The sequence below is a fragment of the Vermiculatibacterium agrestimuris genome (assembly GCF_943193085.1).
Taxonomy (GTDB): Bacteria; Bacillota; Clostridia; order Oscillospirales; family Oscillospiraceae; genus Vermiculatibacterium; species Vermiculatibacterium agrestimuris.
In genome coordinates this window covers 1-50,153 of the sequence record NZ_CALPCU010000016.1, presented here as the reverse complement: position 1 = coordinate 50,153, position 50,153 = coordinate 1, and the positions used below count along the sequence as shown (strand labels likewise).

General features: G+C 62.5%; 46 protein-coding genes and 1 tRNA gene. 38 read left to right on the top strand and 9 right to left on the bottom strand.

What is annotated here, in order from left to right; translation table 11 throughout:
- Positions 1 to 117 precede the first annotated feature (117 nt).
- Positions 118 to 1,059, bottom strand: a complete 942-nt coding sequence (locus tag NFR87_RS07155) for a LysR family transcriptional regulator (protein ID WP_251448383.1) — start codon at positions 1,057 to 1,059, stop codon at positions 118 to 120.
- Positions 1,060 to 1,199: 140 nt separating this feature from the next.
- Here NFR87_RS07155 and NFR87_RS07150 point away from each other — a divergent pair, with 140 nt between their 5' ends.
- The 14 genes from NFR87_RS07150 (at position 1,200) to hflX (ending at position 19,807) form a co-directional block, all read left to right on the top strand.
- Entirely contained in the window at positions 1,200 to 2,201 is a 1,002-nt protein-coding gene (locus tag NFR87_RS07150) for a uroporphyrinogen decarboxylase family protein (RefSeq protein WP_251448380.1), read from the top strand.
- 12 nt (positions 2,202 to 2,213) lie between these two features.
- Positions 2,214 to 3,488: an L-cysteine desulfidase family protein gene (locus NFR87_RS07145; protein ID WP_251448378.1), complete on the top strand. Its 1,275-nt coding sequence runs from the start codon at positions 2,214 to 2,216 to the stop codon at positions 3,486 to 3,488.
- Positions 3,489 to 3,528: 40 nt separating this feature from the next.
- The gene (locus NFR87_RS07140; protein ID WP_251448376.1) at positions 3,529 to 4,728 is read left to right on the top strand and encodes an SLC5/6 family protein; all 1,200 of its coding nucleotides are present in this window, start codon (positions 3,529 to 3,531) and stop codon (positions 4,726 to 4,728) included.
- Positions 4,725 to 5,840 (top strand): 4-hydroxybutyrate dehydrogenase, encoded by a 1,116-nt coding sequence (locus tag NFR87_RS07135; protein WP_251448375.1) that lies wholly within the window; start codon positions 4,725 to 4,727, stop codon positions 5,838 to 5,840. The genes NFR87_RS07140 and NFR87_RS07135 overlap by 4 nt, the downstream gene beginning before the upstream one ends.
- A gap of 24 nt (positions 5,841 to 5,864) precedes the next feature.
- Positions 5,865 to 7,316, top strand: a complete 1,452-nt coding sequence (locus tag NFR87_RS07130) for a 4-hydroxyphenylacetate 3-hydroxylase family protein (protein ID WP_251448373.1) — start codon at positions 5,865 to 5,867, stop codon at positions 7,314 to 7,316.
- Positions 7,317 to 7,381: 65 nt separating this feature from the next.
- Positions 7,382 to 7,663, top strand: coding sequence for a NifU family protein (locus NFR87_RS07125; protein ID WP_251448371.1), 282 nt, complete (start codon positions 7,382 to 7,384; stop codon positions 7,661 to 7,663).
- A complete protein-coding gene (locus NFR87_RS07120) occupies positions 7,660 to 7,953 on the top strand; it encodes a hypothetical protein (RefSeq protein ID WP_251448369.1) in 294 nt (97 codons plus the stop codon). Before NFR87_RS07125 ends, NFR87_RS07120 begins: the two co-directional genes overlap by 4 nt.
- Positions 7,931 to 9,226 carry an acetyl-CoA hydrolase/transferase family protein gene (locus NFR87_RS07115; RefSeq protein ID WP_251448367.1) on the top strand — a complete coding sequence of 432 codons (1,296 nt, stop codon included), beginning with the start codon at positions 7,931 to 7,933 and terminating at the stop codon, positions 9,224 to 9,226. Before NFR87_RS07120 ends, NFR87_RS07115 begins: the two co-directional genes overlap by 23 nt.
- A gap of 264 nt (positions 9,227 to 9,490) precedes the next feature.
- Entirely contained in the window at positions 9,491 to 12,814 is a 3,324-nt protein-coding gene (locus tag NFR87_RS07110) for a PD-(D/E)XK nuclease family protein (RefSeq protein WP_251448365.1), read from the top strand.
- A gap of 68 nt (positions 12,815 to 12,882) precedes the next feature.
- Positions 12,883 to 13,971, top strand: a complete 1,089-nt coding sequence (locus NFR87_RS07105; protein WP_251448362.1) for a linear amide C-N hydrolase — start codon at positions 12,883 to 12,885, stop codon at positions 13,969 to 13,971.
- Positions 13,972 to 13,990: 19 nt separating this feature from the next.
- A complete protein-coding gene (gene addA, locus NFR87_RS07100) occupies positions 13,991 to 17,563 on the top strand; it encodes a helicase-exonuclease AddAB subunit AddA (protein WP_251448359.1) in 3,573 nt (1,190 codons plus the stop codon).
- Positions 17,564 to 17,697: 134 nt separating this feature from the next.
- Positions 17,698 to 17,904 carry a 50S ribosomal protein L31 gene (rpmE, locus tag NFR87_RS07095; RefSeq protein WP_251448356.1) on the top strand — a complete coding sequence of 69 codons (207 nt, stop codon included), beginning with the start codon at positions 17,698 to 17,700 and terminating at the stop codon, positions 17,902 to 17,904.
- A gap of 83 nt (positions 17,905 to 17,987) precedes the next feature.
- Positions 17,988 to 18,485, top strand: coding sequence for a flavin reductase family protein (locus tag NFR87_RS07090; protein WP_251448353.1), 498 nt, complete (start codon positions 17,988 to 17,990; stop codon positions 18,483 to 18,485).
- Between the two features lie 26 nt (positions 18,486 to 18,511).
- On the top strand, positions 18,512 to 19,807 hold the full coding sequence (hflX, locus tag NFR87_RS07085; protein ID WP_251448351.1) for a GTPase HflX: 1,296 nt from the start codon (positions 18,512 to 18,514) through the stop codon (positions 19,805 to 19,807).
- Here hflX and NFR87_RS07080 read toward each other — a convergent pair.
- A complete protein-coding gene (locus NFR87_RS07080; RefSeq protein WP_251448348.1) occupies positions 19,804 to 20,067 on the bottom strand; it encodes a DUF6809 family protein in 264 nt (87 codons plus the stop codon). The two genes, hflX and NFR87_RS07080, sit on opposite strands and share 4 nt — an antisense overlap.
- A gap of 80 nt (positions 20,068 to 20,147) precedes the next feature.
- On the opposite strand from NFR87_RS07080, the gene NFR87_RS07075 reads away from it, so the two are divergent.
- The 21 genes from NFR87_RS07075 to NFR87_RS06975 all read left to right on the top strand — a co-directional run bounded on the left by NFR87_RS07075 (position 20,148) and on the right by NFR87_RS06975 (position 40,083).
- Positions 20,148 to 20,357 (top strand): helix-turn-helix domain-containing protein, encoded by a 210-nt coding sequence (locus NFR87_RS07075; RefSeq protein ID WP_251448345.1) that lies wholly within the window; start codon positions 20,148 to 20,150, stop codon positions 20,355 to 20,357.
- A gap of 3 nt (positions 20,358 to 20,360) precedes the next feature.
- Positions 20,361 to 20,891, top strand: coding sequence for a GNAT family N-acetyltransferase (locus tag NFR87_RS07070; protein ID WP_251448342.1), 531 nt, complete (start codon positions 20,361 to 20,363; stop codon positions 20,889 to 20,891).
- Entirely contained in the window at positions 20,888 to 21,517 is a 630-nt protein-coding gene (locus NFR87_RS07065) for an IMPACT family protein (protein WP_251448339.1), read from the top strand. The genes NFR87_RS07070 and NFR87_RS07065 overlap by 4 nt, the downstream gene beginning before the upstream one ends.
- Positions 21,518 to 21,645: 128 nt before the next feature.
- The gene (locus NFR87_RS07060) at positions 21,646 to 22,650 is read left to right on the top strand and encodes a deoxyguanosinetriphosphate triphosphohydrolase (protein WP_251448336.1); all 1,005 of its coding nucleotides are present in this window, start codon (positions 21,646 to 21,648) and stop codon (positions 22,648 to 22,650) included.
- Positions 22,651 to 22,759: 109 nt separating this feature from the next.
- Positions 22,760 to 24,541 carry a DNA primase gene (dnaG, locus tag NFR87_RS07055; protein WP_251448333.1) on the top strand — a complete coding sequence of 594 codons (1,782 nt, stop codon included), beginning with the start codon at positions 22,760 to 22,762 and terminating at the stop codon, positions 24,539 to 24,541.
- A 107-nt stretch (positions 24,542 to 24,648) separates the two neighbouring features.
- Positions 24,649 to 25,884, top strand: a complete 1,236-nt coding sequence (rpoD, locus tag NFR87_RS07050; RefSeq protein ID WP_251448386.1) for an RNA polymerase sigma factor RpoD — start codon at positions 24,649 to 24,651, stop codon at positions 25,882 to 25,884.
- Positions 25,885 to 25,897: 13 nt separating this feature from the next.
- The gene (locus NFR87_RS07045; RefSeq protein WP_251448330.1) at positions 25,898 to 26,611 is read left to right on the top strand and encodes an IMP cyclohydrolase; all 714 of its coding nucleotides are present in this window, start codon (positions 25,898 to 25,900) and stop codon (positions 26,609 to 26,611) included.
- Complete coding sequence (locus tag NFR87_RS07040; RefSeq protein WP_251448327.1) at positions 26,608 to 27,762, top strand: phosphoribosylaminoimidazolecarboxamide formyltransferase; 1,155 nt, start codon at positions 26,608 to 26,610, stop codon at positions 27,760 to 27,762. Before NFR87_RS07045 ends, NFR87_RS07040 begins: the two co-directional genes overlap by 4 nt.
- A 104-nt stretch (positions 27,763 to 27,866) precedes the next feature.
- Positions 27,867 to 27,942 (top strand) — tRNA-Ala (locus NFR87_RS07035).
- 126 nt (positions 27,943 to 28,068) lie between these two features.
- Positions 28,069 to 28,752, top strand: a complete 684-nt coding sequence (locus NFR87_RS07030; RefSeq protein WP_251448324.1) for a D-lyxose/D-mannose family sugar isomerase — start codon at positions 28,069 to 28,071, stop codon at positions 28,750 to 28,752.
- A gap of 10 nt (positions 28,753 to 28,762) precedes the next feature.
- Positions 28,763 to 29,725 (top strand): carbohydrate kinase family protein, encoded by a 963-nt coding sequence (locus NFR87_RS07025; protein WP_251448321.1) that lies wholly within the window; start codon positions 28,763 to 28,765, stop codon positions 29,723 to 29,725.
- A gap of 175 nt (positions 29,726 to 29,900) precedes the next feature.
- A complete protein-coding gene (locus NFR87_RS07020; protein WP_338147045.1) occupies positions 29,901 to 30,944 on the top strand; it encodes a D-alanine--D-alanine ligase family protein in 1,044 nt (347 codons plus the stop codon).
- A gap of 15 nt (positions 30,945 to 30,959) precedes the next feature.
- Complete coding sequence (locus tag NFR87_RS07015; protein WP_251448315.1) at positions 30,960 to 32,363, top strand: UDP-N-acetylmuramoyl-tripeptide--D-alanyl-D-alanine ligase; 1,404 nt, start codon at positions 30,960 to 30,962, stop codon at positions 32,361 to 32,363.
- 35 nt (positions 32,364 to 32,398) lie between these two features.
- Positions 32,399 to 34,300, top strand: a complete 1,902-nt coding sequence (abc-f, locus tag NFR87_RS07010) for a ribosomal protection-like ABC-F family protein (protein ID WP_251448314.1) — start codon at positions 32,399 to 32,401, stop codon at positions 34,298 to 34,300.
- Entirely contained in the window at positions 34,297 to 34,965 is a 669-nt protein-coding gene (locus tag NFR87_RS07005; RefSeq protein WP_251448311.1) for a YdcF family protein, read from the top strand. The genes abc-f and NFR87_RS07005 overlap by 4 nt, the downstream gene beginning before the upstream one ends.
- A gap of 21 nt (positions 34,966 to 34,986) precedes the next feature.
- Positions 34,987 to 36,048: a peptide chain release factor 1 gene (gene prfA / locus NFR87_RS07000; protein WP_251448308.1), complete on the top strand. Its 1,062-nt coding sequence runs from the start codon at positions 34,987 to 34,989 to the stop codon at positions 36,046 to 36,048.
- A 1-nt stretch (position 36,049) separates the two neighbouring features.
- A complete protein-coding gene (locus tag NFR87_RS06995) occupies positions 36,050 to 36,319 on the top strand; it encodes a hypothetical protein (RefSeq protein WP_251448305.1) in 270 nt (89 codons plus the stop codon).
- Positions 36,319 to 37,335: an L-threonylcarbamoyladenylate synthase gene (locus NFR87_RS06990; RefSeq protein ID WP_251448302.1), complete on the top strand. Its 1,017-nt coding sequence runs from the start codon at positions 36,319 to 36,321 to the stop codon at positions 37,333 to 37,335. Before NFR87_RS06995 ends, NFR87_RS06990 begins: the two co-directional genes overlap by 1 nt.
- A 71-nt stretch (positions 37,336 to 37,406) precedes the next feature.
- The gene (locus NFR87_RS06985; protein WP_251448300.1) at positions 37,407 to 38,006 is read left to right on the top strand and encodes a hydrolase; all 600 of its coding nucleotides are present in this window, start codon (positions 37,407 to 37,409) and stop codon (positions 38,004 to 38,006) included.
- Positions 38,006 to 38,599: a dephospho-CoA kinase gene (coaE, locus tag NFR87_RS06980; protein ID WP_251448298.1), complete on the top strand. Its 594-nt coding sequence runs from the start codon at positions 38,006 to 38,008 to the stop codon at positions 38,597 to 38,599. Before NFR87_RS06985 ends, coaE begins: the two co-directional genes overlap by 1 nt.
- 77 nt (positions 38,600 to 38,676) lie before the next feature.
- Positions 38,677 to 40,083, top strand: a complete 1,407-nt coding sequence (locus tag NFR87_RS06975; protein WP_251448295.1) for an aminopeptidase — start codon at positions 38,677 to 38,679, stop codon at positions 40,081 to 40,083.
- A gap of 64 nt (positions 40,084 to 40,147) precedes the next feature.
- Here NFR87_RS06975 and NFR87_RS06970 read toward each other — a convergent pair whose 3' ends face one another.
- From NFR87_RS06970 to NFR87_RS06960, 3 genes are all read right to left on the bottom strand, one after another.
- Entirely contained in the window at positions 40,148 to 40,474 is a 327-nt protein-coding gene (locus NFR87_RS06970; RefSeq protein ID WP_251448292.1) for a branched-chain amino acid transporter permease, read from the bottom strand.
- The gene (locus tag NFR87_RS06965; RefSeq protein ID WP_251448290.1) at positions 40,471 to 41,190 is read right to left on the bottom strand and encodes an AzlC family ABC transporter permease; all 720 of its coding nucleotides are present in this window, start codon (positions 41,188 to 41,190) and stop codon (positions 40,471 to 40,473) included. Before NFR87_RS06965 ends, NFR87_RS06970 begins: the two co-directional genes overlap by 4 nt.
- A gap of 101 nt (positions 41,191 to 41,291) precedes the next feature.
- A complete protein-coding gene (locus NFR87_RS06960; protein WP_251448287.1) occupies positions 41,292 to 42,563 on the bottom strand; it encodes a serpin family protein in 1,272 nt (423 codons plus the stop codon).
- Between the two features lie 155 nt (positions 42,564 to 42,718).
- Between NFR87_RS06960 and NFR87_RS06955 the strand changes: the two genes are divergently transcribed.
- Positions 42,719 to 43,405, top strand: a complete 687-nt coding sequence (locus tag NFR87_RS06955; RefSeq protein WP_251448284.1) for a hypothetical protein — start codon at positions 42,719 to 42,721, stop codon at positions 43,403 to 43,405.
- Positions 43,406 to 43,469: 64 nt separating this feature from the next.
- Here NFR87_RS06955 and NFR87_RS06950 read toward each other — a convergent pair whose 3' ends face one another.
- The 4 genes from NFR87_RS06950 to NFR87_RS06935 all read right to left on the bottom strand — a co-directional run bounded on the left by NFR87_RS06950 (position 43,470) and on the right by NFR87_RS06935 (position 48,882).
- Positions 43,470 to 45,269, bottom strand: coding sequence for a Na/Pi cotransporter family protein (locus NFR87_RS06950; RefSeq protein WP_251448281.1), 1,800 nt, complete (start codon positions 45,267 to 45,269; stop codon positions 43,470 to 43,472).
- A gap of 177 nt (positions 45,270 to 45,446) precedes the next feature.
- Entirely contained in the window at positions 45,447 to 46,580 is a 1,134-nt protein-coding gene (locus NFR87_RS06945; RefSeq protein WP_251448278.1) for a bifunctional histidine phosphatase family protein/GNAT family N-acetyltransferase, read from the bottom strand.
- A gap of 47 nt (positions 46,581 to 46,627) precedes the next feature.
- Positions 46,628 to 47,551 (bottom strand): orotidine-5'-phosphate decarboxylase, encoded by a 924-nt coding sequence (gene pyrF, locus NFR87_RS06940; RefSeq protein ID WP_251448275.1) that lies wholly within the window; start codon positions 47,549 to 47,551, stop codon positions 46,628 to 46,630.
- A gap of 50 nt (positions 47,552 to 47,601) precedes the next feature.
- Complete coding sequence (locus NFR87_RS06935; protein ID WP_251448273.1) at positions 47,602 to 48,882, bottom strand: dihydroorotase; 1,281 nt, start codon at positions 48,880 to 48,882, stop codon at positions 47,602 to 47,604.
- 185 nt (positions 48,883 to 49,067) lie between these two features.
- Between NFR87_RS06935 and NFR87_RS06930 the strand changes: the two genes are divergently transcribed.
- Positions 49,068 to 49,238 carry a hypothetical protein gene (locus NFR87_RS06930; protein WP_251448270.1) on the top strand — a complete coding sequence of 57 codons (171 nt, stop codon included), beginning with the start codon at positions 49,068 to 49,070 and terminating at the stop codon, positions 49,236 to 49,238.
- Between the two features lie 189 nt (positions 49,239 to 49,427).
- Positions 49,428 to 50,057, top strand: a complete 630-nt coding sequence (locus tag NFR87_RS06925) for a CatB-related O-acetyltransferase (RefSeq protein WP_420910707.1) — start codon at positions 49,428 to 49,430, stop codon at positions 50,055 to 50,057.
- Positions 50,058 to 50,153: the final 96 nt, after the last annotated feature.

Genomic DNA, 50,153 nt, shown 5'->3' with positions numbered 1-50,153 from the left:
CCCCCCCCCCCCCCCCCCCCCCCCCCCCCCCCCCCCCCCCCCCCCCCCCCCCCCCCCCCCCCCCCCCCCCCCCCCCCCGCTCCTGCTTTTTGCTGTATGGATATCCCTTGGAGGGGGTCAATCTCCCGTTTCCTCCATAAAGGATTGGCTGCTCTTGTAGATCTCGTCCACCAGCTCCCGAAGCTCTGGATGCCGCTGACAAGCCCGTTTGGAGTAAAACAGACACAGCTCCCCGTCACCGCAATCGTCCGCAAAAGGAATGCTGATCAGCTTCCCGGTGTGGATCCCTTCATACCGGTTGAGGATCGGGTAATAGGAAAGGGCGTACACGTCGTCGTGGGTCTCCGCCATTTTAATGATGCTTTCCACCGATTCTGAGCGGATAAACTGTTCGGGCGGAACGACAGGGGACAGCCAGTCCAACAGGGCGGAAATGACTGGGGTGCGAGCTTCCGCGCTGGAACGCAGGACACAGAAGCGGTGCTTGAGGTCTTCCGGCGTGACGCAGTTCCGGCCTGCCAGGCTGCTCTGACTGTTGGTCAGACAGCGGTATGCCCCGTGAAAGAGGATCATCGGTGGATTTCCCTGCAGCTTGCTGTAGTTCTCGATGGGATTTTTTGCGCCGCAGACAAAAAGCGTCAGGGCGGGCTGCTCGATGTCTTGAGAAATATACTGCTCGGGGGTGGGGCACAGCTGGCAGCTGACCTGAATGTCGGGGTGCCGCTTTTTGAAGTTCAAGATCACCTCGGGCAGCAGGAAATTCGGAAAGGAATGCTGGATGTAAATATTGACTACCTTTAGGGCGCACTGCTGGGAAAGGGTCAGCCAGCCGTTATAATAGGACACGATCTGCTTTGCTTCCGGCAAAACCTTTTTCCCTGCCTCTGTCAGGCGGATCCCCGCCTTGTCACGATAAAACAGGCGGCAGCCGACCTCTTCTTCGAAAAGCTGAAGAGATTTAGTCAGGCTGGGTTGGGCAATATACAGCTTCTGCGCGGCTTCATTGATGGAGCGGGATTCTGCCAGGGTAATGAAGTATTCTAATGTCTTTAGCTTCATTCCAGTACCTCCACTCTCTATGGTATAGCTTTTTTTCATATGCCATTCCATTGATATATTATACAAAAAACCACTTCTATGATAATCTAAATATGGCAAGGATGTCAAATCCTAAATTTGAGAAAGAAAGAGGTAGTTCTATGACAAAGCGTGAAAGATTCATGAAATTCCTGGCAAATGAGCCCGTAGATCGCGTTCCTGTGGCCTTTTTCCACCATTTCTGTGGCCCTGATCTGATGGAAAAGGGTTTGGAACTGCCTGAGGCTTTCGAGAGGAACATCGAAGGTCACCGGGAAGCTCTGGCTGTCTTTGATCCCGATGTGATCAAGGTTATGAATGACTCTCTGATGGTTTTGCCTCTGGACACCTCCTTCGTGGAGAAGCCCTCTGACCTGCGGAAGATCCAGCCCCCCTCCGTGAACTCCCTGTTTGGCAAGAAGACCAAGGAGCTGACCCAGCGGGTCATGGAGATCTACGAGGGCAAGGATGCCCCCATCTATGCCACCGGCTTCTCCGCCATCCGGGTGCTGCGGGGCAGCCTGGACGGCATGACCAACCCCAATCCCCGTCTTCCCAAATGGCTGGAGGAAGATCCCGACTCCGTGTTCTGCGCCCTGGACATTCTCACCGATACCATCATCGAGTACAACGAGATGCTTCTGAAGGAGTGCGGCGTGGACGGAATGTACTTCAGCGTTCAGAACCGCAACCAGTATTTCCCCGACGAGATGTTCACCAAGTTCGTCACTCCCTCCGACCTGCGGGTCATGGAACACGCCAACAAGCTCAGCGCCATCAACCTGCTGCATATCTGCGGCTTCACCGGTGCGCGCAACAACCTGGAGCTGTTCAAGAACTATCCCGCCGCGGCGTATAACATTGCCGTATATGCGGAGAAGGTCTCCCTCAGCGAGGGCAGAAAGGTCTTCGGTGGCAAGCCTGTCTTCGGCGGCTTTGCCCAGGATGGCATTATTGACAAGGGAACCAGGGAAGAGGTCAAGGAGGCCACCTGGAAGATCCTGGACGAGTGCGGCCAGGTGGGCGTTATGATCGGCGCCGACTGCACCGTGCCCTACAACATTGATGACGACCGGTTCAATTGGGTTCGCGACGCTGCCATTGAGTATGCCGAAAAGCATTAAGGAGAAAACACCATGCTGACACCTGAGATCCAAGCTGCCTTTGTGGGCATTTTGAACGAAGAACTGAAGATGGCCACGGGCTGTACCGAGCCCATCGCCCTGGCCTACTGCGCGGCGAAAATGCGTCAGATCCTGGGGGCGGAGCCGGAGAAGATCCGGGCCGAGGTCTCCGGCAACATTCTGAAGAATGTGAAGAGCGTGATCGTGCCCAATACCGGCGGGCTCAAGGGCACCAAGGCGGCCATCGCCGCCGGTGTGGTGGCCGGGGACGCCGACCGGGAGCTCCAGGTCATCTCCTCGGTGGACAAGGCCAGGCATCCGGCCATTGCCGCCTACAGCGAGAACACGCCCATTGAGATCGTCTGTCCCGACACCCCCCACCTGCTGGACATTCAGCTCACCGGCTGGGCTGGGGAACACTGGGCCACGGTGCGGATCGCCGACCACCACAACAATATTGTCTACATCGAAAAGGATGGCAAGATCCAGCTGGAAAAAGCCCTGGATGACACGACCGGCAACGGGGAAGAGGCCGACCGAAGCCTTCTGAGCCTGCCCAATATCCTGGCCTTTGCCAACGAGGTGGATCTCTCCCTGGTAAAGGATCTGCTGGAGCGGCAGCTGCGCTGTAACAGCGCCATTGCCGAGGAGGGCTTGAAGAACAGCTGGGGCGCCAACATTGGCTCCACTCTTCTGCAGGAGTACGGGGATGACATCAAGTTCGAGGCCCGGGCCTGGGCCGCCGCGGGCAGCGATGCCCGGATGAGCGGCTGTGAGATGCCGGTGGTCATCGTCTCCGGCTCCGGCAACCAGGGGATCACCGCTTCCATGCCGGTTTACCGGTACGCCAAGCACCTGGGCGTCAGTGAGGAAAAGATGTACCGGGCCCTTATTGTCAGCGACCTGGTGACCTGCTACCAGAAGGCGGGCATCGGGGTGCTCTCCGCCTACTGCGGCGCCATCAGTGCCGGCGTAGGGGCCGGGGCCGCCATCGCCTACCTCCAGGGGGCGGATGAGAAGGCCATCGGCCACACCATCATCAACGCTGTAGCCATCCTGTCCGGCACCATTTGCGACGGGGCAAAGCCCTCCTGCGCGGCCAAGATCGCCGAGAGCGTGGACGCGGGGATCCTGGGCTACAAAATGTATCTCAGCGGCAACAACTTCCAGCCCGGAGACGGTATCATTGGCGGGGATCTTCACGATACGGTGGTCAATGTGGGTGTCCTGGCCAAGGAGGGGATGCGGGGTACAGACCGTACCATTCTCAAGATCATGACCCAGTGAGCCATACATTTGTGTTTCAACAGAGAAAGGAGAAAACATTATGGAAAAGAAAGAAAAAGGCGGTTTCGCAAAAACATTTTCGATCTGGTTTGGCCTGGGAGCCCTGATGTTCGGTACCTACTGCGGCGCGAACATGGCTGCCGGTACCTATGCGTCTACTTACATTGTCACCCTGGGCGGCGGCTGGGCCATCGTGTGGCTGGCCATGTTCTGTGCCTTCATGTCCTTCTTCTGTGCTGTGGGCCTGGAATTTGTGCGTGTCTACAAGGTCAACAACTACAATGAGTACTATCTGGCCCTTTACGGCGTGGATAAGCCTCAGTCCAACCCCTTGATCCGCGCCATTGTCACAGTCTTTTTTGACATTTTCACCACCCTCAAGGGTCTGGTCAACGTGGCCGCCACCGTGGCCCTGTTCAGCGAGCTGATGAACTCCCTGTTCGGCGTTCCCATGCTTGCGGCTACCATCCTCGGCATTGTTCTCTTTGCATTCCTCACCATGTACGGCGCGGCGTTCCTGCGCAAGTTCAACTCCGCTATGACCATCGCCCTGATCGTCGCCCTTGTGGTGATCCTGGCCGCCGTTATCAACATTCGGGGCGACGTGCTCGCAAGCCGCATCGGCAATTTCCAGGAGGGCCTGGACTGGACCGGCACTACGGTGAAGGCCCACTTCTTCCTGTTCCTGTCCTACTGCTTCAACACCTCTGCCTGGGGCTCCACCATGAGTAACTACGCCGACCAGCTGCGGGATCGCCGGGATGCCATTGGCTCCGGCGTGATGATGGGCGTTCTGGTCACCCTGCTCTTCGGCATCACCGGCGCCATCGTTCTGCCCTTTATGCCCGAGGTCATTTCCGGCACCCCCATTCTGATGATCTGCCAGAAGTACTTCTCTTCCGCGCTCACCGCTATCTATTGGGTGGTCGTGATGCTGGCCGTGATCTCCACCGCCCCCAGCTTCACCTTCAACTTCTCCAACCGCTGGGCCAAGGTCTGGAAGACAGAGAAGGTCTCCCACAAGGTCAAGTTCTTCGTCCTGTCCTTTGCCTTCCTGCTGGCCTGCGGTCTCCTGTCCTCGGTGGGCCTGATCACCCTGGTCAAAAAGGGCTACACCGCTCTGGGCAACATCGCTCTGTTCACTATCATCATCCCCATCTTTATCTCCATCCCCCGTATGATCCGCCAGAATAAGATAAATCAAGCCGCGGCCGCTGCCGGAAAGGGCGAGGACGCATGAGAGAGATCATTTTCAAGCCTGAGCTGTACAGCTTCGATACCTGCCGGGAATTTGTTGAGGAATTTCATCTGGACGCTTCCGATCTGATCCTCACCAATGAGTATATCTACCGGCCTTACTTCGGAGAGATGGGGCTGGAGTGCTCCGTCATCTACCAGGAGAAGTACGGAGCGGGGGAGCCCACCGACGTTATGACGGAGGCCATTGTCCGCGATATGGTCAAAGCGGGCTGCAAGCGGATCGTCGCCATCGGCGGCGGCACGATCATCGACATCGCGAAGGTGTTGGCCGTGGCCGGAGAGGAGTCCATCGACGCCCTCTACGATATGGCCCCGGAGCTGCCCAAGCGGCGCAGCCTCATCATCCTGCCCACCACCTGCGGCACTGGCAGTGAGGTCACAAACATCTCCATCCTGAACCGCACCCGCTTGGGCACCAAGATGGGACTGGTGGGCCCCGCCATGTACGCCGACGCAGCCATTCTGATCCCGGAGCTTTTGAAGGGCCTTCCCTTCGCGGTGTTCGCCACCAGCTCCATCGACGCCCTGGTTCACGCCGTGGAGTCCTCTCTGTCCCCCAAGGCCACAGCTTATACCAAGCTCTTTGGCTATAAGGCCATCGAAATGATCATCCGGGGCTATCAGGTGATCGCCCGGGAGGGGGAGCAGGCCCGGCTGCCGCTGCTGAAGGATTTCCTCATCGCCTCCAACTATGCGGGGCTTGCCTTCGGCACCGCCGGCTGCGCGGCCGTACACGCCATGAGCTATCCTCTGGGGGGGACATACCATGTCCCCCACGGGGAGAGCAACTACGCCATGTTTACCGGCGTTCTGAAAAATTACATGGAGATCAAGCAGGACGGCGAGATCGCGGTGATGAACGCCTATTTGGCCGGGCTGCTGGGCTGTGATGTGGCCCAGGTCTATGACAAGCTGGAGGAGCTGCTCGATCAGATCCTGCCCAAAAAGGCGCTGCATGAGTACGGCGTTCGGCAGGAGGAGTTGGCCGTGTTCACCAAGAGCGTGATGGAGACCCAGGGCCGGCTGATGGGCAACAATTTTGTCCCCCTGGATGAGGCCCGGGTGCTGAAAATTTATCAGGAACTGTATTGACATGATCACCGAGGAGGAATCACTATGGCTCTCATGACCGGCGAACAGTACATCGAATCCATCCGAAAGATGAATATGCAGGTCTACATGTTCGGCAAGCGGGTGGAATCCCCTGTGGACGACCCCATCCTGCGCCCCTCCCTCAACAGTGTGCGCATGACCTATGACCTGGCCCAGATGCCGGAATACGAGGATCTTATGACCGCCGTTTCCCCCTACACCGGGGAGCGGGTGAACCGTTTTACCCACATCCACCAGTCCACCGACGATTTGATCAAGAAGGTGAAGATGCAGCGGCTGCTGGGCCAGAAGACCGCCGCCTGCTTCCAGCGCTGCGTGGGTATGGACGCCTTTAACGCCGTGTTCTCCACCACCTATGAGACCGATAAGAAGTGTGGAACCAGCTACCATGAAAATTTCCGGAAATTCATGACCTACTGCCAGGCCAACGACCTGACGGTGGACGGGGCCATGACCGACGTGAAGGGCGACCGCTCCAAGGCCCCTCACGCCCAGGAGGATCCCGACCTGTTTCTGCGGGTGGTGGAGCGCCGCCCCGACGGCATCGTGGTGCGGGGCGCGAAAATGCATCAGACCGGCGCGCTGAACAGCCATGAGATCATCGTGATGCCCACCCAGTCCATGAAGCCGGAGGATAAGGACTATGCGGTCTCCTTCGCAGTTCCCATGGACACCAAGGGCATTTACATGATCATTGGCCGCCAGAGCTGCGACACCCGCAAGCTGGAGAACTCCGATATGGACGTGGGCAACGCCGAGTTTGGCGGCGTGGAGGCCCTGACCGTGTTTGACGATGTGTTCGTTCCCAACGAGCGCATTTTCCTCAACGGGGAGACGGAGTTTGCCGGAATGATGGTGGAGCGCTTCGCCGGCTACCACCGGCAGAGCTATGGCGGATGCAAGGTGGGCGTGGGCGATGTGCTCATCGGCGCCGCCGCCGTGGCCGCCGATTACAACGGCGCGGCCAAGGCCAGCCACATCAAGGACAAGCTCATTGAGATGACCCATCTGAATGAGACCCTGTACTGCTGCGGCATCGCCTGCTCCGCTGAGGGCCACCCCACCGAGAGCGGCAACTACATCATTGACCTGCTGCTGGCCAACGTGTGCAAGCAGAACGTTACCCGCTTCCCCTATGAGATCGTCCGCCTGGCGGAGGACGTGGCCGGTGGCCTGATGGTGACCGCCCCCTCGGAGGCCGACTTCCGGGACGAGAAGCTGGGGCCCGTGATCGACAAGTATCTGAGAGGGATCAACACGGTGTCCACGGAGAACCGGCTGCGCATCATGCGTTTGATCGAGAATCTCGCCCTGGGCACCGCGGCGGTGGGCTACCGCACCGAGAGCATGCACGGCGCCGGCTCTCCCCAGGCCCAGCGGATCATGATCGCCCGGCAGGGGAACCTGGAACACAAGAAGGAACTGGCCAAGAAGCTGGCCCATATCACCGAATGATCTGCCGTGGAGCCGCTTCGGAGACTACCGGCGCAACGCGTTCGCCTGTCAAGGAGGAGAAGAGGATGCTGGAACAGATCGAGCAGGTTCTCAACGAGCAGGTTCGGCCCCAACTGGCTATGCACGGAGGGGAGATCCGCTCCATCGGGTATGAAAACGGAGTGTATCGCTTTGAACTGCTGGGATGTTGCTCCGACTGTCCGGCGGCCTCCATTACGACGGAGGAGCTCATCCGCGGCGCCATCACCGAAGCGGTTCCACAAGTAAAGGATGTGATCCTGGTGGACGGGGTAGACGAGGATCTGGTGGCTCAGGCCAGAGCCATATTGACCCGGAACCGCCCATGACCGTCGGGATCAAATACTGCGGCGGCTGCAACCCGAGATATGACCGGGCTGCAGCCGTCCGGCGCCTGAAGGAGAGCTGCCCCGGTGCCGCCTTCGTCAATGCCGCTTCCGGAAAGGGGTATGACGCGCTGGCGGTGGTGTGCGGCTGCTCCGCCCGGTGCGCCGGCCTGGAGGGACTGGGGGACGCACCTGTGGTGATGCTGTGCCAGGAAGAGGATGTCCCCCGGGCCGCCGATGAGCTGATGATACTGCAAAGGAGCGGACAAGATGGATTGGAAGACCTATTATGAAGCCCACATTACCGACGCCGCCGCGGCAGTGAAGCGGATCAAGTCCGGCGACCGGGTGGTGGTGGGGCACGCCTGCGCGGAGCCCTCGCATCTGGTCGACGCCATGGTGCGCAACGCCGCCGCCTATGAAAATGTTGAGATCGTTCACATGGTGGCCAAGGGGAACTCGGAATATTGCGCGCCGGAGTACAGCAAGAATTTCCGCCACAATGCCCTGTTTGTGGGCGCGTCCACCAAGGCCGCTGTGGCGGAGGGACGGGGAGACTTCACTCCCTGTTATTTCAGCGAGATCCCCGCCCTCTTCCAGAGCACCCTGCCAGTGGATGTGGCGCTGGTCCAGGTCACGCCCCCCAACGAGCACGGGATGTGTTCTCTGGGGGTCTCCGTGGATTACACTATGGCCGCGGCCGCCGCGGCAAAAATCGTGATCGCGCAGGTCAACGAGTGCATGCCCTATACGAACGGCGCAAGCGAGATCGCGGTGGAGGATATCGACTGTTTCGTGCTCCACAACGCCCCCACCATCCCTCTGGCGCCGCCCAAGATCGGCCCGGTGGAGGAGGCCATTGGAAAGAACGTTGCCACCCTGATCCGGGACGGCGACACCCTTCAACTGGGGATCGGCGCGATCCCCGATGCAGTGCTGCTGTTTTTGAAGGATAAAAAGGATCTGGGGATCCACTCTGAAATGTTCTCCGACGGAGTGGTGGAGCTTGCGGAGGCTGGGGCGATCACCAATGGGAAAAAGACCCTTCGGCGGGGCAAGTATGTGGCGACCTTTCTGATGGGGACGCAGCGCCTGTATGACTTTGTGGATCACAATCCCGACGTGTACATGGCTCCGGTGGACTATGTCAACGACCCCTATGTGATCGCTCAGAATGAGAACATGGTGTCCATCAACTCCTGCGTGCAGGTGGATCTGATGGGGCAGGTGGCCTCTGAGACCATTGGCATGACGCAGATCTCCGGTACCGGCGGCCAGGTGGACTTCATTCGGGGAGCGGCCCGGAGCAAGGGCGGCCGGGCGATTATCGCCATGTCCTCCACGGTAAAGGGAAAGACCTCCAAGATCGTTCCTCTGCTGGACACGGGGGCCGCCGTTACCACCGGCCGGTGCGATGTGGACTATGTGGTGACGGAGTACGGAATTGCCCAATTGAAGGGGCATACTTTGCGTCAGCGGGCCCGTGCGCTGATCGGCATTGCCCATCCCGATTTTCGTGATGAACTGATCGGCGAGTTCAAAGCGCGTTTTCACTGCGAATATTAAACCGGCCTTTTATAAAAATGCGATATGTGCGTCAAAGGGGGAGACCCTGTGACGCAAAACAGCCCGGACATTTCTGTGTCCGGGCTGTTTTGCGCCCTTTTGCCCCGGCGGGGGACGGCCCAGGCGGGCACGGCGGGCTGTGCCCCGTTGGGGATTTCCAAATTTGAGGTTTTGGGTTTGTGTGGAGCTTCCGGTGGTTCTTTTTTTGCTTATCTGTGTTATAATAGCGGAAAACGGCAAAATTCCGGGAAAGGAGGCGGCGTCGTGCTCAAGCTGATCTTAGGCCGGGCGGGCACCGGCAAGTCCGCCGATATGCTGAAGACCATCGCCCAGAGGGCCAGTAGCCGGCCTCAGGTGCTCATTGTTCCCGAGCAGCACTCCCACGACGCGGAGCGGAATCTCTGCGCCGTGGCGGGCAACGCGGTCAGCCTCCACGCCGAGGTGCTCTCCTTCACCCGGCTGGCCAGCCGGGTCTTCTCCGTCCATGGCGGACTGGCGGAGCCCACCCTGGACGCGGGCGGCCGGCTGCTTTTGATGGACGTGGCCTTAAAGGCTGTGGCGGAGGAGCTTCGGGTCTATGCCCGCCCCTCCCGGAAGCCCCAGTTTCTCGCCCAGCTGGCGGCCACAGTGGACGAGTGCAAGGCCGCCTCCATCACCGCCCAGCGGCTGCTGGAGGTGTCTGGAGAGTTGGAGGCGGAGCAGGGAAAGCCCGGCGAGATCGGGGACAAATTCTACGATCTGTCTCTCATTTTGGGCGCCTACGACGCCTTTACGGAGACGAAGGGGGCCGACCCGAGGGACAGGCTCACCAAGCTGGCCCACGTTCTGGAGACATGCCCCTGGGCCAGGGGAAAGGATATCTATTTCGACGCCTTTACCGACTTTACCGCCCAGGAGCGGCTGGTGTTGGAGCAGCTTCTGACCCAGGCGCAGTCCGTCACTGTGGCCCTTACCTGCAACGCTCTGGAGGGCAGTGACGAGGATGTGTTCGCCCCCGCCCGGCGGACGGCCTGGAAGCTCATCGACCTGGCCCGCCGCTGCGGTGTGGAGGCAGAGGCCCAGGTGCGCACGGAGCGTTCCGCCCCGGGCGCGGAGACGCTGAAGCAGGTGGAGCGCCGCCTCTTTGAGCCGGTGATCGTGCCGTTGAAGGGCGCGCCCCGGGAGGTGGAGCTCTACCGGGCCGGCAGTCCTTACGCCGAGGTGGAGCGGTGCGCCGCCGAGCTGCGGCGGCTGCTCCGGGAGGAGGGCTACCGCTGCCGGGAGCTGGCGGTCACCGCCCGAAGCATGGAGGTCTATGGCCCGCTTATCGACCAGATCTTTCCCCGGTACGGCCTTCCCGTGTTCCTGGCCCGCATGGACGACGTGCTGCAAAAGCCCATCCTGACCCTCATCACCGCCGCCCTGGACGCGGTGGCGGGAGATTACCGCTATGAGGATGTGTTCCGCTGCCTCAAGACCGGCCTGGCGGGGCTTACCCTCGACGAGGTAGACCGGCTGGAGAACTACGTGCTCAAATGGGACGTTCGGGGAAGCCGCTGGACGCAGAAGAGCGAGTGGAATATGCACCCAGACGGTTACGGCGGGGTATGGCACGATGGGGAGCGGGCGGCGGTGGCGGAGCTGGACGCCCTCCGGCGCAAGGTGGCCGCCCCCTTGGAAAAACTGCGTCTGACCCAGGAGAAGACCGGCCGGGGACTGGCCCTGGCCCTTTACGGCTATCTGGAGGACATCGGCCTGGCCCAGCGGCTGACCCAGCGCGCCCAGACCCTGCGGGAGAGGGGCCGGGAGGAACTGGCCGCCGAGTATGGGCAGCTGTGGGAGATCCTCTGCGCCGCACTGGAGCAGTGCGCCGAGCTGCTGGGAGACACCCCCATGGACTGGGAGGAGTTTACCCGGCTGTTCAAGCTGGTGCTCTCCCAATACCAGGTGGGGGCCATTCCCGTGTCGCTGGATCAGATCACGGCGGGGGAGATGCCCCGGCTGGCGCACAAATACTGCAAAGTCCTTTATGTACTGGGGGCGGACGACGGCTCTATTCCCGCCGCGGCGCCCTCCCCCGGCCTGATGAACGACGATGACCGGGCGGTACTGGCCGCCTACGGTTTGGAAAGCGCGCCCAAGCTGACCGACAAGCTCTGGCGGGAGATGACCATTGTCTATGAGACCTGCGCCCTGCCCTCGGAACGGCTGGTGGTGAGCTGGCCCACCCGGGACAGCGGCGGAGAGGAGCGGCAGCCCTCCTTTCTGGTGAAGAAGCTGCGCACCCTTTTCCCCGACCTGGCCGTGGTGGACGAGGGGAACCTGAAGGACGCCTTCCGCCTGGCGGCGCCCCGGCCCGCTTTGGAGCTGGCGGGACGGCAGGCCCGGGTGGGGGCGGCGCTGAAGGCGATCCCGCAGTACGCGCCCCTGGTGGAACGGGTGGAGCGGGCCCAGGGCATGGAGCGGGGGAGCCTGACCCGCCCCTCGGTGGAGAGCCTCTATGGCCTCCGGGTGCCCATGTCCGCCTCCCGGCTGGACAAGTACAACTCCTGCCATTTTTCCTATTTTATGCAGTACGGGCTGAAGGCCAAAGCCCGGAGATCCGCCGGATTCCAGGCCCCGGAATACGGCACCTTCGTCCACTACGTGCTGGAGCACATCCTCAAGGAGCGGCAGGGTGAGGCCATCCCCAGCCGGGAAGAGGTCTCCGCCGTGGTGGAGCGGTACGTGGAGGAAGAGCTGGGCGGTCTGGAGGGGGAGACCCCCCGGTTCCGCTATCTCTTCCGCCGGCTGGAAAAGTCGGTGTACGCCGTGGTGAAGAACGTCTGCGAGGAGCTCTCCCGCTCCGACTTTAAGCCCATCGCCTTCGAGCTGGGCTTTGGGAAGGACAAGGAGCTGCCGCCGGTGGAGCTCACCGTGGACGGCCTCACGGTGTCGGTCTCCGGCTTTGTGGACCGGGTGGACGGCTGGGAAAAGGACGGCAAGCTCTATCTGCGGGTGGTGGACTACAAGACCGGACGGAAGAGCTTTGACCTTACGGACGTGTGGAACGGCCTGGGACTGCAAATGCTCCTCTACCTCTTTACCCTCCGGGAGGAGGGAAAGGCCCTCTTTGGCAGGGAGATCGTTCCCGCGGGAGTGCTCTATCTCCCCGCCCGGGATACGGTGGTGGCCGGGAGCCGGGAGATGACTGAGGAAGAGCGGCAGAAGGCGGTGGACAGCCAGCTGCGGCGCAAGGGCCTGGTACTGGAGGAGGCGGACGTGCTCCAGGCCATGGAGCATGGGGGAGAGGAAGGCCCCCGGTTCCTGCCCCTGCGCCTGAGCAAGACCAGCGGAGCGCTCACCGGGGACGCCCTGGTCTCCGCCGAGCGGCTGGGGCGGCTGGAACGGCACACCCGGAAGGTGCTGGAGGATGTGGCCGCCGAGCTTTCGGCGGGGAATATTGCCGCCGATCCCTTCTGGCGCGGCCCCCAGCACAATGCCTGCCAGTGGTGCGATTACGCCGCTGCCTGCCAGTTCCGGGAAGGAGTGGGCGGCGACTGCAGGCGGTGGCTGCCGGGGGTCAGGGCAAAAGAATTTTGGGAACAGCTGGAGAAGGGGGAAGAATAGGATGGAGAGCCGGGATCCGGCAGAGGCGCCGGATCCAACTCCGACATTCTATTTGGGAGGAATTCTTCATGTTCGTTTCCGACTGCACAGCGGTTAAGCTGACCTCCAACGCTGGGAAACCGTACTGGTTCCGCACCTGTGACATTGGGGGGAACATCTGGGAAGAGGGGAGCCATATGGTCTCCGTTCCCAAGGGAAAGCGCCTGGATCTCAGCGGGGGAGAGAAGCTGACGCTCAAGCACGCCCTGCTGGGGGTCACCTACAGCCCTCTGGATACATGGCTCCTGGACGGGATCAATGACGCGGGACTGACGGGAGGACTGCTGGCGCTCTACGACGGCACCAGCGCGCCCACGGCTCAGCCCGGTTACCTGGGGATCATGGGGATGGAACTGGTGACCTGGCTGCTGGGGAACTGCGTCTCGACAGCGGAGGTGGCCAAGGCCGCGGAAAAGATCCAGATCCTGGATGTGCCCGCGGAGTGGGAGATGGTTCCCGCCAATGTCCACTATATGTTCGTGGACAGGTCGGGAAAGTGCGTCATTTTGGAGGCCGCAGACCCGGAGCGGCCGGGGATGCTGACGGTGTATGAGGAGAATCTGGGCCTTATGACCAACTCGCCGCCCTATCCAAAGCAGTTGGACAATCTGCGCTGGTTTCTGGCCAATTCTCCCGAGCTGACCTGGGGGAAGGAGGAGCCCTGCTCCATCACCCTCAACGGCATGACGGTGACGGCGGACTGCGGGGCGGAGCACTGCTGTATGGGGGGCATCTTTCCCGCCTCCTACGCCTCCTATGACCGGTTTGTCCGCATGGCGGTGATGAGCTTTCTGAACAGGGAGGGGAAGGATTTCCCCGATGACCGGATCCTGCCCCTGGGAAGCGGGCTGATGTGCCCTGTGATGGAGCCCTACAGCCAGGGGATATTCCACTATACCGCTTTCGACAAGGAGAATGGGCCCATCAGAAGCCTGCCCAGCTACACCCAGTATCTGGTGATGTACGACCTGGGGGAGCGGGCCATCTATATGCGGCCTTGCGGGGTCAGCGTGTGGACGAAGCTGACGCTGGAGCGATGCTCCAAGGAGAGCATAGAGCACCACGAGATCTGCCGGTACCCCCAGGGGGGCGTGGTGGAGATGAGGCGCAGAAGCTGACAGAAGAGGAGGGAGGGCCATGCCCTTCGCACTGACAAGAGAACAGGGCCAGGCCGTCTCCCACCGGGGAAGCGGCCTGCTGGTCTCTGCCGCCGCGGGGTCTGGTAAGACCCGGGTGCTGGTAGAACGGCTGCTGTCCCGGGTGGAGGAGGGGACGGACATTGACCGCTTCCTGGTCATCACCTATACCCGCGCCGCCGCCGCTGAGCTGCGGGGGCGGGTGGTCTCCGAGCTCTCCGAGCGGCTGAGCCAGCGGCCCGGAGACGCCTTTCTCCGCCGGCAGGCCACGCTGGTCTATAAAGCGCAGATCTCCACGGTACACGCCTTCTGCGCCCAGCTTTTGCGGGAGGAGGGCCACCGGCTGGAGCTGGACGCCGACTTCCGCCTGTGCGACGAAAGCGAGGGCCTGAGCCTTATGGAGGAGGCCCTTAACGGCGTGTTGGACAAGCGGTATGAGACCATCATGCCGGGCAGTGATTTTGCTGTGCTGGTGGACGCCATGTCCGCCGGGCGGGACGACACCCGGCTTATGCAGATCGTTCTGGATATCCGGGGCCGTATCCAGAGCCACCCCGATCCGGAGGGCTGGCTCTCGGAGCAGGAGCGGGCCTTTGCCCTGGAGGGGGTAGAGGACGCGGGGGCCACCGTTTGGGGGGAGCTGCTGCTGGCCGACGCCCGCCGCCAGGCGGAATACTGGGCGGGGCGGATGGAGCAGGCCATGGCGCTGTGCGGCGGAGACGCGGTTCTGCAAAAGGCCTACCTTCCCAGTCTGGAGGTCACCTGCGAGGGCCTGAAGGCTCTGTCGCGGGCCACCGAGGAGGGCTGGGACGCCGCCAGGGCACGCGTCCAGGTGGAATTCCCCCGGCTGGGCAGCTCCCGGGGCTGTGAGGACCCCTATGCCCTGGAGCGGATCAAGCTGGTGCGGGAGGACTGCAAAAAGCGCTTGAAGCGCATCGCACAGCTTTTTTCCGACGACTCCGCCGGTTTTTTGGCCGATATGCGGGCCGTGTTCCCCGCCATCCGGGGGCTGTTCGCACTGGTGCGGGATTTCGACAGGGCCTACGCCGCCCAGAAGGCCCGCCGGGGGGTGCTGGACTTTTCCGACCTGGAGCACATGGCGGCAAAGCTCCTCCTGGACGGGGCTGGGCAGCCCACTGAGCTGGCCCGCCGCTGGGGGGAGCGGTTCGACGAGGTGATGGTGGACGAGTACCAGGACACCAACGCCGTACAGAACGCCATCTTCACCGCCCTGACGGACGGGGGCAAGGATCTTTTCATGGTGGGGGATGTGAAGCAGTCCATCTACCGCTTCCGGCTGGCCGACCCCACCATTTTCCTGTCCAAGTACCGCGCCTACAAGCCCTGGGAGGCGGCGGAGGAGGGGGAACCGCGGCGGGTGCTTCTGTCCCGGAATTTCCGCTCCCGGCCCCAGGTGCTGGAGGGGTGCAACTACCTGTTTCGGGCGGTGATGAGCGAGACCTTTGGTGAGATGGACTACACCGACGACGAGGCCCTCATCCCCGGCGGCAGCTTCCCGGCGGAGGAGGCGGGGAACTACGCCCTGGAGCTGGACGCGCTGGACTGCTCCCTGGCCGGCGAGGGGGAGGAGACCGGCCCCAGACCGCCCCGGGATCTGCTGGAGGCCCGTTTCGTGGCCCGCAGGGCCAGAGAACTGCTCGATGAAGGGTTCCCCGTCTCTGACGGAGAGGGGGGAGTGCGGCCTGTCCGGGCCGGGGATATGGTCATCCTCCTGCGCTCGCCGGGGACGGTGCTGCGCCACTACGCCGCCGCGCTGGCCGAGCAGGATATTCCCTGGGAGGCGGAGGGGAGCGGGGACTTCTTTTCCGCCACGGAGATCCAGGTGGCCCTGTCGCTCCTTCGGGTGGTGGACAACCCCCGGCAGGATGTGGCCCTCATCGCCGCCCTGCGCTCGGCGGTGTATGCCTTCTCTGCCGACCGGCTCTCCCAGATCAGGGCCGCCGCTCCCACCGAGGACTTTTATACCGCCCTCACCCTGGACGGCGGCGAGGACGCCCGGGCCTTTCTTGCCGAGCTCCAGGCTCTGCGGGAGCGGGCGGGGGACGAGAGCTGCGACCGGCTGCTGTGGCAGATCTATGACCAGACCAACCTGCTGGGCGTCTACGGCGCCATGGACGAGGGGGAGAAGCGGCAGGGCAATCTGCTGGCGCTGGCTCAGTTGGCCCGCGGATTTGAGGTCGGAGGCCACAAGGGCCTCTTTCCCTTCCTGACCTATCTGCAGCGGCTGGAGGAGCAGGGCGGGCCTGTGTTCACCGGCGGCGCAGGCCGGGGGGAGGGGGTGCGCATCCTCAGCATCCACCGCTCCAAGGGCTTGGAGTTCCCTGTGGTGTTTCTGGCGGGACTGGCCCGCCAGCTCAACCGCCAGGATCAGACCGCCCCCATCCTCTTCCACCCCAAGCTGGGAGTGGGGCCCAAGCGGCTGGATGTAGAGCGGATGGTGGAATACCCCACCCTGGCCCGCCTGGCGGTGGAGCGGCAGATGGACTACGAGCTGTCGGCGGAGGAGCTGCGGCTGCTCTATGTGGCCATGACCCGGGCCAGGGAAAAGCTCATTATGACCTGCGCCCTCACCGGGGGGCGGCGGGATGTGGACAAGCTCCTGCCCTCCGCCGCCGTGCCGGTGGAACCCCAGGCCCTTCTGGACTGTGCCAGTCCCGCCCAGTGGGTGCTCCTGCCCGCCCTGGCCCGGCCGGAGGCCGCCCCGTTAAGAGAGGGGGCCTTCCCCCCGCCGGCGGCCCCCGGCGTTGACTTCGGCCCGGCCTGGGACATCCGCTGGGTGGACGCCGCGCCCCTGGCCCAACCGCCCCACCGCGCAAGAGGTGGGGCGGCCGGCCCCGCTGGTGAGGACACGGAACCGGGGGATCTGGCGGCGCAGTTTGCCTGGGCCTATCCCTATGCCGAAGATGCGGCCCTGCCCTCCAAGCTCACCGCCACCCAGCTCAAGGGGCGGGAGCTGGACGAGGAGGCGTGGGCGGAGGCGCCGCGGCCGGCCCAGCCGATCCAGTTCCAGCGGCCCCGGTTTGCCGTGGAGCGGCTGGGCCTCACCCCCACCCAGAAGGGCACGGCCCTCCACCTGGCCATGCAGTACATCGATTTCGGCCGCTGCGGCAGCGTCCCGGAGATCGCCGGGGAGCTGGAGCGGCTGGTGGAGGAGCGGTTCCTCACCCCGGAGCAGGCCGGAGCGGTGGAGCCGGAGAAGATCTGGGCTTTCTTCTCCTCCCCGCTGGGCCGGGAGATGCTGGCGTCGGACAGTTTGCGCCGGGAGTTCAAGTTCTCCATCCTCACCCCCGCCCGGCAATACTATCCCCAGGCGGGGGAGGGGGAGCAGGTGCTCCTCCAGGGCGTGGTGGACTGCTATTTCGAGACCGGCAGGGGCATTGTGGTGGTGGACTTTAAGACCGACGCCGTCCACGGCCAGGCCCTCACAGCCCGGGCAGGAGAGTACAGGCCCCAGCTGCTGGCCTACGCCAAGGCCCTGGCCGAGATCACCGGCAGGCCGGTGTGCCGCCGGGTGCTGTGGTTTTTCTCCGAGGGCCGGGCGGTGGAGGTCTAAAGGGCCTATTTAGGAGCAAAAGTGAAAAAACCTCTTGCTTTTTTACAATGCCTATGCTATCATATTATAGCGTTTATAAGGCGTGGAAGTTTGCTGCGCCGCTTCACCAGGAACGAGAAAGAGGTGAATCCAACATGAAGGAAGGCATCCATCCCGACTACAAGCAGACCACCATCACCTGTGCCTGCGGCAATGTGATCGAGACCGGCTCCACCAAGGAGAACATCCGTGTCGAAGTCTGCTCTAAGTGTCACCCCTTCTTCACCGGCAAGCAGAAGATGGTGGACACCGGTGGTCGTGTCAGCCGCTTCAACAAGAAGTTTGGTCTGGACAAAAAGTAATGGAACATGGAAGGGCCTGTGCCGGTTTACGGTACAGGCCCTTTTGCATAGGATAGGGCGATATTGAAACGGAGGGATGCGCCATGCAAAAGGTAGACCCCAAGACCCTGGACGCGAATTTCTTTTCCCTGCTCAGCGACCGGTGGGCCCTGCTCACCGCAGCGGATGGGACGAAGTGCAACCCCATGACCGTCAGCTGGGGCGGGACGGGCATTTTGTGGAACCGGCCCGTGGCCACCGTCTACGTCCGTCCCCAGCGGTACACCTACGGACTGATAGAGCATGAAAAGTATTTTTCCTTGTCGTTCCTTCCGGAGAAGTACCGGGAGGTGATGGCCCTCTGCGGGGCCAAAAGCGGCCGGGATACGGACAAGGTAAAGGAATGTAACTTGACGGTTCTGGAGGGGGAAAAGGCCCCCTGTTTTGCCCAGGCGGAGCTGACGCTGGTGTGCCGCAAGCTCTACGCCCAGAGCTTTGACCCCGCCTGCTTTGCTGACGGGACAATGGATGAGAGCTTCTATCCGGGCAAAGACTACCACAGGATGTATATTGGAGAGATCGAGGCGGTCTTGAAGGGATAAGACCGCCCCGGCTCTACGGAGGTACTATGTTCGAGAAAACCTTTGACGGAACAAAGATCAACCGGGCGGTGCTGGCGGGGCTGAACGCCAACTGCCTGTCCAGGGAGGACAACGCCACCGAGGAATCTCTGGAGGAGCTGGAGGCCCTTCTGGAGACCGCCGGGGGCGAGTGCGTGGGCACCGTCCTGCAAAACAAGGCCACCCCCGACCCCCGCACATTCCTGGGGGAGGGAAAGGTGGAGGAACTGAAGCAGCTGTGCGAGGGTGTGGGGGCCGATCTGGTCATCTTTGACAACGAGCTCTCCCCCTCCCAGCAGCGCGTCCTCACCGAGACCCTTGGGGCGCAGGTGCTGGATCGCTCCGCCCTCATCCTGGATATCTTCGCCCAGCGGGCCCGCACCAGCGAGGGCCGGCTCCAGGTGGAGCTGGCGCAATACAAATATCTGCTGCCCCGGCTGACCAGCATGTGGAAGCACCTGGAGCGGCAGGAGGGCGCCATCGGCACCCGGGGCCCCGGCGAGACCCAGCTGGAGACCGACCGGCGGCTCATCCGCAAAAAGATCACCAAGCTGGAGGAAGAGCTCAAAGAGGTGCGCCGGGTGCGCGCCACCCAGCGGCAGCGCCGGGAGAAGAACGAGGTGCCCGTGGTGGCCATCGTGGGCTACACCAATGCCGGGAAGTCCACCCTCTTAAATCACCTGACCGGCGCGGACATCCCCGCCAACAACAGGCTGTTCGACACCCTGGACACCACCACCCGCACCCTGGAGCTGTCCGACACCTGCACGGTGCTCATCTCCGACACGGTGGGTTTTATCTCCAAGCTGCCCCACCAGCTGGTGGAGGCCTTCAAGGCCACCCTGGAGGAGCTGGAGTACGCCGACCTTCTGCTCCACGTCATCGACGCCTCCGATCCCCTCTGGCGGGAGCAGGCGGAGGTGGTGGAGCGGCTCATCACCGAGCTGGGAGCCTGGGAGACCCCCCGCATCGACGCGTTCAATAAATCCGACCTGCTGGCGGGGGACATCCTGCCCCACGGGGAGAGTATCGTCGCCCTCTCCGCCAAGACCGGGGAAGGAGTGGACAAGCTCCTGGAGCTGCTGCGCAAGCGGCTGGATCAGGGGGCCCACAAGGTGAAGCTGGCCATCCCCTACGACCAGGGGGGACTGGTGGACATGCTCTACCGGGAGGCCAAGGTGGAGAAGGTGGATTACGGCGAGACCATCGAGGTGGAGGCGGTGTGCACCCCCAAGGTGCTGGGACAGGTGCGAAACTATGTCACCGAGGGCTGGAAGCCCGCCAAGGAGCCCTGGGAGGATTAAATCAGCCGGAGCAGTTGGAGACCCATGGCCAACCCGGCGGTAAAGGCGGCCTCCAATTCCATGGATTCCGCCACGGACTTCATGTCGAGGAAGCGCTCCAGCTCCTTTTTGGCGGGGACGTCCAGCATGGCTTGGAGACGCTTGCAGGCGGCCTCGCTGTAAGCTGCGTTGGACTCATATTCCTCCAGGTCACCCATGTATTGAAGATGGATATCATTTTTCATCATGTGTTGGTATAGGGCGAGAACGGGGTCTGACATAAAATCACCTCATTTGACCAAGCGGTCAAATTCTGCTATCATTATAACTTGCCCGTACGGGCATGTCAAGGGGTATTTTTATGAAATTGGCAGAGAGATTAAAGGAACTGCGCAAGGGAAAGAATCTGCGGCAGGAGGATGTGGCGAAGGCGCTGGATATTGCTGTGCGGTCTTACTGCCGGTATGAGTACGGAGAGCGGGAGCCCAGTGCCTCTGTGCTCTGGCGGATGGCGGACTTCTATGGGGTCAGCATTGACTACCTGGTGGGCCGGAGCGGGGACAGGAGGTAAGCCATGGGTTTGGAGACGGCGCGGCTGATCCTGCGGCCCTTCGGGGAGGGGGACGCCGCCGACCTGTACGAGTACGCCAAAGACCCCCGGGTGGGCCCCGCCGCCGGATGGCCGCCCCATCAAAGCCTGGCCGAGAGCCGGGAGATCATCGCCACCGTATTTTCAGCCCCTGGGACGTTCGCCGTGGTGGACAAGTCCTCGGGGAAGGTCATCGGCTCGGCGGGCTTTGTAGACCGCCACCGGACCAGCCTGCCCGGCCCCGACGACGAGATCGGCTACGCCCTGAACCCCGCTTATTGGGGCCGGGGCCTGATGCCCGAGGCGGTGAAGGAGCTGCTGCGGTATGGCTTTGAGGAGCTGGGTCTTCAGACCATCTGGTGCGGGCACTACGACTTCAATGACAAGTCCCGCCGGGTGGTGGAGAAGTGCGGCTTTCTCTACCGCTTCACGGAAAAGAACTGGGTAGAGCTGATGGGGGAGGAGCGCACTGAGCTCCACTATGCCCTGACCCGGGAGGAGTGGCAGAATTTATGACCGAATATTACATCCCCACTGCCCCTTCGGAGACGGAGTTTACCGAGAAGCGGTCCCGGTTCATCGGTCACGTGTGGCCCGTGAAGACCGAGGAGGAGGCCCGCGCCTGCATCGAGGCCATGAAAAAGCGTTACCACGACGCCCGGCACAACTGCTGGTGCTACCGCCTGAAGGAGGGCGTGGAGCGGTACTCCGACGATGGGGAGCCCCAGGGAACCGCCGGGCAGCCCATGCTGGGGGTGTTCCAGCGGGAGGAGGTCACCGACCTGGTGTGCGTCTCCACCCGGTACTTCGGCGGCATCCTGCTGGGGGCCGGAGGGCTGACCAGGGCCTATACCCGCTCGGCCAAGGACGCTCTGGACGCCGCCGGCGTGTCGGTGATGCGGCCCTGGACGGCGGTGGAGTGCTCCTGCCCCTATCCTCTTTTTGAGCGGCTGAAGCTGGAGCTGACGGCGCTGGAGGGGACGGAGGGGGAGCACGAGTTCGGCTCGGAGATCCTCTTCCGGGCCCTTCTGCCTCAGGGAGCGGAGGAGCGTTTCACCCAGCGGGTGGGAGAGCTCTCCGCCGGGGGGAGCGTCCCCAGGATGGTGGGCGTTCAGTGGAAGGCGGTTCCCCAAAAAAGATAGGAAAAAAGGCGGCTGTGTCAAAACAGCCGCCTTTCCGATCTTTTTGAGAAATTTTCTGAAAAAAGAGGGTTTTTTAGCCCACCGGCGTATATACAGTTAGAAGAAAAAAGGAAGGGGCGCGCAGCCATATGACCATCCGGGAACAGCTGGAGGAGCGGGAGCGGAAGGATCTGTCTCCCTTCGCCTGCCTTGCCGCCAAGTCCAAGGGCCGTCAGCGGCCGGTGGAGCCCTGCCCGGTGCGCACCTGCTTCCAGCGGGATACCGACCGCATCGTCCACTGCAAGGCTTTCCGGCGGCTCAAGCACAAGACCCAGGTCTTCCTCCAGCCGGAGGGCGACCATTACCGCACTCGGATGACCCACACCCTGGAGGTGTCCCGGGTGGCCCGCACCATCGCTCGGGGACTGGGCCTCAACGAGGATCTGACCGAGGCCGCCGCCCTGGGCCACGACCTGGGCCACACCCCCTTTGGCCACGCCGGGGAGCGGCTTTTGAACGAGATCATGCCCGGGGGCTTTCGCCACTTTGAGCAATCCCTGCGGGTGGTAGACCGGCTGGAGAACGACGGGGAGGGCCTGAACCTGACCTACGAGGTGCGCCGGGGCATCCTGTGCCACTCCGGCGGGGAGCAGGCCGAGACCCTGGAGGGGCGCGTCGTGCGTCTTTCCGACAAGATCGCCTATTTGAGCGCCGATATCGACGACGCCCTTCGGGGGGGCGTCATCTATCCCCTGGACATCCCCGCTGAGGTGGCCCAGGAGCTGGGCAGTACCCACGCCCAGCGCATCAACACCCTGGTCATGGATATCATCTCGGAAAGCCAGGGGAAGAACGAGATCCTCCAGTCCCCGGAAAAGAAGGCGGCCATGGCGCAGCTGAAGGAGTTCATGTTCGCCTCGGTGTACCTCAATCCCATGGCCAAGGGGGAGGAGGGCAAGGCCCAGGAGCTGCTGCGGCGGCTGTTTGACTACTACATGGGGCACCTGGACAAGCTGCCGGAGGAATTCCAGAACATCCGGGCGGCGGAGGGGGAAGAGCGGGCGGTGTGCGACTACATCGCCGGCATGACCGACGCATACGCCGTGGAGACCTATCTCGACCTGTTCATCCCCAAATCCTGGTCGGTGAAGTGAGGCGCGGCCCGCCCGGGGCGGAGCGCGTGTGGGGTTACAGACGAAAGCGGTATAAAACTGTCAGAGTTTGGCAATCATAGCCAGGAGCGGGGAAAGGGGGGATGCGCGCATGCCCATTCCGGAGCAATTTATCGACGAGCTGATCCAACGCAACGAGATATCGGACGTGGTGGGGGAGTACGTCCACCTGACCCAGAAGGGCGGGAACCTGTGGGGGCTGTGTCCCTTTCACACGGAGAAGACCCCCTCCTTTTCCGTCTCCCGTGACAAGCAGATCTACCACTGCTTCGGCTGCGGCAAGGGGGGCGGCGTTATCTCCTTCGTCATGGAGATGGAGCACCTGAGCTTCCCCGACGCGGTGCGGCACCTGGCCAGGCGGGTGGGCATGGAGGTGCCGGAGACCGGAGGCAGCGACGAAGGGCGCAAAAAGCTGCGCCGGGCCCTGGAGGCCAACAAGGCCGCCGCCCGTTTCTACTATCAATATCTGGGCTCGCCCGGCGGCGCCGCCGTCCGGGACTATATCGCCCAGCGGCGCATCAGTCCCAAGTTTGCCACCCGCTTTGGCCTGGGGGCTGCCCCCGACGAGTGGGACGCCATGACAAAGGCCCTCACCGCCCAGGGCTTCTCCAAGCTGGAGCTCATCGACGCGGGGCTTGCGGTGGCGGGGAAGAACGGCGGGATCTACGACAAATTCCGCGCCCGGCTCATGCTCCCCGTTATCGATGTGCGGGGGGATGTGGTGGGCTTTACCAGCCGTATCCTGCCGGGGCTGGAGGGGGCCAAGTACCTCAACAGTCCGGACACGGTGTGCTTTAAGAAGAGCCAGCTGATCTACGCCCTCAACCTGGCCAAGGCCACCAAGCGGCCCAACCTCATTCTGGTGGAGGGCAACATCGACGTCATTACCCTCCATCAGGCGGGTTTTGACAATGTGGTGGCCACCATGGGCACCGCCCTCACCGCCGACCACGCCCGGATCCTGTCCCGGTACACCAAGGAGCTGGTGCTCTGCTACGACAACGACGCGGCGGGGAAGAAGTCCACGGAGCGGGTGTTGGGCATCCTGAAAAACGCCGATCTTACCGTCCGGGTGCTCCAGCTGCCCAACGCGGTGGGGGAGGACGGAAAGCCCATGAAGCAGGATCCGGACGACTTCGTAAAGCGGTTTGGCCCCGCTGCCTTTGAGAAGTGCCTGAACGGCTCGGCGGGACAGAACGACTACCGGCTGGACGTGCTCACCCAGGGGGCAGACCTGGAAAGCGACGAGGGGCGCATGGCCTTTCTGCGCGCGGCGGTGGAGACGGTGGGCGCCCTGGAGAGCTCCATCGAGCGGGAGATATACGGCGCCAAGGCCGCCAAGGCTGCGGGGATCTCTGAGACCGCCTTCCACCAGGAGGTGGAGCGGTGGCGGAAGAACCGAACTTGGCAGGCCAAAAAGAAGGAGCGGCGGCGGGCCATGGCCCCCGCGGTGAACCTGCAGTCTTCAAACCGGGAGCTGCGGTATGAAAATGTCCGCTCCGCCCGGGCGGAGGAGGGGATCCTGCGGCTGGTGCTGCTGGACGCCGCCCTCTTCGCCAAGGCGGCGGTGGAGCCGGAGCAGTTTTCCTCTCCGGTGCTGGGAAAGGTTTTCCGCCTTCTCCGGGATCGCCACAGCCGGGGCCTGAGCGTCCAGCTCCCCGCCCTGGAGGGGGAGCTGACAGGGGAGGAGATGAGCCACATGGTGAAGGTGGCGGGTCAGCCGGAATCCCTGGCCTATGCGGACCGCTCCATGGGCGACTACATAGAGACGATACAGGCGGAGGCGGCGGCAAGGGAGGCCCCCAAGGGGGAAGACGCCCTACTGGCCCTGCGCGCGAGACAAAGAGAAAAGACAATGGAGGATGGACAATGAGCGAGAAGAAAAGCGGCAAGAGCGCCGAAAAGAAGAGCAAGGCCAAGGGGCCTGAGCAGCAGGCACCTCTCACCCAGGAGGAGCTGGAGAGCAAGCACGCCGAGATCATGAAGCTGCTGGAGGGCGTTCCCGGCGCGGAGCGGGTCAGTGAGCTGATCATGAAGGGCAAGAAGAAGGGAAAGCTGTCCTCCTCCGAGATGATGGATACCCTGGACGAGCTGAACCTGGACGGCGACCAGATGGACAAGATCTACGACGTGATGGAGAACCAGGGCATCGACGTGGTGGGCGACGAGGAGGATCTCCCGGAGCTGGAGGCCCTGGTGGATCTGGGGGACGGCGACCTGGCCCCCCCGCCGGAGGAACTGGCGGAGGTAGAGGAGATCACCGAGGAAGAGGTGGTGGATCCCTCTGCTCTGGCCGAGTCTTTCGGCATCGACGACCCGGTGCGCATGTACCTCAAGGAGATCGGCAAGGTGGATCTGCTCACCAGTGAGGAGGAGGTCTCCCTGGCCCAGGATATGGGTCTGGGCGCCGCGGCGGCGGAGACCCTGGCAGAGTCTGGAGACGACCTGGATGAGGCCACCCGAAAGGAACTGGAGGAGACGGTCAAGAAGGGCGAGCGGGCCAAGCAGCGCCTGGCGGAGGCCAACCTGCGGCTGGTGGTCTCCATCGCCAAGCGGTACGTGGGCCGGGGCATGCTTTTCCTGGATCTCATTCAGGAGGGCAACCTGGGCCTGATCAAGGCGGTGGAGAAGTTCGACTACACCAAGGGCTATAAGTTCTCCACCTACGCCACCTGGTGGATCCGGCAGGCCATCACCCGGGCCATCGCCGACCAGGCCCGCACCATCCGCATCCCCGTCCATATGGTGGAGACCATCAACAAGGTCATCCGGGTCTCCCGGCAGCTGCTCCAGGAGCTGGGCCACGACCCCACCCCCGAGGAGATCTCGGAGGAGATGGGTATGCCCGTGGAAAAGGTGCGGGAAATTTTGAAGATCGCCCAGGAGCCTGTGAGCCTGGAGACCCCCATCGGCGAAGAGGAGGACTCTCACCTGGGAGATTTCATCCCTGACGAGGACGCCTCCGAGCCCGCTGAGGCCGCCAGCTATACCCTCCTGAAGGAGCAGCTCATCGACGTGCTGGACACCCTCACCCCCCGGGAGGAAAAGGTCTTGAAGCTCCGCTTCGGCCTGGAGGACGGCCGTACCCGCACACTGGAAGAGGTGGGCAAGGAGTTCAACGTGACGAGAGAGCGCATCCGCCAGATCGAGGCCAAGGCCCTGCGGAAGCTGCGTCATCCCTCCCGGAGCAAGAAGCTGAAGGACTTTTTGAATTAAGGAGGGGAGCGCGGTGCTTACACTGCCTGAGCTGCTGCGGGGCAACCCCTATCCTGGCCGGGGCATCGCATTGGGCCGCAGTGCCGACGGCAAACGCGGGGTCATCGTCTATTTTATCATGGGCCGCAGTGAGAACAGCCGCAACCGCGTCTTTGTGGAGACGGAGGACGGGATCAAGACCCAGGCCTTCGATGAGAGCAGGATGACCGACCCCAGCCTTATCATCTACCACCCGGTGCGGCTGCTGCCGGGTGGGCTGCTGGTGGTGACCAATGGCGACCACACCGACACCATCCGGGATTTCATCGCCCAGGGGAAGTGCTACCGCCACGCCCTGCTGAAGCGGACTTTCGAGCCCGACGGCCCCAACTGGACGCCCCGCATCTCAGGGATACTGAAGCCGGATGGGAGCTACAATCTCTCTATTCTGAAGACGGCGGGGGGAGATCCGTCCTGCTGTCAACGGTTTTTCTTTGAGTATGATACCCCTGTGCCCGGCGCAGGGCATTTCATCAGTACATATTTGACCGACGGAGATCCTCTGCCCTCCTTTGAGGGGGAGCCCTGCCGGGTGGATTTTCAGAACGAAACGGCCCGGGAGCTGGCGGACAAGGTGTGGGAGGCTATGGACGGGCGGAACAAGGTCGCTCTCTTTGTCCGCACGGTGGACGCCGCCGGGAAAATCGACAGCGTCATCATCAATCGGCATGGGGAGGCGGAACAATGACGGAGCTGGAGCTGAAATACGGCTGCAACCCTGACCAAAAGCCCTCCCGCATTTTCATGCGGGAGGGCGCTGCCCTGCCTGTTTCCGTGCTGAACGGCAGGCCGGGATATATCAACTTTCTGGACGCGCTTAACGCCTGGCAGCTGGTGCGGGAGCTGAAAGGGGCCACGGGGCTGCCCTCGGCGGCCTCCTTTAAGCATGTCTCCCCGGCGGGGGCGGCGGTGGGCAGACCGCTCACCGCTGTAGAGCGGCAGATCTATTTTGTGGAGCCGGAGGCGGAGCTGACTCCCATCGCCTGCGCCTACATAAGAGCCCGCGGCGCGGATCGGCTCAGCTCTTATGGGGACTGGGCGGCCCTCTCCGATGTATGCGACGCCGCCACCGCACGGTATTTGAAAAACGAGGTCTCCGACGGCGTTATTGCCCCCGGGTATACCCCCGAGGCCCTGGATATCCTGAAGGGGAAGAAGAAGGGCAATTATAACGTGGTGGAGATCGACCCGGACTATGTGCCGGCCCCGGTGGAATATAAGGACGTGTTCGGGGTCACCTTCCAGCAGGGCCGGGAGAGAAGCCCCATCGGCGAAGGACTGCTGGAAAATATCGTCACACAGAGCAAAGACCTGCCGCAAAAGGCAAAGACCGATATGCTCCTGGCCCTCATCACCCTGAAGTACACCCAATCCAACTCGGTGTGCTATGTGAAAGACGGCCAGACCATCGGCGTGGGTGCCGGCCAGCAGAGCCGCATCCACTGCACCCGCCTGGCAGGGCAGAAGGCGGATTCCTGGTGGCTGCGCCAGCACCCCGCGGTGCTGGGGCTGCGGTTTGCAGAGGGGATCCGCCGCCCAGACCGGGATAACGCCATCGACAACTACCTGCTGGGCGAGGTGGAGGAGACAGCCTTTGCCTCAACGCCCGGGCTGTTGACAGAGGAGGAGCGGCGGGCGTGGCTGGATCAGCTGACGGGGGTGACCTTGGGCTCCGACGCCTTCTTTCCCTTTGGTGACAATGTGGAGCGGGCCCGCCGCAGCGGCGTTCAGTACATCGTCCAGCCCGGCGGCAGTATCCGGGACGACAATGTGATCGCCACAGCGGATAAGTACGGAATGACCATGTGCTTCACCGGTCTGCGACTGTTCCACCACTGAAAAAATTATCGGAAGAAAATTTCACTTTCCTGTTGACAAGAGAAATATAGTCTGTTAAAATATCATTCGTTCGGTACGATGTGTGCCGATGGGAAAGTGAATATGGGGGTATAGCTCAGCTGGGAGAGCGCTTGAATGGCATTCAAGAGGTCAGCGGTTCGATCCCGCTTATCTCCACCAAGAAACAGTCATCCTTTGGGATGGCTGTTTTTTTACGCCATGATGGCGGCGGGATTGACAAACCGGAACCCCCGGCTTATGATAGGGTCAGCAGGGCCAAAAGGCAAAAAATGGGAGGCGTTGGATATGAAACGAAGCGAGATCAACAAGGCGCTGAGAGAGATGGAGTCCATGTGCCGGCATTACCACTGCTTTTTGCCGCCCTTTTGTTCCCTTACCCCGGCGCAGTGGCAGAGTATGGGCCACGAGTACGACGAGGTGCGGGAGTGTATGCTGGGCTGGGATATCACCGACTATGGCATGGGGGACTTCGATAAGCTGGGCTTTTCTCTCGTTACCATCCGCAACGGCAGCCGCCGGTCGGAAAAGTACCCGAAGGTATATGCGGAGAAGCTCCTTTATCTGAAGGAGGGGCAGTATGCCCCCAACCACTTTCACTGGTACAAGACCGAGGATATCATCAACAGGGGCGGCGGCAATGTGCTCATCCGGGTCTATAACAGCCTGCCGGACGAGGAGATCGATTTCACCTCTGATGTGACCGTCCACACCGACGGACTGGAGCGGACAGTCCCCGCCGGAACACAGATCCGTCTCACTCCCGGGGAGAGCATCTTTATTCCCCGGCGGCTCTACCACGATTTCACGGTGGAGAAAGGCTCCGGCGCGGTGCTGCTGGGCGAGGTGAGCCAGTGCAACGACGACGAGAGGGACAACCGCTTCCAGCCGCCCATGGGCCGGTTCCCTCAAATCGAGGAGGATGAGCCGCCTTACCGTCTGCTGTGCACGGAATATCCCAAGGCGAAGTGAGGGGAACGGGATGAACTATGATGTGACCGCCCTGGGGGAGCTGCTGATCGATTTCGCGGCCCGGGGCACGGATGAGAGGGGCTATCCCATCCTGGCCGCCCATCCCGGCGGAGCGCCGGGGAATTTTTTGGCGGCGCTGAGCGCCTGTGGGCGCAGGACGGCCTTTTTGGGCAAGGTGGGGGAGGACGCCTTCGGAAAGCTCCTGTTGGACACACTGGAGGAGGCGGGCATTGAGACAGTGGGCGTCCGGATGGATCCCGCCGTCTTTACCACGCTGGCCTTTGTCACCTTTGACGACAAAGGGGAGCGCTCCTTCAGCTTTGCCCGGAAGCCCGGCGCGGATACACAGCTGGGCTGGGAGGAGGTGGATACCGCCCTCATCGACGAAAGCCGGGTCTTTCATTTTGGCTCCCTGAGCCTTACTGGCGAGCCTATCCGGACGACGGCCCAAAAGGCGGTGGCCTACGCAAGGGAGCGGGGAAAGCTCATCACCTATGACCCCAACCTGCGCCTGCCTCTTTGGCCCGGCGAGGCCCAGGCCAGAGAGCAGCTCCTCTGGGGACTTTACCAGGCGGATGTGGTGAAGATCAGCGATGAGGAGGTGTCCTTCCTCTGGGGCTGTTTGCCGGAGGAGGGGGCCGACAGATTGCTGGGGGAGTTCGGCGTCCGCCTTGCCATGGTCACGCTGGGGCCCAGAGGGTGCCTTTTGAAGACGGCCCAAAGCCGGTTCCAGACCGCCTGCCCCCGGGTGAGGTGTGTGGACACCACCGGGGCGGGCGATATTTTCGGCGGCAGTGCCGTGGCCCGGCTGCTGGAGCTGAACAAGCCCATAGAAAAACTGACGGGAGAAGAGCTGGCCTATATCGGGCGATACGCCGCCACCGCCGCCAGCCTCTCCACTGAAAAGGCGGGAGGGATCCCCAGCATCCCGGTTCCCGCCCAGGTGTTGGAAAAGATGAGGGAACTGGCATGAGGAAACGAGAGGCCCCCTGGCACAGGGGGCCTCTCGTTTCCTTTCTCCATTGACGTTCAAAGAAAAAGAACATAGCCTCTTCTTCCTTGTCTTTCCATTGGGATTGTGCTATACTATAAAATCAAGAATAAAATGGAATCATATGACTTCAGGGAGGGATTTCCCTTTGAAAATCGTGGTCTTGGCCGGCGGGCTCTCGCCGGAGCGCAATGTGTCCCTTTCCTCCGGAACAAAGGTGTCCCAGGCTTTGCGTGACCTGGGGCACGATGTGGCGCTGGTGGATCTGTACTTTGGCCTGGAGGACTACCCCGGCCTGGAGCCCGAGGGGCTCTACTCTGCCCCGCCCCCGGCGCAGTGGCGGTCTGTGGAACGTCAGGCCCCCGATCTGGCGGCGGTGCGCGCCCGGCGGCGCTGGAGGGGCAAGGGGGCCTTCGGCCCCGGCGTACTGGAGCTGTGCGCCAAGGCGGACATCGTCTTCCTGGCCCTCCATGGCCAGTGCGGGGAGGATGGAAAGGTGCAGGCGGCCCTGGAGCTTCTGGACATCCCCTATACCGGCTCCGGCTATCTGGGCTCTGCCATCGCCATGGATAAGGATCTGACCAAGCGCCTGGTGAAGGGCGTGGTGAACACCCCGGCGTGGACGTTCCGGAAGTATACCGCCGAAGAGATAGACAGCCTTGCGGAGGGAACGGAGCTTCCCTGCGTGGTCAAGCCGGTGGATTCCGGCTCCTCTATCGGCGTGGCTATCGCCCACACACGGCAGGAGCTTCGCTCCGCCCTGGCACAGGGCCTGGAGCAGGGCGGACGGTGCGTGCTGGAAAAATATGTGAAGGGCCGGGAGATCCAGGTGGGGATCCTGGATGGCGAGGCTCTGCCCCCCATTGAGATCATCCCCCGGGAGGGCTTTTACGACTATGAGAACAAGTACCAGCCCGGCGCGGCGGAAGAGGTCTGTCCCGCCCCGTTGACCCCGGAGCAGACCGCGGAGGTGTGCAAGTTCGCCGCGGCGGTCTTTGCCGTCCTGGGCCTGGAGGTCTATGCCCGGGCGGACTTTATCCTGGACGGGGACGGCCGGTTTTGGTTCCTGGAGATCAACACCCTGCCCGGCATGACCCCTACCAGTCTTATGCCCCAGGAGGCCGCGGCAGCCGGCATGGACTATCCCGCTTTGTGCCAGCATATCATCGACAGCTCTCTGCGCCTGGAGCGCAAAGTTTGAAAGGAGGCTCCTTTTATGGAAGCCTTGACCCTGCGTGAGATATTGGAGGCGGTGAACGGCCGCCTGCTGGGTGAGTTCGACGATCTGGACGCGGTGGTGTCCAGGGTGGAGACCGACAGCCGTACCATCTCAGAGGGGGCGGTGTTTCTCCCCTTGATGGGGGAGCGGTTCGACGGCCATGCCTATATAGGCGCCGCCCTGGAGGCGGGGGCCGCCGGATGCTTTACCCAGCGGGAGCGGGAGAGCTATCTGCCGGGGAAGTTCTACATCAAGGTGGACTCTACCTACCGGGCGCTGCGGGACTTGGCGGTGTGGTACAAAAACCGGTTCAAGATCCCTGTGGTGGCCGTCACCGGCAGCGTGGGCAAGACCACGGCCAAGGACATGATCGCCGCGGTGCTCAGCGAGAAGTTCCGCGTCCTCAAGACCGAGGGCAACAAAAATAACGACATCGGCCTGCCTCTGACCCTGCTGGGGCTGAAGCGGGAGCACCAGATCGCCGTGGTGGAGCTGGGCATCAACCACCCCGGGGAGATGGACTACCTCTCCGCCATTGCCCAGCCTGACCTGGTGTGCCTGACCAACATCGGCGACTCCCACATTGAGGCTTTCGGCTGCCGGGAGAACACCCTGAAGGCCAAGCTGGAGATCTTTGCCCACGCCAAGCCCGGCTGCGCCGCGATCCTCAACGGGGATGACGAGCTGCTCCGGGCCGCGGCGGCGGGGCCGGACGCTCCCTGGACAGGCCCGGCGATCCTGGTGGGCCGGGGAGAGGGCCTGGATTACAGGGCCGGGGATGTGGAGAGCGATTGGCGCAGCCAGATGAGCTGCCGGGTGGACACCCCCAGGGGCAGCTGCCACATGGATATCCCCGGGCTGGGAGAGCACATGGTCTATCCCACCCTTCTGGCTACCGCTGTAGGGGAGCGCTTCGGCATGACCCTGGAGGAGATCGCGGCCGGGGTGCACAACTTTGCGCCCACCAAGATGCGGATGAATATCCTGCCCCGCTCCGACGGCATCACCATTCTGGACGACAGCTACAACGCCAGTCCCCAGTCCATGCGGGCCGCCATCGAGGTGCTGGATGGCTATACCGGCGACTACAAGGTGGCAGTTCTGGGCGATATGTTTGAGCTGGGCCCTCTGGCGGGCGTGCTCCACGCCGGCGTGGGGGAGTTCCTGGGCCGCAGCCATGTGGACTGCCTGGTGGCCATCGGGGAGCTGGCCAAGAGCATCTATGACGCCGCCATGGACTCCCAGGTGCCCCAGTGCTATTATTTCACCGCCAAGGAGGAGGCTCTGCCCGTGCTGAAGGAGCTGATAAAGCCGGGGACCACCGTGCTGGTGAAGGCGTCCCGGGGCATGGCCTTCGAGTCTGTCACGGAATATCTCAAGAGCATTGCCAGGGAGGCGTAAAGTTCTTACGCCCATACCAAAGACGAGGAAAGATTATGATCGACATATCTGTTACCGGCCTCACCATAGAGTTTGAGGTCGGCAAGAAAATTTTAGACGGGCTCACCTTTCAGGTCGACCAGGGCGAGCGGGTGGGACTTCTGGGCCGGAACGGAGCCGGGAAGACCACGCTGCTGAAGCTCCTCACCGGGGAGCTCCGCCCTGACGAGGGGGAGGCCCGTGTGGCCCCCGGCAAAGAGGTGGGGCTCATCTCCCAGATCCCCACGTACCCGGCGGGCTATACCGTGGCCGACGTGCTGAACACCGCCTTTGACCATCTCCGCGCCATGGAGGCGGAGATGAACGCGCTGGCCCAGCGGCTGGGGGAGGGAGACAAGGCCGATCTGCGCCGCTACGACGCCCTCACTGCCGCCTTTGAGGCGGGGGGCGGTTACCATACCGAGGTGACGCTGGGCAAGGTGTGCAACGGCCTGGATATCTCTCCAGCCATGCGGGAGCAGCCCTTTGACGCCCTCTCCGGCGGAGAAAAGACCCGCGTCAACCTGGCCCGTCTCCTTTTGCGGGAGACGGAGATCCTGCTGCTGGACGAGCCCACCAACCATTTGGATCTCCACGCTACCGAGTGGCTGGAGGACTATCTCGCCCGCTACAAGGGCACTGTGCTGGCCATTTCCCACGACCGTTGGTTCCTGGATAAGGTGGTGCAGCGGTGCGTGGAGATCAAGGGTGGCAAGGCGGAATTCTATGCCGGCAACTACAGCTTTTATGTGGAGGAGAAGGAGCGCCGCTTCCAGGAGCAGCTCAAGCAGTACCAGAAGGAACAGGCCAAGCTGGAACAGCTCCAGGAGGCTGTGGACAAGATGCGCCTGTGGGCCTTCATGGGCAACGACAAGCTCTACAAGCGGGCCTTTTCCATGGAAAAGCGGATGGAAAAGCTCCAGAGCGTGGACAAGCCCACCAAGGAGCGCAGGCTCACCATGAACTTCGGAGAAAAAGAGTTCCGGGGGGACGAGGTGTTCACCGTCAAGGGTCTGGCCATGGCTTTTGGCGGGCGGAGGCTTTTTGACAATGTGGATCTGGAGGTGGCGGGGGGCGAGCGCATCGCCCTGCTGGGCGACAACGGCGCAGGCAAGTCCACCTTCGTGAAGATCCTGCTGGGGGAGCTGGAGCCTACGGCGGGGAAGCTGCGCTTTGGCCCCACGGTGAAGATCGGGTACCTGCCTCAGCTGGTCACCTTCGACCGCCCGGAGCGCAATTTGGTGGACACCCTGCTCTATGACCTGAACTGCACCACCCAGGAGGCCCGGGATCGCCTGGCCGCCTTTAACTTCCGGGGAGAGGATGTGTTCAAGGAGGTCTCCGCCCTCTCCGGCGGAGAGAGAAGCCGGCTGAAGCTGTGCGAGCTGATGAGCCAAAAGATCAACCTGCTCATCCTGGACGAGCCCACCAACCACCTGGACGTGGACAGCCGGGACTGGATCGAGGAGGCCATTCGGGCCTACGAGGGGAATCTGCTCTTTGTCTCCCACGACCGCTGGTTTATCAAGGAGTTCGCCCAGCGGGTATGGATGCTGGAGAACCAGTCCATCACCGACTTTAAGGGCACCTATGAGGAATATCTGGCCTACCAGGAGCGGCAGAAGGTCTACGCCAGGAACGGCGCGCCGCCCCCCGCCGAGGAGCCGAAGAAAGACAAGCCCAAGCGCCCCGGCGGCACAAAGGAACTGGAGAAGCGGGTCAACGCCGCCGAGCGGGCGGTGGCCAAGGCGGAGGAGAAGCAGTTTGAGCTGACTCAGCGGGCGGAAGAGGTGGCCTCCAACTACCTGGAGCTTCAGAAGGTCTTGGAGGAACAAAAAGAGCTGGAGGAGGAGATCGCCCACCTGTACACCGTGTGGGAGACCCTGGCGGCCGAACTGGAGGAGGCGAAGGGAGAATGAGACAGAAGGGATATAAGCCCTACGCCGGCCGGAAAAAACGGCTGTGGGTCAAGTGCCTGGCGGCGCTCATTGCCCTGGGGCTTTTGTGCTTTGCGGCCCTGGAGGTCTACATCGGCGTCCACAGCCGGACAGATATCATTGGGAACCCCCAAACCATGGTCATCTTCGGCTGTCAGGTGAAGCCCTGGGGCCCCTCTATCCTGCTCCAGGATCGGCTGGATACGGCCTTGAGCTATCTGGAAGACCACCCGGATATGAACATTGTGGTCGCCGGAGGCAAGGGGGACGACGAGCATATGTCGGAGGCCCAGTGTATGTACGACTACCTCACCGCTCACGGAGTGGACGGAGAGAACATTTATATGGAGCCTCAGTCCCGGAACACCTGGCAGAATGTGAACTACACCCTGGACCTCATGGGCGAGGTGGGGACGACGGTCAGCATCGCCACGGGGGAGACGAAAGGACTGGAGCCCGGCGGCGAGGTGCTGCTGGTGTCCAGCGGCTTCCACCTGGCCCGGATCCGGATGCTGTGGGCGAGGGCCGGAGGACATTTGGAGAAGACCTCCACCCTGGCCGCCCCGGTGAGCCACACCCCCTCGGCGGTTCAGATGTTCTTCCGGGAGCCGCTGGCCCTGGTAAAATCCTTTGTCTTTGACCGTTGAAAGAAGGGAGGCACTTCGCTTGTGCTGGATAAACTGAGGCGCATCGAGCAACGCTACCAGGAGGTGGAGGAGCGCCTTTCCTCCGCCGAGACTTACAGCGATCCGGCCCTGGCCGCCAAGCTCAACAAAGAACAGCGGGAGCTTGCGCCCCTCATGGAGACCTACCGGGCCTGGCTCCAGGCCCAAAAAGACCTGGAGGAGGCCCAGACCCTTTTTTCCGACCCGGAGCTGGGAGATATGGCCCGGGAGGAATTCGCCGCCGCCAAGGCCCTTCTGCCCACCCTGGAGGAGCGGCTGAAACTCCTGCTCCTTCCCAAGGATCCCGACGACGGTAAGAACGTCATCGTGGAGATCCGGGCCGGGGTGGGGGGAGAGGAGGCCGCCCTGTTCGCCCACTCCCTGTTTCGTATGTATACCATGTACGCCGAGGCCCGCCATTGGAGCGTGGAGGTGGACTCCGCCAGCGAGACCGAGCTGGGGGGCCTCAAGGAGATATGCTTCACCATCAATGGCGAAAACGCATACAGCCGCCTGAAGTTTGAAAGCGGCGTCCACCGGGTGCAGCGGGTGCCGGAGACGGAGTCCGGCGGGCGGGTGCACACCTCCACCGTCACCGTGGCGGTGCTGCCCGAGATGGAAGAGGTGGACGTGAAGATCGACCCCGCCGACGTGGAGATGCAGGTGTTCCGCTCCTCAGGAGCGGGAGGCCAGCACATCAACAAGACCTCCTCTGCCGTTCGGCTCATCCACAGGCCCACGGGCATGGTGGTGGAGTGTCAGCAGGAGCGCAGCCAGTTTCAAAACCGGGAGAAGGCCATGCGCCTTCTGGCCTCCCGGCTCTATGAGGAGGAGCGGCAGCGGGTGGAGGGAGAGCATTCCGCCCAGCGAAGAAGCCAGGTGGGTTCCGGCATGCGTAACGAGCGCATCCGCACCTATAATTTCCCCCAGGGCCGTCTCACCGATCACCGGGTGGGGCTGACCCTCTATCAATTGGACGCGGTGATGAACGGAGACCTGGATGAGATCATCGATGCGCTGGTGACCAACCACCAGGCGGCCAGATTAGAAAAGGAGACACAGTGATATGGTACTTCGAATCGACTTTCCTGCCCTTCCCAAAGACAAGGATCTGCTCCAGATGAGGGCCGACCTGGACGACGTGCTGGAGGAGGACGGCTGGCTCCTGGCCTCCGGCCAGAGCGGAGTGGGGGGCTTTGTTGAGATGGAGCTGGAGGATGAGAAGATCAACCCCAAGTATGCCATTCTGGCGGTGAAGAACTATCTTCAGCAGGCGGGCTTTGTCAAGGAGACCACCATGGAGATCGCCGGGGCCGTCATCGGCATTTTCGAGTGATGGATACCAAACGCCTGACAAGCCGGGACGTTGCCGCCGCCGCCGGGGTCATCTCCGCCGGCGGTCTTCTCGGCATCCCCACCGAGACGGTTTACGGCCTGGGGGCCAACGGCCTGGACGAAAAGGCCGTCCACGCCATCTTCGACGCCAAGGGCCGCCCCCAGGATAATCCCCTTATCCTCCATGTCTCCGACGCAGGCTGGCTGGAGCGGTACTGCGCGGACATTCCGGCGGTGGCCTATGAGCTGGCCTGCCGTTTCTGGCCCGGGCCTCTCACCATGATCCTGCCCCGGAAGCGCATTGTCCCCGATACGGTGACGGCGGGCCTTGACACCGTGGGCATGCGCTGCCCCGACTGCGCCGTGACAAGGCAGGTCATCGCCGCCGCCGATGTGCCCATCGCCGCCCCCTCAGGCAACGCCTCGGGACGGCCCAGCCCCACCACGGCGGCGGCCATGCTGGAGGATATGGACGGCAAGATCGACGCCATTTTGGACGACGGCCCCTGCCGGGTGGGGGTGGAGTCCACCATCCTCGACCTGACCGTCACCCCGCCGCGGCTGCTCCGCCCCGGCGGAGTGACGTTGGAGGCGCTGGAGGAGGTGTTGGGAGACGTGGCGGTGGACGAGGCCATCCGCCGGCTCATGGCGCCCGGCGAGCAGCCCAAGGCCCCCGGCATGAAGTACCGCCACTACGCACCCAAGGCCCCCGTCACCGTGGTGAAGGGCGATCCGGACATGACGGCGGGGTACATCGTGGCCCGCATGGGTGAAAAAAGCGGCGTCATCTGCTTTGATGAGTTCAAGGGCTATTTTCGCGGCCACCCGGTGGAGGCCATCGGCCCCGCCGCCGACCAGGCCCAGCAGGCAAGGCGTATCTTTGAGGCCCTCCGGGCCTTTGACCACTTGGACGTCACCGACATCTGGGCCCAGTCTCCCACGGACACGGGCCTGGGCCTGGCGGTGACCAACCGCCTGAATAAGGCCGCGGGCTTCCATATCATCGAACTTTCATAGAGCGGCTGCCTTTACTTTGGCAGAACAGCCGGCACAGCAGGAACCGAGAACAGAAAAAGGAGAGAGCACAAATGAGTATATTAACTGCAGGTGTGAGCCGGGAAACAGCGCTGGAGACCTTGAAGAAGTATAATTCTGAGCCCTTCCACATTCGCCACGGCATCACCGTCTCCCATGTGATGGGCTGGTTTGCCGACACGCTGGGATACGGGGAGGATAAGGAGTTCTGGTCTCTGGTGGGCCTGATGCATGACGTGGACTTTGAGAAATGGCCCGAGGAGCACTGCGTCAAAGCTCCCGAACTTTTGGCTGAGGCGGGCTTCACCGACGAGTTCATCCACGCCGTCTGCTCCCACGGCTGGGGTATGACGGGCACCGACGCAAAGCCCGAGCTGGAGATGGAGAAGGTTCTCTTCGCCTGCGACGAGCTCACCGGGCTTATTGGCGCCGCCGCCCTCATGCGGCCCAGCAAGTCCACCAAGGACATGGAGCTGAAGAGCCTGAAGAAGAAGTACAAGGACAAGAAGTTTGCCGCCGGCTGCTCCCGGGAGTGTATCGCCCAGGGGGCGGAAAACCTGGGCTGGGAGCTGGATGCGCTGCTGGATAAGACTCTCCAGGCCATGGCCCAGACCGAGGACGCCATAGAGACGGAGACGGCGGAGAACACCTGATGAAGACCATCGGGATCACCGGCCCCACCGGTGCGGGAAAGACCACTGCCCTCAACGCCCTGCGGTCGTTGGGGGCGGAGGTGGTGGATGCCGACGCGGTCTATCACCGGCTCCTGGAGGAGAGCGAGAGCCTGAAAAAGGCGCTGACAGGGGCGTTTGGGGAAGAAATTCTGGACAAAATGGGCAAGATAGACCGCAGACGGCTCTCCCAGGCGGTCTACCCCCACCGTTTGGAGGAGCTCAACGCCCTGACGCACCCCGCGATCCTCTCGGAGATCGCCGGGCTGAAAAGGAAGGCGGAGGGGGAGGGCCGCGCCGCCCTGGCCATCGACGCCATCGCCCTCATAGAAAGCGGCCTGGGACAGTGGTGCGACGTGGTGGTGGCCGTGCTGGCGCCTCTTGAAGTGCGGGTGCGCCGCATCATGGCCCGGGACGGCATCGACGAAGACTACGCCCGCCGCCGGGCGCTGGCCCAGAAGCCGGATACGTTCTTCCGCAGCCACAGCGATCATACCCTGGAAAACCGGGAGGGGGACAGGCCGGAGGACTTCGAGGAGCGGGCGCTGCTCCTCTTTCGGGCGCTGCTAGAGTAAAAAGGGCCGGAGTTTGATAGAAAAGTTCACAATTATGTGCTATCTTGTATAGAATGTACCAAAAGGAGGTATTTCCCATGGAAGAAAAGGAAAAGACGGCCGGCCAGCTTCGGCGCGAGCTCCTGCTGGATCAGCGCAAGAACGGCTACGACCTGCTCACTGCCGAGGACGAGGCGGCCATGAAGTCCTACTGTGAGGACTATAAGAAATTCCTGGACGCCGCCATGACTGAGCGTGAGGCGGTGGATGAGATCGTCCGCCAGGCCGAAGCCCACGGCTTTGTGCCCTTTACCCGGGGCATGGCGGTGATCCCCGGCGACAAGCTCTACCGGGTCAACCGGGGCAAGGCGGTGATGCTGGCGGTGATTGGGGAGAAGAGCCTGGCCGATGGAGTTTCCATCGGCGCGGCCCATATCGACTCCCCCCGCCTGGACTTGAAGCCCCAGCCCCTCTATGAGGACAGTGAGCTGGCCTTTCTCAAGACCCACTACTACGGCGGTATCCGCAAGTACCAGTGGGTCACCATCCCCCTGGAGCTCCACGGCGTCATTGTGCGCAAGGACGGTTCCAGCGTGAAGGTGGCCATCGGCGCGGCGGAGGGCGACCCCCTCTTCACGGTGGACGACCTGCTGCCCCACCTTGGGGGAGAGCAGTCCAAAAAGCCCCTGGGGGAGGCCATTCCCGGCGAGACCCTGAACATTCTGGTGGGCTCCCGCCCCTTCAAGGACGACGAGGGGGCCGACCGGGTGAAGCTGGCGATCCTGGACATCCTTAACCAGAAATACGGGCTGGTGGAGACCGACTTTATCTCCGCTGAGCTGGAGGCGGTGCCCGCCTTCCGCGCCTGCGACATCGGGTTTGACCGCTCCCTCATCGGGGCCTACGGCCAGGACGACCGGGTGTGTGCCTACGCCGCCTTTGCCGCCCTGCTGGACACAAAGCGCCCCGTTCACACGGCGGTGTGTATGCTGGCGGACAAGGAGGAGATCGGCTCCGAGGGCGTCACCGGCATGAAGTCCGCCGCTTTTGATACCTTCATGAGCGATCTGTGCGATGCCCAGCGGGTGGCGCTGAAGACCTGCTATGAGCACTCCTTCTGCCTGTCCGCCGACGTGACCGCGGCCTATGACCCCAACTTTGCCGAGGTCTATGAAAAGCGCAACAGCGCCCAGGTCAATTACGGCATGGGCTTCTGCAAGTACACCGGCGCCCGGGGCAAGTCAGGGGCCAGCGACGCCTCCGCCGAGGTGGTGGGCTTTGTCCGCCGGGCGCTGGATGCCGCCGGGGTCATCTGGCAGATGGCCGAGCTGGGCAAGGTGGACGCCGGCGGCGGCGGCACCGTGGCCTGCTATATGGCGGAGCGGGACATCGACACCCTGGACGCGGGCGTGCCGGTACTGTCCATGCACGCCCCCTTCGAGGTCACCGGCAAGCTGGACTGCTATATGACCTATAAGGGCATGAAGGTCATCTACCAGTCGTAAGGGAAGAATGAGAACGAGCCCCGGAGCGGAAAGCTCCGGGGCTCGTTTTTTACTCCGTAGAGGCTTAAAACACCAGCTGTATCAGCAGCATATAGCATACCGTGCCGCCGGCAATGGACAGCAGCATTTGCCGCTTCCACAGGTGAAGGGCCGCGGTGACGGCGATGGCCATGGCCTCGGGCAGGCCGTGGGAGCCGGTAAAAACGCCGACATTCCGCAGGCAGTAGACCACCAGCATGGCGAAGATGGCGGCGGGGAGGGCCCTGCCCAGATAGGTCACATACTTAGGGGTGGGCCGCCTTTCGGAGAAGAGGAGAAAGGGGAGGAACCGGGTGAGCATGGTGGCCAGGGCGCAGACGGCGATGGTAATGGCCTGCTGCAGGAGGGTCATGCCGCCTCACCTCCTTCCAGGTTTGGCTCGATGGGCTTTCGCAGCAGGGTGAGAAGGCCCAGAATACACACCATGGTGGGGATGAGAAAAGAGTCCGGGCCGAAGAGGAGCAGGCACAGCAGGGAGGCCCCGCCGCCGATGAGGGCGGTGTAGTGCTTCTCCTCCTTCAAAAGCTGCTCCAGCAGGATGACCACGAACATGGCGGTCATCACAAAGTCCAGCCCCTCCGTATTGAAGGGGAGCAGGGAGCCGGCCAGCCCGCCCAGGGCGGCGGCGGCGACCCAATAGCTCTGATCCAGCAGGGAGACGAAGAAGTAGAACCAGCCCTTGTCCACATCCTTCGGCACCACGGCGGAGCAGTTGATGGAAAAGGTCTCGTCGCACAGGGAGAAGATGAGGTAGAACCTCTTCCAGCCCAGGCCCTTGTACTTATCCAGTATGGCGATGCCGTAAAAGAGGTGCCGGGCCTGAATCATCAGAGCCATGAGAAAGCAGGCCGCCGGGGCGAAGGGGGAGAGGAGCATCTCCACCGCCACAAACTCCAGCGACCCGCCGAAGATGATGAGGGCCATGAACATGGGATACCAGAAGGGGAAACCGGAGACGTTCATATAAATGCCGTAGGTAAAGCCCAGAAAGGCAAAGCCGGTGAGAATGGGGATGGTCTGGGGAAAGGCGGCGGCAAGGGCCTTGCGCCGGACGGAGGGGGATTGCATAGGGACACTTCCTTTTGTATCACTTTGTGGGGAAGTGTACCATAAACGGCAGAAAAAAGCAAGGACGCTCCGGCCGGAGCGTCCTTGCGGCGGTATATGCTTCAGTCCATGTGCTCCATGGTGCCCAGGAAGAGGGGAACGCCCAGCTCCAGATCCACGATGCCGTAGACAAAGGGCCGGTCATAGCGCAGGACGATCATGTCCTGGGGCGGCATGGCGCTCCCAGCCTCCATGATGACCGCTGTGACAGCGGCGGCCTCGGTGCCCTTCTCGTTGACCTCGAAGGCAGTTTTGTGGATCACGTCGCCCATATAGAGAGGGCCGTCGGAGCAGGCACCCATAGAGGTAAAGTCGGCCAGGTTGGGATCAAAGGCGTCGGTAAGGCCCATGGCCGCGAGGGGCTCGGCCAAAGAGCCGCTCCACTCCGCCTTGAACTTGGGCATGACCAGATCCACCTGCCGCTCCTCCCGTCCGGCCAGCAGGCCGGAGAGGGTGGCGCCGTCCCAGGCGGAGAGGCAGTCGGTGAGGCCCATCCCCTCGTCGGGGAGCAGGAGCAGAAGGCCCAACCGCCCGTCGTCATAGGGCAGTACCACGCCCTGGGCGTCCTCCCGGGAGAGGTAGGTCATAGTGCGCTCGGCGCTCATGCCCCTGGGCTGGGAGAGGGAGCCGTCGGCGTTGTGGAAGTCTATCGTCCATTCGGAGTGAGGCTCAGGGAAGGGGGTCTCAAACTTGTTTTTCAGGTAGATGGCATTGACCAGAGCCAGTACGGCCCGGTCGTCAAACTCATCCACGATAGAGGGGATGAGTCCCCGGGTGGCGTCGCTGACCCAGTCGTTAAGGGCCTGGACGGTGGCGGGGGACTGGAGGTCAGCCTTGAAGAGCTGGGCCTTGTAGGTGTCCTGGCACCGCAGGACGAAGGGGTCGTTGAGGGTCAGATCCGGGTCGGCCCAGAGACTGTTGAGCAGGGTGCTCTCGGTGGAGCCGCCCAGGCCGCTGTAATCCGCCAGAAACCGGGCGCACAGGCTGTTGAGGGCGTCCCGGCCCATGCCCAGGGCGGTCGCAAACTGCGCCAAGGTATCCCCATCGGCCCCGTTGGCGGTCATGCCCAGAGCCAAAAGGACGGATAAAGGGGAGAGCAGGGCATTTTCCCCCTCTGTACGGCTCTGGCGCAGAAGCTCCAGGGCGAAGGCGGAGTAAGTCTCTCCCAGCCCTTCGCTGAGGCAGACGGCCGCTCCTATGGGCTGCGGGTCGTTTTGGATAAGCTCTACCGGCGACACCGAGCCGGAGGGGGTGGGGACGGGACTCACCGCCCCGGCGGCGCAGCCGGAAAGGAGGGAAAAAGAGAGGAGCAGAGGGAAAAACCGTTTTTTCATGGAGGTGGCTCCTTTCGAAGAAGTCTTTGTCCTTTTGACGCAATTTTTGAAAAAAGGTTCCCAAATTTTTCATTCTGATTTTCCGAGGTTGTCAATTCCGGGAAAGTATGCTATGATAATATGACTGAATCTGTAGAAACATGGGGGATGCCGCTGTGAATGATATGAAATTCCAGTTCCGCACCGCCGCCTTTGGCGGATTTAACAAGCAGGATGTGCTGGCCTATCTGGAGGTCAGCTCCCGGGAGCATGCGGAGAAGCTGACCACGCTGCAGGGCGAGCTGGCCGAGGAGAAGGTGGCCCGGTCAGAGTTGGAGGAGCGTGCCGCCGACCTGGATCAGCGTGTCCGCGCCCTCACTGAGGAGAACCAGCGTCTGGCTGCCGATCTGGCCCAGCGGGAGGCGGAGCTGAATCAGGCCGCCGCCCAGCGGGACACCCTCAGTACCGAGGCCGTTCAGCTCCGGGAGAAGGTGGGAAAGCTGGAGCCCGCCGCCACCGCCTATGAGACTATCAAGGAGCGGGCGTCCGCCATTGAGCTGGAGGCCCACAGCCGGGCCCTGGCCATTGAGGGGGAGGCCCACCGGAAGTCCCGGAAGATCGCCGAGGAGATGGAGGACTGGCTGCGGAAGTTCCAAGCCGCCTATGACCGGCTCCGGGGGGATGTGGACGCCACTCTGGGCCGGGCGGTGGAGGAACTGCGCCATTCTGAGGGGGAGATCGGGAAGATCTCCGAGGAGTTCTCCTGCCATGACGCGGCCCTGCAAGTTCTGCGGGAGAAGATGGAGGCGCTCAACGGCCCCCAGGCGCCCCAGCCCCTGCCGACGGAGGAGAGCGGTCAGTAAAGACCGGATGGGAGCAAACGAAAAAAGCCCCGGACGCACAGCGTCCGGGGCTTTTTTATGTATCTCATTCCTCCCCGAAGGAGGGCTCAATGGACATGAGGGGATCGTAATACTTTGCCTTGCTGTCGGCGAACATCTGCTCAAATTCAGGGTCATGGCCGTGGTGGAGCTGGTGGGTATAGGCATGGGAGTCCACCCGCACCAGGTCGCCCTTGGGCGCCGTCTGCCGGAGGATGACCAGTGCCACGTTGGAGCAGTGGTCGGAGATACGCTCCAGGTTGATGAGAAGCTCCAAAAACTGGGTGCCCAGCTCAACGGTGCAGGAGCCGGTCTTGAGCCGCTCCACATGCCGGGCCCGAAGGTCGTCCCGCATCAGATCCACCACCTCCTCGATGGGTTCCACCTGGAGGGACAGGGTGTAGGAGCGTTTCCGGTAACAGGCCAGGGCCTTCTCAATGGCCTCGTCCACGGCGGCGGTGAGGGCGGCGAGCTCCTCCTTGGCGATGGGGGAGAAGATGAGACCCTTGTTATGCAGCGCGCTGGCGCACTCGGAGACGTTGACGGCGTAGTCGCCGATCCGCTCAAAGTCGCTCAGGGTGTGGAGCAGCTCGGAGATCTGGGCGCTCTCCTGGGGGGTGAGAGCCCGGTCGGTGAGCTTCATCAGGTAGTCGTCCAGCGCGTTTTCCATCTTGTCCAGGGCGATCTCGGTCTCACTCAGCCGCTCCAGCTTTTTGGCATCGTATTTATCCAGCAGCTCTACCGCCAGCCGGTAGTTGGACAGGGCGTATTCCCCCATTTGGATCACCCCGTCGTGGGCCCGATCCAGGGCCAGGGAGGGAGAGGAGAGGAAGCGCTCGTCCAACACGGAGACGTCCTGCAGGGAGGTCTCGCCGGGCACCAGCCGCTCCACCAGGCGTACCAGAACCCGGTGGAAGGGCAGGAAGAGGGCGGTACAGGTCAGGTTGAAGACCAGGTGGAAGTTGGCCACACTGCCCATATCCATCACGCTCTCCCAGAAGGGGAAGCCGACGATGGCATTGCCGGCGTAGAGCACGATAAGGAAAAACAACGAGCCGATGACGTTGAAGAAGAAGTGGATCAGGGCGGTGCGCTTGGCGTTCTTGCTGGCCCCCGCGCTGGAGAGCAGGGCGGTGAGGGTGGTGCCGATATTCTGGCCCATAATAAGGGGAATGGCGGTATTGAACCGGATAAGCCCCGTGGTGGAGAGGGCCTGGAGGATGCCGGTGAAGGCGGTGGAGCTCTGGAGCAGAGCGGTGATAGCCGCACCCACCGCCATGCCGAGCAGAGGGTTGGAGAAGGCGGTGAACAGATCCTGGAGCCAGGGCTCGTTCTGCAGGGGAGCCACGGCCTTGGTCATGGTGTCCATGCCGATGAAGAGCATGCCCATGCCGATGAGGATCTGGCCGATGTTTTTCTTGTTTCCGCTGCGGATGAACATGTAGAAGATGATGCCCGCAACGGCCATGAGCGGGCCAAGAACGGAGGGCTGAAGCAGGGTGAGGATAGGATTTCCGTCCCCGGAAATGCTGGACAGCCGGAGGATCTGGGCGGTGACGGTGGTGCCGATATTGGCGCCCATGATGATGCCCACGGTCTGCTCCAGCTTCATGATCCCCGCATTGACAAAGCCCACGCACATGACGGTGGTGGTGGCCGAGGAGTGAATGATGGCGGTGACCAGGGCGCCCACCAGGATGCCCTTGAAGACATTGTCCGTCAGCTTTTCCAGGATGTGCTCCAGACGGCCGCTGGACAGCTGGGCAAGACCATCGGTCATGGTGGACATGCCGAAGAGGAAAAGGGCGATAGCGCCCAGCATGGATATCAAATTTGATGCATCCAAAAGCGTAGCCTCCATTTTTTTGACAAGACGTCATTCGGGCCGATGCTATGGGAAACCATTTACATTATATACAAGGAGAGAGGATTCGTAAATAAAAAAAGGAGAATAGAAACCAAAATTGACGTTTTGATGAAAAAAGTGGGAGAGAAGAGCGGGTTTTTGGGAATCCTGCGGGCGTCAAATCTTTTTCTCCAGAAGGTCGACGGGCGCCCGGGAACCGGGGGCCTCGCCGATGCAGTAGAAGCCGTAACGCCGGTAGAAACGCTGGGCCGGAGCGTTGTCCGGGGCGCAGCGCAGCCGCAGGCACCGCCGGCCCATGGCGCGGTACATGGACACCGCCTGTCCGATGAGCTGCACACCGATGCCCTGCCGCTGCCATTGGGGCTTGAGGTAGAGGAAGGGGATATAGCCCACCCGCTCTCCGGCGTAACGCATGGTGGCCAGCTGGAGAACGCCGATGGGCTCTCCTTCCAGCATCACCGCCTGGAGGGCCCTGGGATCCAGGCGGTAATGCTCTTTTGCCTCAGCGAGGAAACCGGCGCCATCGTAACCGGCTAGGGAGCCGTGAACGGTCATCCAGGCGTCCTTTCGGGCGTCAGCGTAAAACGGGGCCTCCTTTTTTATGTCCAGGGGACGGAACCAGACCTGGAGGAGCGGGCCCTGTTGGGCCCGGAGCTTCTGCCGGGCCATGGTGGCGATCTCCGGGGGCAGGTGGGAGGCGTCGTTTTCAAAGAGGATCCGGAACCGGTCGCCCTCCACCTCTACGCAGGATACGGCGGTGTTTTCCGGATGGCCCAGCTCAGGGGTCTCGGAGGGGTGCTTGCCCCGCAGGGCGGAGAGGAGGCACTTGATGGCGGTGCCGTGGGAGAAGAGGGCCACAGTCTGGCCGGGGTGGGACTGAGCGGCCCGAAAAAAGGCGCGGGTCATCCGTTCCTGCACCTGGCGGAAGGTCTCGCCCCCCTCGGGAGCCCAGTCGGGCGAGCAGAGGTAGAACAGCTTGTTCCCGGCGGGGTAGTGGTAATGGAGCTCGCCGAAGGTGTAATCCTCGTAGATCCCCATGCCGATCTCCTTCAGGTCAGGGTCAATGTGCAGGGTGAGCCCCTTGGGGCGGACTACCGCCTGGGCAGTGGCCTGGGTGCGGCGCAGGTCGCTGGCGTAGGCCGCGTCCACGGGGATGTCCTGGAAGCGCACCTCCAGAGCGGCGATCTGGCGTTTTCCGGTCTCTGTGATGCGGCCGTCATACCAGCCCTGGGCCCGGCGGTAGAGGTTGCCCTCGGCCTCGGCGTGGCGGATAAGATAGATTCGGGTCATGGATGTCCTCAGTCCTTCTGATCGGGATATGATGGGGCGGCGCGCCCTCAGAGAATAGTGACGAACTGTTTGATGTCGTCCCGCATGGCCTCGGCGGCGGCGCGGGCGGCGTCCTGGTAGTCCTGGCCGTCATGGCCGGTCTTCTGCCAGGCGCACATGATGGAGCGGGAGGCGCTGACAATGGCTCCGCGGCCATACTTGTCAAAGGCGAAGCGCACATCCTCGGCCGTACTCCCCTGGGCGCCATAGCCGGGCACCAGGAAGAAGGTGTGCTCCAGCCGTTTGCGCAGAGAGCGCAGGTCGGAGGGGTAGGCGGCGCCCACCACGGCTCCGGCCCGGCTGTAGCCGAATTTACCCACGTCGTCCTGTCCCAGCCGGGCGATGAGATCGCCCATGACCTGGTAGACCACCCGGTCGCCGGCCACCATATCCTGCAGCTCTCCGGAACTGGGGTTGGAGGTCTTCACCAGGGTGAAAAAGCACTTGTCCTCCCGGCGGCAGGTCTCCAGGAAGGGGGAGATGCCGTCGGAGCCCAGATAACCGTTGATGGTCAGACAGTCGGCGTTGAAGGCGGCGAGTTCCGTCCGGCCCACCCGGGTCTTGCCCAGCCAGGCCTCGCTGTAAGCCTGGGCGGCGGAGCCCATGTCCCCCCGCTTGGCGTCCGCAATGACGAAAAAGCCCTTGTCCTGGGCGTAGCGGATGGTCTTTTCCAGCACCAGCATACCCTGCCAGCCCAGCCGCTCATAGAAGGCGGACTGGAGCTTTACGGCGGGCACCACATCGCAAAGGGCGTCCATAAGTCCCATGTTGAACTGGTAGATGGCGTCGGCGGCGCCCTCCAGGGTCTCGCCGTACTTGTTCAAGCTGGCCTTCAAAAGGTGGGGGGGGACATATTCAGGCTTGGGATCCAGTCCCGCCACAGTGGGATTCTTTCTGGCCTTGATAAGCTGCTGCAGATGGTCAAAGGACATGATGACCGCTTCCTTTCTCCGTACCGTCCCCGCGGCTGCCGGGGCGGCGTTTAGTTTTCCTGATAGATGATCTCTCCGCCCAAAATGGTGTACTTGACCCGGCCCTTCAGGGTCTTTCCGGCGAAGGGGGTGTTTCGGGCCTTGGAGCGGAACTGTTCCGGATCTACCACCCACGCCTCGTTGGGGTCAAAGAGCACCAGATCGGCGTCAGAGCCCACGGCCAGCCGGCCCTTGCCCGGCAGACGGAGGATGCCCGCCGGGTTGACGGTCATCTTCCGCAGGATATCGGAAAGGCTCATCTCTCCGGTGTGGTAAAGGGCGGTGAGAGAGGCGGCCAGGGAGGTCTCCAGGCCGATCATGCCGCTGGGCGCCATGGTGAGGGGCCGGGCCTTTTCCTCGGCGGCGTGGGGGGCGTGATCGGAGGCGATGACGTCGATGGTGCCGTCCTTCAGCCCCTCGATGACACCCTCCACATCGGCACTGGTGCGCAGGGGAGGATCGACCCGGGCCAGAGGGCCCTGGTTCAGCACCTCTTCTTCGGTAAAGGTGAAGTACTGGGGACAGGTCTCGCAGGTGATGCGAACCCCCTTTTTCTTATACCGGCGGACAATGGCTACCGATTTGGCGGTGGAAATGTGGCAGATGTGTACCGCCGCGCCGGTCTCCTCCGCCAGCATGGCGTCCCGCATGACCTGCAGCTCCTCGGCGATGGCGGGCCGGCCGGGGATGCGCAGCTGCCGGGAGACCCGGCCTTCGTTGACGGCGAAATTCTGCACCATATCCCCGTCCTCGCAGTGGGAGAGGATGGCCAGACCCTGCCGGTGGGCCAGGATCATGGCGTCCCGGAGGAGGTTCGCGTTCTGCACGCTCCTGCCGTCGTCGGAGAGGGCCACGGCGCCGGCCTTTTTCAGGGCCTCGTAGTCGTTGACCTCCTGGCCCAGCTCTCCTTTGGACAGGGCGGCGATAGGGAAGACCTGGGTTCCGCCCGCCTGTGCGCCCTGCGTCCGGATAAAAGCCACCCCTTCGGGACAGTCAATGACAGGCTTGGTGTTGGGCATACAGGCGATGGCGGTGAAGCCGCCCGCCGCCGCGGCCTGAGCGCCGGTGGCGATGGTCTCTTTATATTCAAAGCCGGGCTGGCACAGGTGGACGTGCATATCCACCAGTCCCGCGCAGACGGTGAGGCCGGACGCGTCGATGACCTGGGCGGAGGGCGCATTGAGATCGCTGCCGATGACGGCGATCCTGCCGTCCTCCACCAGGATGTCCATGATGCCGCCGATGCCGCCCGCCGGATCCACAAGGCGCCCTTTTCTGATGAGGTATTTCAAGCGGCCTGCTCCTTTCTGGTTCCGTAAAAAAGAGGCGGAGGCTCTGTGCCTCGCCTCTTTGGCTTTCGCGCATTTTATTATAAAGGAGATTGGAAGTTTTCGCAACGTTTTTTTCCCCTTTTGGGGCAATAATAATGTTGGGAGTGAAACGGCTTCCGAAAAAAAGAGAAAAGAGGTGGGAGAAAGTGAAGCAGCACAATTTTGTCAAGGGCATGGGCCTGGGTATGATCGCAGGCACCGCCCTGGGAGCGGCCATGGCTCCGAAAAAGAAGACCAACATGAAAAAGGCCGCCGGCAAGGCGATGAAGACGGTGGGTCAGGTCATGGAGAACCTCAGCGACGACATGGGCTTTTGACCGGAGGGGGGAGCGGCTGCAGAGCCGCTCCCCCTTTTTCGGCCCTTCCGCAGCCGGTTGAAAGGGCGGCGTGGATATGGTATGATAGTGCCAGCTTGGGCTCAGCGCCCGACGGAGGTGGTATGCGTGAAGCGCTGTATTGTCCGGGCCGGGATCATCCGTGGAAAAAATACATGATTTGGAGGTTTTTTGATGATCCCGGAATGGAAGATCTATCCCCGCTCCCAGGGGCACAGCACCGTCTATCTGCAAAATGTGGTGACCGATCCGTCCATCTCAGTGGGGGAGTACAGCGTCTACGATGACTTTGTCAACGACCCCAGAGATTTTCAGCGCAACAACGTGCTCTACCACTATCCCATCAACCACGAGCGGCTGCGTATCGGCAAGTTCTGCTCCATCGCCTGCGGCGCCAAATTCATCTTCAACAGCGCCAACCACAGCCTTCGATCGCTGTCCACCTATCCCTTTCCCATCTTTTTCGAGGACTGGGAGCTGAACGTGGAGCGGATCCCGGAGGCATGGGACAACAAGGGCGATATCGTGGTGGGCAATGACGTCTGGATCGGCTATGAGGCGGTGATCCTGGCGGGGGTCACCATCGGAGACGGGGCGGTCGTTGCCGCCCGGTCAGTGGTGACCCGGGACGTGCCGCCCTATACCATCGTAGGCGGCGTGCCGGCCAAGCCCATCCGTAAGCGCTTCGACGAGGAGACAGTCCACCGCCTTTTGGAGCTGAGGTGGTGGGACTGGCCCACAGAGCGCATCCGCGCCAACCTGGACGCCATCCAGGGGGGGAGGCTGGAGGAACTGAAATAAGCGGCTTATCATTGAAAAAGAGATACGGGTACATCCAGTCCTTTTTCGCCGGAACCGGCCTGGGGAAATACTTCACCGGTTTTGAGTGCGCCGGAC

What these genes read in the sequence shown, in the direction of transcription:
- NFR87_RS07155 (WP_251448383.1), bottom strand. Translation starts at nt 1,059, where the DNA reads ATGAAGCTAAAGACATTAGAATACTTCATTACCCTGGCAGAATCCCGC.
- NFR87_RS07150 (WP_251448380.1), top strand. Translation starts at nt 1,200, where the DNA reads ATGACAAAGCGTGAAAGATTCATGAAATTCCTGGCAAATGAGCCCGTA.
- NFR87_RS07145 (WP_251448378.1), top strand. Translation starts at nt 2,214, where the DNA reads ATGCTGACACCTGAGATCCAAGCTGCCTTTGTGGGCATTTTGAACGAA.
- NFR87_RS07140 (WP_251448376.1), top strand. Translation starts at nt 3,529, where the DNA reads ATGGAAAAGAAAGAAAAAGGCGGTTTCGCAAAAACATTTTCGATCTGG.
- NFR87_RS07135 (WP_251448375.1), top strand. Translation starts at nt 4,725, where the DNA reads ATGAGAGAGATCATTTTCAAGCCTGAGCTGTACAGCTTCGATACCTGC.
- NFR87_RS07130 (WP_251448373.1), top strand. Translation starts at nt 5,865, where the DNA reads ATGGCTCTCATGACCGGCGAACAGTACATCGAATCCATCCGAAAGATG.
- NFR87_RS07125 (WP_251448371.1), top strand. Translation starts at nt 7,382, where the DNA reads ATGCTGGAACAGATCGAGCAGGTTCTCAACGAGCAGGTTCGGCCCCAA.
- NFR87_RS07120 (WP_251448369.1), top strand. Translation starts at nt 7,660, where the DNA reads ATGACCGTCGGGATCAAATACTGCGGCGGCTGCAACCCGAGATATGAC.
- NFR87_RS07115 (WP_251448367.1), top strand. Translation starts at nt 7,931, where the DNA reads ATGGATTGGAAGACCTATTATGAAGCCCACATTACCGACGCCGCCGCG.
- NFR87_RS07105 (WP_251448362.1), top strand. Translation starts at nt 12,883, where the DNA reads ATGTTCGTTTCCGACTGCACAGCGGTTAAGCTGACCTCCAACGCTGGG.
- addA (WP_251448359.1), top strand. Translation starts at nt 13,991, where the DNA reads ATGCCCTTCGCACTGACAAGAGAACAGGGCCAGGCCGTCTCCCACCGG.
- rpmE (WP_251448356.1), top strand. Translation starts at nt 17,698, where the DNA reads ATGAAGGAAGGCATCCATCCCGACTACAAGCAGACCACCATCACCTGT.
- NFR87_RS07090 (WP_251448353.1), top strand. Translation starts at nt 17,988, where the DNA reads ATGCAAAAGGTAGACCCCAAGACCCTGGACGCGAATTTCTTTTCCCTG.
- hflX (WP_251448351.1), top strand. Translation starts at nt 18,512, where the DNA reads ATGTTCGAGAAAACCTTTGACGGAACAAAGATCAACCGGGCGGTGCTG.
- NFR87_RS07080 (WP_251448348.1), bottom strand. Translation starts at nt 20,067, where the DNA reads ATGTCAGACCCCGTTCTCGCCCTATACCAACACATGATGAAAAATGAT.
- NFR87_RS07075 (WP_251448345.1), top strand. Translation starts at nt 20,148, where the DNA reads ATGAAATTGGCAGAGAGATTAAAGGAACTGCGCAAGGGAAAGAATCTG.
- NFR87_RS07070 (WP_251448342.1), top strand. Translation starts at nt 20,361, where the DNA reads ATGGGTTTGGAGACGGCGCGGCTGATCCTGCGGCCCTTCGGGGAGGGG.
- NFR87_RS07065 (WP_251448339.1), top strand. Translation starts at nt 20,888, where the DNA reads ATGACCGAATATTACATCCCCACTGCCCCTTCGGAGACGGAGTTTACC.
- NFR87_RS07060 (WP_251448336.1), top strand. Translation starts at nt 21,646, where the DNA reads ATGACCATCCGGGAACAGCTGGAGGAGCGGGAGCGGAAGGATCTGTCT.
- dnaG (WP_251448333.1), top strand. Translation starts at nt 22,760, where the DNA reads ATGCCCATTCCGGAGCAATTTATCGACGAGCTGATCCAACGCAACGAG.
- rpoD (WP_251448386.1), top strand. Translation starts at nt 24,649, where the DNA reads ATGAAGCTGCTGGAGGGCGTTCCCGGCGCGGAGCGGGTCAGTGAGCTG.
- NFR87_RS07040 (WP_251448327.1), top strand. Translation starts at nt 26,608, where the DNA reads ATGACGGAGCTGGAGCTGAAATACGGCTGCAACCCTGACCAAAAGCCC.
- NFR87_RS07030 (WP_251448324.1), top strand. Translation starts at nt 28,069, where the DNA reads ATGAAACGAAGCGAGATCAACAAGGCGCTGAGAGAGATGGAGTCCATG.
- NFR87_RS07025 (WP_251448321.1), top strand. Translation starts at nt 28,763, where the DNA reads ATGAACTATGATGTGACCGCCCTGGGGGAGCTGCTGATCGATTTCGCG.
- NFR87_RS07015 (WP_251448315.1), top strand. Translation starts at nt 30,960, where the DNA reads ATGGAAGCCTTGACCCTGCGTGAGATATTGGAGGCGGTGAACGGCCGC.
- abc-f (WP_251448314.1), top strand. Translation starts at nt 32,399, where the DNA reads ATGATCGACATATCTGTTACCGGCCTCACCATAGAGTTTGAGGTCGGC.
- NFR87_RS07005 (WP_251448311.1), top strand. Translation starts at nt 34,297, where the DNA reads ATGAGACAGAAGGGATATAAGCCCTACGCCGGCCGGAAAAAACGGCTG.
- NFR87_RS06995 (WP_251448305.1), top strand. Translation starts at nt 36,050, where the DNA reads ATGGTACTTCGAATCGACTTTCCTGCCCTTCCCAAAGACAAGGATCTG.
- NFR87_RS06990 (WP_251448302.1), top strand. Translation starts at nt 36,319, where the DNA reads ATGGATACCAAACGCCTGACAAGCCGGGACGTTGCCGCCGCCGCCGGG.
- NFR87_RS06985 (WP_251448300.1), top strand. Translation starts at nt 37,407, where the DNA reads ATGAGTATATTAACTGCAGGTGTGAGCCGGGAAACAGCGCTGGAGACC.
- coaE (WP_251448298.1), top strand. Translation starts at nt 38,006, where the DNA reads ATGAAGACCATCGGGATCACCGGCCCCACCGGTGCGGGAAAGACCACT.
- NFR87_RS06975 (WP_251448295.1), top strand. Translation starts at nt 38,677, where the DNA reads ATGGAAGAAAAGGAAAAGACGGCCGGCCAGCTTCGGCGCGAGCTCCTG.
- NFR87_RS06970 (WP_251448292.1), bottom strand. Translation starts at nt 40,474, where the DNA reads ATGACCCTCCTGCAGCAGGCCATTACCATCGCCGTCTGCGCCCTGGCC.
- NFR87_RS06965 (WP_251448290.1), bottom strand. Translation starts at nt 41,190, where the DNA reads ATGCAATCCCCCTCCGTCCGGCGCAAGGCCCTTGCCGCCGCCTTTCCC.
- NFR87_RS06960 (WP_251448287.1), bottom strand. Translation starts at nt 42,563, where the DNA reads ATGAAAAAACGGTTTTTCCCTCTGCTCCTCTCTTTTTCCCTCCTTTCC.
- NFR87_RS06945 (WP_251448278.1), bottom strand. Translation starts at nt 46,580, where the DNA reads ATGACCCGAATCTATCTTATCCGCCACGCCGAGGCCGAGGGCAACCTC.
- pyrF (WP_251448275.1), bottom strand. Translation starts at nt 47,551, where the DNA reads ATGTCCTTTGACCATCTGCAGCAGCTTATCAAGGCCAGAAAGAATCCC.